The 43,205-nt window shown below is 55.1% G+C and carries 31 protein-coding genes and 5 pseudogenes; 18 read left to right on the forward strand and 18 right to left on the reverse strand.

The annotated features are described in order from the left end of the window. Positions 1-883 precede the first annotated feature (883 nt). The 5 genes and pseudogenes from HX866_RS24960 to HX866_RS24980 form a co-directional block, all read right to left on the reverse strand. Positions 884-1,737, reverse strand: a pseudogene (locus HX866_RS24960) (IS5 family transposase). A 507-nt stretch (positions 1,738-2,244) separates the two neighbouring features. After that, the gene (locus HX866_RS24965; RefSeq protein WP_177140593.1) at positions 2,245-3,894 is read right to left on the reverse strand and encodes a BCCT family transporter; all 1,650 of its coding nucleotides are present in this window, start codon (positions 3,892-3,894) and stop codon (positions 2,245-2,247) included. Positions 3,895-4,075: 181 nt separating this feature from the next. Next, entirely contained in the window at positions 4,076-5,572 is a 1,497-nt protein-coding gene (locus tag HX866_RS24970) for a CoA-acylating methylmalonate-semialdehyde dehydrogenase (RefSeq protein WP_177100639.1), read from the reverse strand. A 56-nt stretch (positions 5,573-5,628) separates the two neighbouring features. Continuing rightward, on the reverse strand, positions 5,629-6,786 hold the full coding sequence (locus HX866_RS24975) for an iron-containing alcohol dehydrogenase (RefSeq protein ID WP_177091388.1): 1,158 nt from the start codon (positions 6,784-6,786) through the stop codon (positions 5,629-5,631). Between the two features lie 93 nt (positions 6,787-6,879). Then, positions 6,880-9,378, reverse strand: a complete 2,499-nt coding sequence (locus HX866_RS24980) for a CoA transferase (RefSeq protein WP_177100635.1) — start codon at positions 9,376-9,378, stop codon at positions 6,880-6,882. Here HX866_RS24980 and HX866_RS24985 point away from each other — a divergent pair. The 10 genes from HX866_RS24985 (at position 9,262) to HX866_RS25030 (ending at position 18,450) form a co-directional block, all read left to right on the forward strand. Next, a complete protein-coding gene (locus HX866_RS24985) occupies positions 9,262-9,552 on the forward strand; it encodes a hypothetical protein (protein WP_177100580.1) in 291 nt (96 codons plus the stop codon). The genes HX866_RS24980 and HX866_RS24985 overlap by 117 nt on opposite strands. Before the next feature lie 112 nt (positions 9,553-9,664). Then, a complete protein-coding gene (gene gcvA / locus HX866_RS24990) occupies positions 9,665-10,555 on the forward strand; it encodes a transcriptional regulator GcvA (RefSeq protein ID WP_177091384.1) in 891 nt (296 codons plus the stop codon). A gap of 253 nt (positions 10,556-10,808) precedes the next feature. Beyond that, positions 10,809-11,864, forward strand: coding sequence for an ABC transporter substrate-binding protein (locus tag HX866_RS24995; RefSeq protein WP_177091382.1), 1,056 nt, complete (start codon positions 10,809-10,811; stop codon positions 11,862-11,864). Positions 11,865-11,945: 81 nt separating this feature from the next. After that, positions 11,946-13,028 carry an ABC transporter ATP-binding protein gene (locus tag HX866_RS25000; RefSeq protein WP_177091380.1) on the forward strand — a complete coding sequence of 361 codons (1,083 nt, stop codon included), beginning with the start codon at positions 11,946-11,948 and terminating at the stop codon, positions 13,026-13,028. Positions 13,029-13,064: 36 nt separating this feature from the next. Then, positions 13,065-14,339, forward strand: a complete 1,275-nt coding sequence (locus HX866_RS25005) for an ABC transporter permease (RefSeq protein WP_177091378.1) — start codon at positions 13,065-13,067, stop codon at positions 14,337-14,339. 5 nt (positions 14,340-14,344) lie between these two features. After that, on the forward strand, positions 14,345-15,193 hold the full coding sequence (locus HX866_RS25010; protein ID WP_177091376.1) for an ABC transporter permease: 849 nt from the start codon (positions 14,345-14,347) through the stop codon (positions 15,191-15,193). Between the two features lie 313 nt (positions 15,194-15,506). Continuing rightward, positions 15,507-15,839 (forward strand): IS66-like element accessory protein TnpA, encoded by a 333-nt coding sequence (gene tnpA, locus HX866_RS25015; RefSeq protein ID WP_177091374.1) that lies wholly within the window; start codon positions 15,507-15,509, stop codon positions 15,837-15,839. Then, positions 15,836-16,171: an IS66 family insertion sequence element accessory protein TnpB gene (gene tnpB / locus HX866_RS34450; RefSeq protein ID WP_177140594.1), complete on the forward strand. Its 336-nt coding sequence runs from the start codon at positions 15,836-15,838 to the stop codon at positions 16,169-16,171. The genes tnpA and tnpB overlap by 4 nt, the downstream gene beginning before the upstream one ends. Before the next feature lie 61 nt (positions 16,172-16,232). Further along, positions 16,233-17,777, forward strand: a complete 1,545-nt coding sequence (gene tnpC / locus HX866_RS25025) for an IS66 family transposase (protein WP_177091370.1) — start codon at positions 16,233-16,235, stop codon at positions 17,775-17,777. 55 nt (positions 17,778-17,832) lie between these two features. Beyond that, entirely contained in the window at positions 17,833-18,450 is a 618-nt protein-coding gene (locus HX866_RS25030) for a hypothetical protein (RefSeq protein ID WP_177091368.1), read from the forward strand. 569 nt (positions 18,451-19,019) lie between these two features. On the opposite strand, the gene HX866_RS25035 is transcribed toward HX866_RS25030, so the two are convergent. The 5 genes and pseudogenes from HX866_RS25035 to HX866_RS25055 all read right to left on the reverse strand — a co-directional run bounded on the left by HX866_RS25035 (position 19,020) and on the right by HX866_RS25055 (position 23,536). Further along, the gene (locus HX866_RS25035) at positions 19,020-19,634 is read right to left on the reverse strand and encodes a hypothetical protein (RefSeq protein ID WP_177091366.1); all 615 of its coding nucleotides are present in this window, start codon (positions 19,632-19,634) and stop codon (positions 19,020-19,022) included. A gap of 330 nt (positions 19,635-19,964) precedes the next feature. Beyond that, a complete protein-coding gene (locus HX866_RS25040) occupies positions 19,965-20,570 on the reverse strand; it encodes a CGNR zinc finger domain-containing protein (RefSeq protein WP_177091364.1) in 606 nt (201 codons plus the stop codon). Positions 20,571-20,653: 83 nt separating this feature from the next. Next, positions 20,654-20,778: pseudogene (locus tag HX866_RS25045) on the reverse strand (AAA family ATPase); the annotation flags it as partial. A gap of 33 nt (positions 20,779-20,811) precedes the next feature. After that, positions 20,812-22,713 (reverse strand): potassium transporter Kup, encoded by a 1,902-nt coding sequence (locus HX866_RS25050; RefSeq protein WP_371319286.1) that lies wholly within the window; start codon positions 22,711-22,713, stop codon positions 20,812-20,814. 466 nt (positions 22,714-23,179) lie between these two features. Further along, positions 23,180-23,536 (reverse strand): DUF1937 family protein, encoded by a 357-nt coding sequence (locus HX866_RS25055; RefSeq protein ID WP_177091362.1) that lies wholly within the window; start codon positions 23,534-23,536, stop codon positions 23,180-23,182. Positions 23,537-24,090: 554 nt separating this feature from the next. On the opposite strand from HX866_RS25055, the gene HX866_RS25060 reads away from it, so the two are divergent. Continuing rightward, positions 24,091-24,870, forward strand: a complete 780-nt coding sequence (locus HX866_RS25060) for a DeoR/GlpR family DNA-binding transcription regulator (protein ID WP_177091360.1) — start codon at positions 24,091-24,093, stop codon at positions 24,868-24,870. A 44-nt stretch (positions 24,871-24,914) separates the two neighbouring features. Here HX866_RS25060 and HX866_RS34890 read toward each other — a convergent pair whose 3' ends face one another. From HX866_RS34890 to HX866_RS25085, 6 genes and pseudogenes are all read right to left on the reverse strand, one after another. After that, entirely contained in the window at positions 24,915-25,997 is a 1,083-nt protein-coding gene (locus HX866_RS34890) for a methyl-accepting chemotaxis protein (protein WP_371319287.1), read from the reverse strand. 309 nt (positions 25,998-26,306) lie between these two features. After that, positions 26,307-26,948: pseudogene (locus tag HX866_RS34895) on the reverse strand (cache domain-containing protein); the annotation flags it as partial. A gap of 39 nt (positions 26,949-26,987) precedes the next feature. Beyond that, positions 26,988-28,460 carry an amino acid permease gene (locus tag HX866_RS25070; protein ID WP_218179771.1) on the reverse strand — a complete coding sequence of 491 codons (1,473 nt, stop codon included), beginning with the start codon at positions 28,458-28,460 and terminating at the stop codon, positions 26,988-26,990. Positions 28,461-28,700: 240 nt separating this feature from the next. Then, positions 28,701-30,116 (reverse strand): glycerol kinase, encoded by a 1,416-nt coding sequence (locus HX866_RS25075; protein ID WP_177091358.1) that lies wholly within the window; start codon positions 30,114-30,116, stop codon positions 28,701-28,703. Between the two features lie 31 nt (positions 30,117-30,147). Then, positions 30,148-31,386, reverse strand: a complete 1,239-nt coding sequence (locus tag HX866_RS25080; protein ID WP_177091356.1) for an NAD(P)/FAD-dependent oxidoreductase — start codon at positions 31,384-31,386, stop codon at positions 30,148-30,150. After that, positions 31,373-32,782, reverse strand: a complete 1,410-nt coding sequence (locus tag HX866_RS25085) for an NAD(P)/FAD-dependent oxidoreductase (RefSeq protein WP_177092107.1) — start codon at positions 32,780-32,782, stop codon at positions 31,373-31,375. The genes HX866_RS25080 and HX866_RS25085 overlap by 14 nt, the downstream gene beginning before the upstream one ends. Before the next feature lie 626 nt (positions 32,783-33,408). On the opposite strand from HX866_RS25085, the gene pyk reads away from it, so the two are divergent. The 5 genes from pyk (at position 33,409) to gpmI (ending at position 40,327) form a co-directional block, all read left to right on the forward strand. Then, positions 33,409-34,857, forward strand: a complete 1,449-nt coding sequence (gene pyk, locus HX866_RS25090; protein WP_177091354.1) for a pyruvate kinase — start codon at positions 33,409-33,411, stop codon at positions 34,855-34,857. Positions 34,858-35,021: 164 nt separating this feature from the next. Then, positions 35,022-36,338: a phosphopyruvate hydratase gene (eno, locus tag HX866_RS25095; protein ID WP_177092106.1), complete on the forward strand. Its 1,317-nt coding sequence runs from the start codon at positions 35,022-35,024 to the stop codon at positions 36,336-36,338. Continuing rightward, complete coding sequence (gene tpiA, locus HX866_RS25100) at positions 36,335-37,093, forward strand: triose-phosphate isomerase (protein ID WP_177091352.1); 759 nt, start codon at positions 36,335-36,337, stop codon at positions 37,091-37,093. Before eno ends, tpiA begins: the two co-directional genes overlap by 4 nt. 89 nt (positions 37,094-37,182) lie before the next feature. Further along, positions 37,183-38,790, forward strand: coding sequence for an NADP-dependent glyceraldehyde-3-phosphate dehydrogenase (locus HX866_RS25105; RefSeq protein ID WP_371319288.1), 1,608 nt, complete (start codon positions 37,183-37,185; stop codon positions 38,788-38,790). Positions 38,791-38,800: 10 nt separating this feature from the next. Further along, positions 38,801-40,327 carry a 2,3-bisphosphoglycerate-independent phosphoglycerate mutase gene (gpmI, locus tag HX866_RS25110; RefSeq protein ID WP_177091348.1) on the forward strand — a complete coding sequence of 509 codons (1,527 nt, stop codon included), beginning with the start codon at positions 38,801-38,803 and terminating at the stop codon, positions 40,325-40,327. 93 nt (positions 40,328-40,420) lie between these two features. Here the strand turns inward: gpmI and HX866_RS25115 are convergent, their stop codons facing one another. Continuing rightward, positions 40,421-40,984 (reverse strand): DUF2780 domain-containing protein, encoded by a 564-nt coding sequence (locus HX866_RS25115; RefSeq protein WP_177091346.1) that lies wholly within the window; start codon positions 40,982-40,984, stop codon positions 40,421-40,423. Between the two features lie 219 nt (positions 40,985-41,203). Between HX866_RS25115 and HX866_RS25120 the strand changes: the two are divergent. Both HX866_RS25120 and HX866_RS25125 read left to right on the forward strand, forming a co-directional pair. Continuing rightward, a pseudogene (locus HX866_RS25120) lies at positions 41,204-41,623 on the forward strand (NYN domain-containing protein); the annotation flags it as partial. Positions 41,624-41,686: 63 nt separating this feature from the next. Next, a pseudogene (locus tag HX866_RS25125) lies at positions 41,687-42,845 on the forward strand (IS3 family transposase). Between the two features lie 58 nt (positions 42,846-42,903). On the opposite strand, the gene HX866_RS25130 reads toward HX866_RS25125, so the two are convergent. Next, a partial coding sequence (locus tag HX866_RS25130; RefSeq protein ID WP_177140595.1) for a hypothetical protein occupies positions 42,904-43,205 on the reverse strand: 302 nt, incomplete at its 5' end.

Raw genomic sequence — 43,205 nt, forward strand, 5'->3', positions numbered from 1 at the left:
AATATTCTCCCATGCCTGAAACATGTGGGAAATATGAGTTTTTTTGGAAGGTCATTTCGCATGTTGATTGTGAGGAGTGCCTGACGGGCTTCCCCGGACAAGACAAAATGCCCTACAGGGAACCAATCGCCCGCCAGGCGCTGCAAAGCTCTCCCCCGCCCAGTCACATACGTAACGGTCAGCTCCTGGCCGATAGCAGCCTTACGTGACCGGCTGCTATCGGCCAAAAGCAGTCATGAACTCCAACGATGAATGCCGGCCAAAATATGCGCGTCGCTAAATGGCGTGGCAAATCCATATGAGCATCGCCACAGACAAAATTGGGGTCGATAGCGATAAGGGAAGTAAAAACCATCGTAGCGAAGGCGATGCTGCCAGGATGTGTAAACAGAGGGCGATATGTTTGAACATTAGCCGGTACTCAGCAATGGAACGTGCATTGAGTTCCCGGTTGATTCAGTACTAGCCTAGATGGTCTGGACCAGCTGAAGATCTGCCCATGCAAGCCTCAAGAGGGTTGCCGGACTTGCACCTTGGAATGCTGCGATCCTAATCCGCAAGCAAACGGTGTGCAACCCGATTTTTGCTTCGCCGGATCTCTGAATCTTTGCCTCAGTTCGGTGAACGCTATATGACCGGATGTCCTGACGGGATAGCAGCTCCACGGTCAAGGGCAGCTTCGAAAACGGTCGGCTGGACACCGCTGCTACCTAACCATCGCAAACGAGCTGCCAGGTCAGGAGCTAATAGCATTGACAACAGCTATTAAATAGCTTTCCGCTATAGCTATGATAGCTATCGCGCTTTCGATATCCGAGGTTTTACATGATAAATGTTCAAATTAGCCTTCCGGGCCAGCCCCTAATAAATGCGATCACTGCCGCTAGGCTCCGTACGAAAATAAATGTCGCAAGCACCTCATAGCGCAGGCGAGTGAGACCATAGCTTCAAAGCTTTTTGCGAGCTTGTCATAGCGGGTGCCGATCCGCCGATTCTCTTTCAGCCAGCCGAACATGCGCTCGATGACGTTTCGCTGGCGGTATTTAGGCCTGTCGAACAGACGGAGCAGTCCGGGTTTGGGCTTGCGTTTCATCGTGCGGTAAGGGATCACCGGCTGTATTCGATAACGGTCGCAGTAACGCCGTAAGTGTTCTGCATAGTAGCCCTTGTCGGCCAGCAGCCACCGGCAACGCTTGCGAGGACGGCCCCGACGGGCAGGGACATGAGCGTCTTCAAGCAACGGCTGAGCATAGGCAATGTCGCTGGCCTGTCCGCCCGATAGCTTGAAGCACAGCGGTACTCCATTGGCATCGCAGAGCATGTGAATTTTCGTCGTAAGACCACCGCGACTTCGACCTAGCGCGTGGTCTTCTGGCTCTTCAAGCCCACTTTTTTTCCGGCGCCTGAAGAGGCTCGGGTTGCCTTTACGGCTGAGGAATCGATCATCCAGGTGTCCAGATCAATCAGCCCTTGCTCGTTGAGCCTGAGGTGCAATCGTTTGAGCATCTGGCTGAACGTACCTCGATTTCGCCAATCTCTGAACCGCTGGTAAACGGTTGACCAAGGCCCAAAGCGCTCGGGCATATCACGCCATGCAGCTCCTGAGCACATCACCCACAAAATGCCATTGAGCATCAAACGGTCATCGGCTCTGGGCCGGCCACCGCGTAGGGGTTCGATGAAAAGATCTGCGACCACATCCCAGGAATCGTCTGGGAGTTCATACCGTTTTGCCATCGGAGGCTCATGCCTTTTGATGGTCGCGGACTTTACTGGATCCTGGCTTTCGTGCGGCTTGAATGGGTTACGAAGGTTTTCGTACGAAGCCTAGCCTGAGCAAAGCCCGACCCCATTGCGAGAACCAGAGCAGCGGTCGCCCCCATCACACTTTTAGATTTCATATTGCACTCCCCGAAAACGTCAATCTTGACCAAACGTTAGTGGATGAAGGTGTCGCCTTAATGCCGCTTGGCAATAAAGTCCCGACGCCATCGAACAACGATCCTTTGAAGTTACAACGCGCAATCTGTGCGAGATTCGTCAAAGGAGTCCATTAACTATGCTGTCCGGTAAGATTGCAGAATGATCGAATACGACCATGAGGACGGTGAAAACGACAGTCGCTCCAAATGGTCATGACCGAAGTAAAAGATCGTGGCGTCGATACATCTCGACGCCTCGAATACCTATACACATCAACTTAATGGGAGACGCAACGTCCTTACGACGAAGCCCTTGAAACGCTCACCACGCTTGAGTCTTTTGAGCTGACTCGACCGTCGGTTGTACAACCGGAACCGAAAAGAGGTGCCTCGCCTCTTGCGCCATTTGTCGTGACTGCTCCTCAATCTGATACGCGCACATCGAGCCGTAATCTTCGCGTAACCATCGGAAAAGGCCGACGACCATCACCACCAGCACAAACATGAATGGGATCGCTGCCAGCACCACGGCGGTTTTCAGCGTGCTCAAAGGTGCGTCGATGTAAAGCATGGCCATTGGCAGTGCTGCCAACATCACGCACCAGAACACCCGCAGCCCTGGGGATGGATCGGCCCCTTCGCGAAGATTCCGAGTGCTAGTGGCCGCGACCGTGAACGATACGGCATCGAGGTGCGACGCGAGGAACACCAACATCAGCAGGAAATACAGCACCGCCAGCACCTTACCGAAAGGCAGGCTGGTCAACAGCATTGAAACACCTGCCTCGCCACCGATGCCATTCAGGATTGCCGGCGTATCGATCACACCACTCATGAATTGATGAATGGCGTAGCTTTCGAGGCTGCCGAAGAAGAACCAGCAACCGGCGCAACCGCCGAGCACCATCGCCAGCACCACTTCGCGAATGGTCCGACCTCGCGAAACGCGAGTCACAAAGATTGCCACGCCCGGCGTATAGGTGGTCCAGTACAACCAATAGAATGCAGTCCAGTCGCGGGAAAAATCGCCGCCACCGACCGGGTCAGTGAACAGGCTCATGTGGACGAAATTCTGCAGCGTCAGACCCAACGCGTTGGTCATATTATTGAGGATGAAACGAGTAGGCCCCAAGGCAATCACGATCAAGCCAAAGAGCAGGGTCAAGCCGCACGCCAGCTTGGCCAGGCGCTGCATACCCGAAGAAATCCCTACGTAAGAGGTTAGCGAGAACACCAGCGTGACTAATACGACCAGGGTGGCCTTGAGCGCAAAACCGTCGGGCACGTCAATCAGATCAGACAGCCCTCGCGACACCGTGGAGGTTGTCAGCGTGATCGTCAGTACCAAGCCGCCAAAGGTTGCCAACAGAAAGATCAGGTCGATCATCCGGCCGGCCGGTCCTTTGGCGCTCAAACCGGTGATGGCCTCGACCACGCTGGCAAGGCTCAGACCTTTATTGCGTCGCACATGAAAATGGTAAGCCATGGCCAACGAAGCAATGGCGTACATCGCCCAAGGCGTGATGCCCCAGTGGAAGAACGAATAGGCGATGCTGTATTCCAGTGCTTTGGCACTGGCCGGAGCAATACCCAGTCCGGGCGTCAGGTAGTAATAACCCCACTCCATGAACGCCCAGTACATGGTCGCCGATCCCAGCCCGGCGCAGATGAACATGAACACCCAACCGATGGTCGAGTACTGCGGGCGGCCTTCACCCAGGCGAATATTGCCGTATTTGCTGCACGCGAGGGCAATGGTGATCACTACCGAGAAGAACCCGAGCAGTTGGACCCAAGAGCCGAACATTCGGGTAGCGCCGGTAAATGCCACCTCTGCAAACACCTTCGACTGATCGGGGAATGCTGTAAGACTGCCGACTGCGAGGGTGATCATCACGATACTGCTGACGATCAACGTCACGTCTTTGTAGGGTTTTCCGGCCCGCGTCGAACCGCAAATATCATTCGACATCGGCACCTCCGACGACGAGGTGGCTGCACCAGGACGCCGTGCGCGCAGTCAATGCGCAGACAGTGAGAGCAAGCATGGGGGGCTACCTTTTATTGTGATTATTGAAGGTCTTTAAACAAAATCAGGGCAGCGGAGATCCCGACTCCACTGCCCTTTTTCCAAGCGTTATGCGGACACCGTGTTACTTCATGGTAGGCATCGAGAACTCGGCACCCTCACGGATGCCCGACGACGGCCAGCGCTGGGTCACGGTTTTGCGCTTGCTGTAAAAGCGCACTGCATCAGGGCCGTACGCATGCAGGTCGCCGAACAGCGAGCGCTTCCAGCCACCGAAGCTGTGATAGGCCACTGGTACTGGCAGCGGTACGTTGACGCCGACCATGCCGACCTTGATGTTGTCGGAGAAATAACGTGCGGCTTCACCATCACGGGTGAAGATGCAGGTGCCGTTGCCGTACTCGTGATCATCGATCAGCTTCATGGCTTCCTGCATGCTCTGCGCACGGACCACCAGCAGCACCGGGCCGAAGATTTCTTCCTCGTAGCAACGCATGCCCGGCTTGACGTTATCGATCAGAGTGCCACCAACGAAGAAGCCGCCTTCACACGCAGGCACCTGAATGTTGCGACCGTCGACCACCACCTGAGCGCCTTCCTCTTGTGCGCTGTTGATGTAGCCAATGACCTTCTGTTGATGCTCGCGGGTGATCAGCGGGCCGAAGTCATTGCTCTTGTCCTGATACTGACCGACTTTGAGCTTGGTCATCGCCTCGCGCATTTTCGAGATCAAAGCATCCGCCGTTGCGTCACCGACAGTGACCGCAACCGACAACGCCATGCAGCGCTCGCCAGATGAACCAAACGCTGCACCGACCAGTTGATTGACCGCGTTGTCGATGTCCGCATCGGGCATGACGATGGCGTGGTTCTTCGCCCCGCCCAAGGCCTGGCAACGTTTACCGTTGGCGGCGGCAGTACGGTAGATGTATTCGGCGATCGGTGTCGAACCGACGAAGCTCACCGCCTGTACGCGTGGGTCGTGGAGCAAGGTGTCGACGGCTTCTTTATCACCGTTGACTACGCTCATCACGCCCTTCGGCAGACCGGCTTCCTGCAGCAGTTGCGCGATGTACAGGGTCGAACTTGGGTCACGCTCAGACGGCTTGAGAATGAAGCAGTTGCCGCACGCCACCGCCATCGGGAACATCCACAGAGGAACCATCGCCGGGAAGTTGAACGGAGTGATACCCGCCACTACGCCCAGCGGCTGGAATTCGCTCCAGGAGTCGATATTCGGGCCGACGTTCTTGCTGTGCTCGCCCTTGAGCAGCTCCGGCACGCCGCAGGCGTATTCTACGTTTTCGATGCCGCGCTGCAGCTCGCCCATTGCGTCGTGGAGGATCTTGCCGTGCTCTTCGCCGATCATCTGGCAGATACGTTCAGCGTTCTGTTCCAGCAGTTCCTTGAAGCGGAACATCACCCGCGCACGCTTGATAGGCGGCGTGTTGCGCCACTCAGGGAAAGCCGCTTCGGCAGCCGCGATGGCCTCTTCGACAGTGCCTTTGGAGGCCAGCGCAACCTGTTTCGTCGCCTCGCCGGTAGCCGGGTTGAACACAGCCTGGGTGCGGCCTTCGCCGATGACGATCTCGCCGTTAATCAGATGACCTACGGTATTCATATAAGCATTCCTTATTGTTGAAGTGTGCGGCAACGCCGCGAAGGTGTCGGGGCGGCTTACCAGAGGTTGCGATACAGCTCGACCATCTCGTCGGCGGTTGGCACCCGTGGGTTGTTGCCGGGCGAACCGGAGGCCAGCGCCTGCTTGGCCATCAGCGGCATCAGTTCGAAGAATTTGTTGCGGTTGACGCCGAAGCCTTCGAGCGTGGGCACCTGCAACTCATCGTTGAGCGAGCGCAGGTCAGCCAGCAGCTTGGCGTTGGCCTCTTCATCCGAGTCACGAATAGAAGCGACACCCATGGCCCGCGCGCAGTCGGCATAGCGCCGCGGCGCACCGGGAATCGAGTACTCAGTGATGGTCGGCAGCAGCATGGCGTTGGAGAGTCCATGGGGTACGTGGAAGAACGCACCGATCGGCCGGCTCATGCCATGCACCAGCGCTACCGAGGCCGCCGAAAACGCTACGCCGGCCAGGGTCGAACCGAGCATCAGCGCCTCTCGGGCTTCGACGTCCTGACCGTTGCGGTAGACCCGGCGCAGGTTCGGGCCGATCAGGCTCATGGCCGCCAGCGCCTGACTGTCGCTGTACAGGTTGGACTTAAGGCTCACATAGGCCTCGATGGCGTGGGTCAGCGCGTCGATACCGGTGTCGGCGGTGACCCGTGCTGGCAGGCTCATGGTCAGGGTGTAATCGACCAGTGCCGCGACCGGCATGAAGCCGATGCCGACACAGAGCATTTTTTCGTCGGTGGTTTCATCGGTGATGATGGTGAAACGGGTGACTTCGGAGCCGGTGCCGGCCGTGGTCGGCACGGCAATAATCGGCAGGCCTTGTTCGCAAACCTGACGCGGAAACTTGTAATCGCGCATTTCACCGCCGAACTTGGCAAGAATACCGATGGCCTTGGCGCTGTCGATCGGACTTCCGCCGCCCAGGGCGATGATGCTGTCGTAGCTGCCACCACGGGCATGCTCGACGCCGGCCTGGATCGAAGCCACGGTAGGTTCCGGTACGGTGTCAGCAAACACGTCGGCGGTGATGCCCTTAGCCACCAGGACGTCCTGGATGTTCTTCGCGTAACCCAGTTGCACCATCATTTTGTCGGTGATGATCAGCGGACGACTGCAGCCCAGGCTTGCCAGTACATCCGGAATGGCCTGACTGGCTTTGGCGCCGACTTGCAGGATGCGGGGCAGGACGATCTGGTTGGACATGGTGCCTCCAAAAGTTTTCTACAGGCGGGAGTCGGCCCGGCAAGGGCCGTCCCTGTTCTCAGTTCTTGTCGCGATTCTTTGCTTGGATGCAGGTCAGCTCGGCAGGTATTCCTGACTCCAGCTGTCGTTGATCACCCGACGGGCCTGCAACGCTTCGATCTGATGCTGGCTGTAGCCCATGTCGCGCATCACCGCGTGGGTCGAGGCGCCGAACTTCTCGGCTGGCGGCAGTGCGCGAATCGGCGCGTGCCGTGGACGGATCGCGAACGGGTCCAGTTGCGTGACGCGATGGCCGCTCGGGTGCTTGGCGTAGACGCTGAACGAGTAGCTGCCATTTTTGGTGCCAGGCAGGCCATCGGCTTCGCGGCTATAGCGCTGGCGCAGGTTGTCGATGTTGTCCGGCACCGCGGCGGCCAGGTTTACCGCTTGCAGGCGGTGCTGCCAAGTTTCGCCAGGCTCCTGAGCCAGTGCCAGAGTCAGGAATGCGGCTCGGTCCTGGGCCTGGGCGACACCTGTCAAACCGTCGACCGAGTCCAGCTTTTCAAGGTCATTGAGGTCGGCATCGAGGTACAACCATCCGTCAGCGGTGTGGTAGAAGCGTGACAACTCGTGGTAACCCACCACATCACGTCCCGAAGGCTCATCGAAGGGGCCGCGCCCTGCGTAGTCATAGCAGAACGGCACCTGCACCAGGTTGCCCAGCGCCGCCAGAGAAGTCCGGGCTCGGCTGACTTGGCCGGTGCGGGATTTCTGGTACAGCGCCGCCGCCACACCCAATGCAGCTGCAAAGCCGCACATCACGTCGATGGTGCCGACGTGGGCATGCTCTTCAGGGGTTTCCATACCACCGCCAAAGCGCAGCATGATCCCGGTGGTGGCCTGGATCAGGTCGTCGTAGCCGAGGTAGTCGGTGCGCGGGCCACGGCGTGGGCCGCCGAAGCAGTCCAATTGGCAAAAGATCACCTCAGGGTTGATCACCTTGAGGCTGGCTTCGTCCAGGCCCAGTGGGGCGAGTTGCCGGTCCGGGGCGTTCATCACGATCACGTCAACAGTCTTCACCAGCTTGTCGAACACCTCGCGCCCTTCTGCCTGATTGAGGTCGACCAGAATGCTTTGCTTGCCGCGCGCCGAAGACATGCCAAAGACCACGGTATTCCACGGGTCGTAGTTCGGTATGGTCGGGTCGAGCTTGATCACATCAGCGCCAAAACGGCCCAGATACGAGGTGGAATGAGGCCCGGCGATCACGTTGGTCAGGTCGAGAATGCGCACGCCGTCTAGCCAGCCCTTCGGCGCTGAATCAGCCACTGGCGGCAACGCGTCACGCGGGGTTTCGCTGAGGGTGGCCAGTGCTTCGTCAACGCTGACATCGCGCCGCGAGACGGGACTGAGCATCAAGGCGGCGCTATCTTCCAACCAAGCCATGGGGCCGGGTTGTTTCATCAAGCCGTAGTCGCGGTCGATCACCTCGACAACCAGGCCGGCAGTGTTGGCATGCTCGTCATGCAGCCACTCTTGGGTCGAGCGGTGCGGCGTGCCGGGGAATTGACCTTCACCGAAGATCACTTCCCATTGCGCGGCAGTCTTGGTCAGAAACACTTGCTTCATGCGCTCGGAAATACGCTTGGCCCAGCTGGCTGGCAGCGGATAAACCCCGAGCGAAGCGTCGCCCTCCCATTGCGAAAATGGCAAGTACGGGTCATCGACCTTGGGCAAACCGGCGGCGATCATTTCATCCAACAAGCCCATGGCTTGCAGGCAACGCTTGGCGTGGGAGCGATGCGACGGGCAGACCGCATAGAATTTGCGGCCATCGGCGCATTCGTAGGTGCGATAGAAGGGGTCGAGGTATTCCTGCAGATCCTCGTAGCTGAGGTTCATCGGTAGACTCTGTGCGCGACGCCGCTCGATTTCTTTTTCACGCAGGGTTTTGTAGCGCAGCGGGTAGCCGTCGATCTTGATCGAGTTATAGGACAGGCCCTCCATCACCGCAGCAGCCAACGGCACTTCGATCTCGTCGCCCAGGCCGGTGCGCTGACGAGCCTGCAAAGCCAGCATCACCGAGGACGCAGCGAGCATGGTGCCATAGGCCGAGGCCAGTGGTAGCGGTGAGAAGCTCGGATTGAAGCCCATCAGTACACGGTTCTGGCCCATGTCGGTGAATACCCCCGAGGCCGAGGCGATGATCGCCTCGGAAGCGCGCCATTCGCGGCGCAGCTCATCGTTGGTCGCGAAGCCGGGAATCGACAGAGTGATCAGGCTCGGACGTTCAGCCCGCAGTTCGGCGAAGTCCAGGCCCAGGCGCGCCATGACACCAGGGCGGAAGTTTTCGATCACAATGTCGGCGTTGGCAACCATCTGCCGGGCTTGCTCCAAGCCTTCAGCCGATTTCAGGTCCAGCGAAACGCAGAGTTTGTTGCGATTGAGCACGGCGTTCGCCGGGCTGTTCCAAAGTGGACCGTTTGGTGGGTCAATGTGAATGACCGTAGCGCCAAGGTCCGCCAGAATCATTGCCACAGCAGGGCCGGCAATGTACTGACCGAAGTCGATGACATTAACGCCACAGAGGGGCAGTTGACTGTGCTTTGCCATGATTCACCTTTTATTTTTATCGACCCGCTTGCCATTTCAAGCAGGCCATCTCTTGATGTTCAGTCGTCGTCGGCAACGTTGCGCAGCCCTTGCGGTGCACCACTGCTGCAGATCGACTTGGCGCTACTGTCGAGAAAATCCGCCCCCCGCGAAAGCAATAAAAAAGTGCCCTGAGGGGTCATTTTTTTTATGTATTGCTGCCAGGATTTATGGGTTTATGCTGCGTCTGCACCGACAACAATGTGGACCTACAACAACAGGCGCTCACGCCAACGAGTTCAGCACCATGAAAAAAAGACTGCCTCCGCTTAACTGGCTGCGTGCCTTTGAGTCCGCTGCACGCCACCTGAGCTTCACCGATGCCGCGCTCGAATTGAGCCTGACCCAGGCGGCTGTCAGTCAACAAATCAAAGCATTGGAATCGCAGCTGGGCGCCGCGCTATTCAAGCGGCTGCCTCGGGGACTTGAGTTGACCGAGCCCGGGCTAGCGTTTCTGCCGGCGGTGCACGACTCGGTGGAAAGGCTGGCGGCCGCCACCGACGAAATCTTCGGTCAGGGTCATCGCAAGGTGCTGACGATCAGGTTCAGCCTGGTGTATTTCACCCATTGGCTGGCGCCGCGACTTCAGCGCTTTCGTCAACTGCATCCCGAGATCAACCTGCGGATCACCAGCAATATCTGGATGGGCGATACGGACCTTGAGGCCGATCTGGAGATTCGCTATGGCAGCGGTAAATGGCCCGGACTGAAAAGCGAGCGACTGACATGGGACAAGCTGTTTCCAGTGTGCTCACCCAGCCTGCCCTCCCCGGAAAAACCACTCAATACCACCGCTGACCTGGGCCGCCATGAGCTGCTCCACGTCCTAGGCTACGAGGAAGGTTGGGGATACTGGCTGAAAAAAGCCAACGCCGATCACCTCGACTACTCTCAGGGCATGCAATTCGACACTCTGATTTCGGCGTTGAAAATGGCCGAGCTCGGTCAAGGCGTGGCATTAGCGCGCTCGTCGCTGGTCGAACAATATCTGGTTTCCGGTCAGCTTATTACGCCATTGACTGCCCAATTTGAAACTTCCGAGGCGTTCTATCTGGTGTATTCGCCCCACAAGATCGTCAACCCTCAGGCAGCAGCCTTCGCCGCCTGGTTGACCGAAGAGGCTCAGGCCATGAGGTGAAGCGACCTGATCGTGCGCATGTTCGGCATGGGCGCGATGAGTGGACCCGTGTGATTTGCAAAGCTTCTGATCCGAGAGATAACCCCCAGCACTCACGCATAAATAAAATCGTGCCTTAGGCCATTTTTTTATTGCTTTTCGCCTCCTGCATTTTTGCAGACAGTGAAGCCCTGATCGTTCCCGGGCTTCTCGCCACAGCGTGCGAATCAACCCGGTAGCGGTTACCCACAACAATAAAAAACGGGTATCACGCATGAAAGGCACTCCCTTGCTTTTGCTTTCCACGTTGATCTGCGCCAGTGCTATGGCTGACAACAGTCTCACGGTGGTCTCCTATGGCGGCAACCTGACCAACGCTCAGATTCAAGCCGCTCACAAACCCTTCAGTGCCGCCACTGGCACCCATGTGATTTCCGAGGATTACTCGGGCGGCATCGCGCAGATCAAAACCCAAGTCGACAGCAAACACGTCACTTGGGACGTGGTCGACGCCGAATTGCCAAACGTCATTCGCGCCTGTAACAGCGGCCTGCTGGAGCGAATCGACCCCGCAACTTTGGCCCCGGCACCTGATGGCACACCCGCCGCAAAGGACTTCCTGCCCGGTGCGCTGACCGACTGCGGGGTGGCCAACTATGTGTGGTCGACCGTTGTTGCGTTCAACACCAAAGCGTTCAAAGGTGAACAACCGAAGACCCTTGCCGACTTCTTCGACATCAAGCACTTTCCTGGCAAGCGCGCCATGCGCAAGGCACCGCAGGTCAACCTTGAATGGGCATTGATGGCCGATGGCGTTCCACGGGATCAGGTCTACGCCACCCTGAGCACTGAAGCCGGTGTCGACCGCGCCTTCGCCAAGCTCGACACCATCAAGAAGGACGTTATCTGGTGGGAAGCTGGCGCCCAGGCCCCGCAGCTGTTGGCCGACGGCGAAGTGAGCATGATTTCCGGCTACAGCGGCCGCATCGTGATCGCCCAACGTAAAGAGCAGCAGCCGTTCAAAATCGTCTGGGACGGTCAGGTCTACGACATGGACGCTTGGACCGTGCCCGTCGGCAACCCGAAAAAAGATCAAGCCATGGCCTTTCTGAAGTTCGCCACGCAAAGCTCCGTCCTGGCCGATCAAAGCAACTACATCGCCTACGGCCCAACGCGTATCTCCTCACAGGCACTGGTTGATCCAAAGGTCCGCCCTGATCTGCCCACCAGCCCAGAAAACTTCGCCACTGCCTTGCAACTGGACTCAGTGTGGTGGGGCGATCACTCCGACGAGTTGAACGAGCGCTTCAACGCCTGGCTAGCGCGTTAAGTCTCAATGTTTTGCGAACACACATGCCGGGTGACTGACCCCACTCGGTATCCCGTGACGCCTCATAACAAGAGAAAAATCATGCGTATCGAACCCTTTGTCAGTTTCCGTAACGTGCAGAAGACGTATGACGGCGAGCATCTGGTCGTGAAGAATTTCAATCTGGAGATCGAACAGGGCGAGTTCGTCACCATGCTTGGGCCTTCCGGCTCCGGGAAAACCACATGCCTGATGATGCTGGCAGGCTTTGAGACCGTCACCCACGGCCAGATCTGTATAGACGGCCAATCGGTGAATGACATTGCGCCGCAAAAACGCGGTATTGGCATGGTATTCCAGAACTACGCTTTATTCCCGCACATGACTATCGAAGAAAACTTGGCGTTTCCGCTCAAGGTGAGAAACCTGTCACGCGATGAGATCGAAACCCGTGTGCGCACCTCCCTTGACCTGGTCGCACTGGGCCAATTCGCCAAGCGCATGCCCGCACAGCTGTCCGGCGGTCAGAAACAACGTGTAGCCCTGGCGCGCGCTCTGATCTTTGAACCGCGCCTGGTATTGATGGATGAACCTCTGGGCGCGCTGGACAAACAGCTCCGTGAACAGATGCAGTACGAAATCAAGCGGCTGTCCAAGCAGTTGGGCATCACTGTGGTGTACGTCACCCACGACCAGACCGAAGCCCTGACGATGTCCGACCGAATCGCCGTATTCAACGATGGCGTGGTCCAGCAACTGGCCAATCCCGCCGATCTATACGAGCAGCCTGCAACGGCGTTCGTCGCCAGTTTCATCGGCGAGAACAACCGCCTGATGGGCCAGGTGGTCGAGCGTCAGGATCGTTACTGCAAGGTTCAGGTAGGCCAGCATCTGGTCAAGGCACTGGCGGTTAACATTCATGCTGGTGGCCACGCCACCACGCTGTCGATCCGACCAGAACGGGTGAAAATCTCGCCGCAGCCTGGTGAGTTTGACAACCAGATGCCCGCATCCATTGAAGAAATCATCTACCACGGTGATCACCTGCGCGCCCGTCTCAAGCTTGCCGACAACGATGCCTTCATCGTCAAGATGGTCAATGCTGCCGGTCACCCCACCCCTGTCGCTGGCGCCCGCATCAACGTGGGTTGGTCAGCTGACGACTGTCGTGCGCTCGATGCCTGAGCGCTCAGCAAATTTTTAGTGTGGTCGGAGCTCGATATGAACACCTCCTCAACTGTCACACCCGCGCTGCAAATCGCAGAACAAAACCAGGCACAGGACAGCCTGAAATACAGGCTGGGCCGTGCGGAACGCGTCAACAAAGCCAAGGCCCTGATGCTGGTGCTGCCACTGCTCGCATTTATCGCCGTGTTTTTTCTTTTCCCCATTGCCAACATGCTGGTGCGCAGTGTGCAAAACCCCACGCTGTCCAGCGAAATTCCGCACAGCAGCGCAGCGTTAAAACAATGGAACGGTCACGAACTGCCCGACGAGGCCCTGTTCGCCACCGTCGGCCGTGACCTGATCGGGTTGCAACAGGCACGACAGCTGGACAGCGTTGGCGCTGACCTGAATCGGGTCATGAGCGACGCCAAAAGCCTGCTCGCTAAAACGGCCAGAACGCTTACTGTGAGCAATCCGCAGCCGGGTGGGTTCAAGCAGGCGATGATCGACGCTGAACCGCGTTGGGGCCAGCTCGGAACATGGACGCAGTTGGCCAAGATGGCGCCCGCTTGGTCGGGCGTGCACTATCTCGCCGCACTGGACCTGCGCTACGACGATCAAGGCAATATTGCCCGGCAACCTGAAAGCCGCCGTATATACGTCGACGTGCTGCTCAAGACACTGGGCGTCGCGCTGGGCATCACCCTGCTTTGCATGCTGCTGGGCTACCCACTGGCGTACATGCTCGCGACCTTGTCCAGCAAAACCAGCAACCTGCTGATGGTCATGGTTCTGTTGCCGTTCTGGACGTCACTCTTGGTGCGCACCAGCGCCTGGATCGTGATTCTGCAATCGAGCGGAGTACTGAACAGCACCTTGAGCAGCCTCGGCCTGATCGGCCAGCCCTTGGAGCTCATGTACAACCTGGCCGGCACCGTGATCGCAATGACTCACATCTTGTTGCCATTCATGGTTCTGCCGCTGTACAGCGTGATGAAGAGCATCGACAACACCTACATTCGAGCCGCTCACTCCATGGGTGCCAGCTCGTTCCGTACGTTTGTGCAGGTGTACTTTCCACTGTCACTGCCCGGCCTCAGTGCAGGTGGCATTCTGGTGTTCATTCTGGCCACCGGTTACTACATCACCCCGGCGTTGGTCGGCGGGCGTACCGGACAGGTCATCAGCAATTTTATTGCCTACCACATGCAGACCTCATTGAACTGGGGCCTGGCGTGCGCCATCGCCTCCATCCTCCTGCTGATCGTCCTGGTGTTGTACTGGATTTACGACCGGGTTGTCGGCATCAGCAACATGAAACTGGGGTAATCAACATGAGCCTTCCGAGCTATACAGGCCCTATCGGGCGCATCTGGTTCTTCAGTGTTCGCAGCTTTGCCGTCATGGTGTTGCTGTTCCTTATCCTGCCGGTTCTGGTGGTGGTGCCACTTTCCTTCAACGTAGAGCCGTACTTCAGTTTCACCCACGGGATGCTGACCCTCGACCCACAGGCGTTTTCGCTGCGTTGGTATCGCTCGCTGCTGGACGATCCCTTGTGGTTGCTGTCGTTCAAAAACAGCTTCTTCATTGCGATCTGTTCGACCGCAATCGCCACTGGGCTGGGTACGCTGGCATCGCTTGGGCTTTCGCGCTCGAACCTTCCCTGCAAGGGCCTACTTATGGGCACTCTGATATCGCCGATGATCGTGCCGGTGATCATCTCCTCGGCCGGCATGTACTTTTTCTACAGCAGCCTGGGCATGGGCCAGAGTTACGTGAGCATCATCCTGGGCCACGCGGTATTGAGTACCCCATTTGTGATCATCACCGTGACCGCGACGCTAGTGAGTTTCGACCACTCGCTGACCCGTGCGGCGGCGGGCTTGGGAGCTTCGGCGTCCTACACCTTCTGGCAGATCACGATGCCGATCATCCGTCCGGGCATTCTCTCGGGTGCGTTGTTTGCCATGGTCACCTCGTTTGACGAAGCGGTGCTGGTGCAGTTTCTCGGCGGTGTGGAACAACGGACCATTCCACGGCAGATGTGGTCGGGTATGCGGGAGCAGATCAGCCCGACCATTCTGGCGGCGGCCACACTGTTGATTGTTGGCTCGATCGCATTGTTGATTGCCGTAGAACTGATGCGCCGTAGATCGCTCCGCCTACGTGGTGTTATTGAATAACGCTTGCGCCATTGTAAAGTCCAGCCGAGCTGTCGTACGCCTAGGACATCGCCACCAGAGTGTCCGACGAACAACAGAAAGGGGAGCAAGATCCATTACAGTCAAATGCTGCCCCCGTCCTAAGAGAAGGATCGATGGGGCAGCGAAGCTCAGTTGTACAAATATCAAGCGAGTAACTACCCATTAAACAGTCAATGCGGTAGACAGACTGTAACCGTCCGGCCAACTCACCTTCCTGACCCCGACGCCAAAGGCGATGGTGTCCACCTAATTTGAGTGGACACCATTTCTAGCCTTTTAAGCGGGTTTTTCCATGCAGCCACAACGCCGTTCCTATTCCAAATCCTTCAAGGCCCAGGTTGTCCAAGAGTGCGCCCAGCCCGGCGCTTCGATTGCCAGCGTCGCGCAGCACCACAGCCTTAACGCGAACCTCGTCCATAAATGGATTCGAGTGCAAACGAACAAAGTCATGGCGCTGCAACCTGCTTTCATTCCGCTACCTTTGCAGCTCGCCGGAGGGCATTCCCAGGCTCCGTCATCGAGCATCTGCATTGAAATCCAGAACCCACGTGGCACCGTCAAGGTGAACTGGCCGACCGAAAGCGCTGCCGCCTGCGCCACCTTTCTGCGAGACCTGTTACGGTGATTCGCATCGACGCGATCTGGCTCGCCACCGAGCCGATGGACATGCGCGCCGGCACCGAAACGGCGTTAGCCCGGGTCATTACCGTTTTCGGTGCGGCGAAGCCGCACTGCGTTTATCTGTTCGCCAATCGCCGCGCCAATCGGATGAAAGTTCTGGTGCATGACGGCGTGGGTATCTGGCTTGCGGCGCGAAGGCTGAACCAGGGCAAGTTTCACTGGCCAGGTATTCGGCACGGCTCGGAGGTCGAACTCGACAGCGAGCAACTTCAGGCCTTGGTGTTGGGGTTGCCTTGGCAACGAGTTGGCGCGGGCGGTGCGATCACAGTGCTTTAGCACCTGCCATTAGCCCATCGGTTTATCGCCGCTGATCGCCCGCTCTGGCACAATCAGCCGCATGACTTCCTTGCCCAACCTCGATCAGATGACACCGGAGCAGCTTCGCGCCTTAGCCGAACAAGCTATGCAGTTGCTGTCCCAGGTCGACACGATGGGCCAGAAAATCCAACGTCTTGAAACGGTCAACGAGCAACTTGCTCACGAGAGAGCCATCCTCAAGCGACACAAGTTCGCTAAGCGTAGCGAGCAACTGAGCCCCGACCAAGGCAGTCTGCTCGACGATCTGCTCGATACCAATATCGCAGCTATCGAAGCCGAACTGAAGGCAGCCATTCCGCCAGCCGCACCGGCCGAGCCACGTCAGAAGCCCAAGCGTGTCCCACTGCCGTCGCAGTTTCCTCGCATAGTGATCCATCACGAACCGCAAGACACCCAGTGCGCCTGTGGCTGTCAGCTTCAGCGTATCGGTGAGGATGTCAGCGAGAAGCTCGATTACACCCCGGGTGTGTTCACCGTTGAGCAGCATGTGCGTGGAAAATGGACGTGCCGCAAGTGCGAAACACTGATCCAGGCGCCTGTACCGGCCCAAGTGATCGACAAGGGCATCCCGACCGCAGGCCTGTTGGCTCATGTGATGGTGGCGAAGTTCGCCGACCATTTGCCGCTGTACCGGCAGGAGAATATTTTTGGTCGGGCCGGGCTAGCGATTGCCCGCTCGACACTGGCGCAATGGGTCGGACAGACCGGTGTGCAACTTCAGCCTCTGGTCGATGCGCTGCGTGAACAAGTGTTGGCCCAGAGCGTGATCCACGCCGATGAGACTCCGGTTCAGATGCTTGCGCCAGGCGAGAAGAAAACTCATCGCGCTTACGTCTGGGCCTACTGCACCACGCCGTTTTCGGCACTCAAAGCTGTGGTTTATGACTTCAGTCCCAGCCGTGCAGGCGAGCATGCGCGCAACTTCCTTGGGCAGTGGGACGGCAAGTTGGTATGCGACGATTTCGCTGGCTACAAAGCCGGTTTTGAGAAAGGCATCACCGAAATTGGCTGCATGGCCCACGCCCGCCGCAAGTTCTTCGATCTGCACGTGGCGAACAAAAGCCAACTGGCTGAACAAGTGCTGTACTCGATTGGCGGCTTGTACGAAGTCGAACGTCAAGCTCGGGACATGAGCGATGAGGATCGCTGGCGAATACGCCAGGAAAAGGCTGCACCAATAATCAAAGCACTGCATGATTGGATGCTGGCCCAGCGCGATCTTGTGCCCAATGGATCAGCAACGGCCAAAGCCCTGGATTACAGCCTTAAACGCTGGGTAGCGCTGACGCGCTACCTGGAGGACGGGGCTGTGCCCATCGACAACAACCAGGTCGAAAACCAGATCCGGCCGTGGGCACTTGGACGCTCAAACTGGTTGTTTGCCGGATCGCTTCGCAGTGGCAAACGCGCGGCTGCGATCATGAGTCTGATCCAGTCGGCACGCATGAACGGGCATGATCCGTATGCCTATCTGAAAGACGTGCTGACACGGCTGCCGACGCAGCGGGCGAGTGAGATTGGGCAACTGCTACCGCATCAGTGGGTGGCCGCAGAAACCACGTAAGCCCCGATGCTTTGAGACTTACAAGGATGACGCAATTAAGGGAGTAGTCATAACGATGATTTTGGTTGTTGAAGGTATCAGCGCCAGCGGGAAAACCACTTGGTGCACTAAGCATGGAGGGCAACATGTCATTCCTGAAAACGGCCGTTTTGAAAACGAGCCGGATCGAATAAAGGATCCAGCGGGAGCAGCAGCTTTTTGGGCAGAGCGAAACGTGGATCGCTGGCAAGCGGCGCTGGCCATGGAAGACATTTCTTCGTGGGCTTTGTGTGACAGTGACCCTCTCAAGCTCCACTACATTTGGAGCCTTTGGCAGATCGGCGAGGCGAGCGAACACGACTGGCGAATAGAGTTGGACGCCACAAGAGAAACTATCGCACAGGGACGTATTGGCTTTGCTGACTATTACATTATTGGCTGCATAGAGCCTCAGCTCGCGCGCGAACGAGCCAAAGCAGACACCACCCGTCGCCGGAGTAAGTTCGAGCTACACGTGCGCCTCCAACATGCTCTGCTGACCTGGTACTCAGCTATGAATGAAGTGCTTCCCGGCAGAGTGCAATTTGGCTTTCCTTCAGAAATGCCAACCTTGAAAAGCATTGATGGAAGGTATGCGGTGGCGGCCTTTGATCAAATGATCGCATCGCTCCCACGACCTACTCACACCTCTTAGCGAGACGGAGCCTTATAGAAGTTGGAAGCGGATCGATGTGAGGGCGAAGTAAAGATGTGTTCGCCATCCGCTTACCGTGAGGCAGCGGTAACTCGATGACATCGGTGCAGACAATCTATGTGGGCACTACCGTTATCTGCTAGTGATGGACTAGCCAGTTAAAGCTAGGACGAGGTTCGCAAGCTGAAGTGATTACCCTGGGGAGTGGACGCGGGCTACCAGGATAGCTCGTGAAACGGTAGTCACCCTTAGTGCCGGTATCGACCAGAGGTGTTGCTCGAACAGCTACTCCTCCACGGCTAGCCTTACTGTTATGAGCGCGCTCAATCAGGGGTAGTGTTGGCTATCCCATCGGCCACTGATTGCATCCAACCCGCTCATTTCGTTTTCGTTTGCTTCCTGTTGAGAGATCGAAGAAAGATCTTTAGTATATCCGCTCTTTGGGCAGAAATTAACCAGAAACACCTATACTTCTGTATTTAAACCTAAGTGGTAGACTCGACCTCCCGAGGATCAATGCAAAAAAAACCTGAAACCTACCACCTAAATATATTTAGTGAAAAAATCATTCAGCAGTTAGAATATTTAAACCAATCTTCAACTGGAATATCATATGACTCATACGAAATAAGATACCCTATAAAAAAACCAAAAATCTTGTCCTTAGCAATATCTTCCGGAGAAAATATTTCTGGTTTAAAAATTATCGCAGCGGACTCCTCGATGATTCCAACGCTTATAAATGCGGCAACAACGAGTTCCGAACAAAAATAAACAGCCCTATCTACTGACAGTGGCTTAAGCTTCCCATCAAAATATTTTCTTATATCGGTCATTACATTAGCATGATTTTGGATTTTCCTTTTTTCGTATTTCTTAATGCCCTGCTTATTGAATTTCTTGTCAAGTTGAGCGTTGGCGAATTTCTTTAACGCTTCAAGTCGTGCTGGACTCCAAGTCTCTGTGTGACGAAGCACCGCGACATGTGCATACTCCTCAAGCAGCGAACTGACGGTCGTTAACTTTACTCCAGCAGTAGAGGCTTCAAAAATACTAGTATCATCTAAGCAAATTGCCGCATGCGCATAGCCGCTAGAAAGTAGATCCCCTTTATCACGGTACTCCGGTACATAACATAGGAGGACATCACCACCTAAAATATCGTCGTGTTCTAAAATTTTCATAACCATTCCACTCCACAGCCATCTGAACTAGATGGAGAGTCTAAATTGCCTGGAGGGCAATGGCTACTAACTATTAAGCTCTTTTCATCTGTTGTGCCCTTAATGCCACCTGGCCTCTGTCTTCCGCAGTTGCTATTGCTTCTAGATATGGATAATGTGTGTCCGCCGCTAGGGCACCTGCGTCTGTTGTTGGAATGCGGAGACTTCGTTCAATTCAATCATTAGTACGCCTTGGTTAACGGTGAGTCTATGCCGCAGACCGATGACTCGAAGATGCTGTTTAGCACCCCGGAGGTTGGTTACTTCGCGAATCGGCACCCTAGCCCTTAGTTACCTACGCCCTTTAAGCTTCAACGCTTTCGTCCGACTCCCACAGGTCGCCATGGAACACCATCTCCGCTTGTGGTTTTTCGAGGTGTCGATAAAAAGCCAGGTACACCCCTCACACTGCTTGATCTTTGCAACCAAAGCACCGCTGAGTAGCTCGTTCAAACCGAGTGCCAGCCGTTGCCCAATCGTCTCCAAACCCAAACTTGAGGGAGTCGTCCCCCATCGCACGGTACCTGACTCATGGAATCGTAGAGCGGCAGTAGAGATCGCTTTCTGGATTGATAGCTCGATGGTTTTCCAGTCATCTTCGGGAGGGCCTTCGTTCTGAATGAGGATCGCCAGAGATCTGAATGCCGCTTCACGCCACGACACTAAATCAGCCAATGCTTTCTCAGACTCGTATGGTGCGACCTCTGCCTCCGATGAGAGCAAATCAAATTCTGCTTCGTTGATGAGGTTTGCCGCCAGGGCCCATGTCAAAACCGTAGAGTAACTCGTGAGCCGGTTGTGGCTTGAGCCTCTGCCACCGAAATCGACAGTGTTGAGGAAGTCGAGCACGAGATGACCGGCTACAAAAGCTCCTTTGGGCCACTTGTAAACAACCATACCGTCCTCCCTGGTGTTGGCAATGTTAGGCTAGCGAGAGCGAGGGCCTGGAATTGGGTCAGGATCCGGCGCCTAACCGCGAAAGCGTTGTGCCGCAGTCGGGTTGATTCAGGCGAGTCGTCAGGCGTGCATCTTCACGCTCGGTCAGCTCGCGATCGACCATCAGGCCCAGTCGCTCCTCAAAGCTGAGATCGTTGATGTCCGGTGTTGCTTAAGCCCTGTGAATACGCATTTTTTGTTTCTACATCTCAACCTGCGTGCCCAGCTCTATAACTCGGTTCAGCGGCAGGTTGAAGTATTTAAGGTTGCTGTTGGCATTCCTCAACAAAAAGGCAAACAGGCTTTGTCGCCAGCGAGCCATACCGATACGCTTGGCCGAAACTACTGTCTCACGGCTAAGGAAATAGGTGGTACACATTGAACTGAAATTCAGTTGACTCAGGTTGCAAAGACTCAAGGCTGCGGGTACATCAGGCTCCTCAACAAAACCAAAGTGCAGGCTGACTCGGAAGAACCCTTCACCATAAGCTTCAACCTCGAATCTCCGATTCGCCGCTACACGCGGACTGTCCTCGGTCACAACAGTGAGCAACACTACCTGCTCATGCAAAACCTGGTTATGCAGCAAATTGTGCAAGAGCGCATGAGGGACACCATCAGTCCTGGCAGTCAGAAATACCGCCGTACCGTGCACCCGATGGGGCAGTTGCGAACGGATACTGCTGATGAAAAGAGGTAGAGAAAGAGCAGTCTCATCTAGCCTCTCCACAATGATCTTCCTTCCTAGCTTCCAAGTCGTCATCAATATGAAAAGTCCAATGCCCGCGATGACAGGGAAGGCCCCCCCCTGAAGAATCTTCGACGCATTGGCCGCAAAGTAAAGGCTGTCCACCAGCAGCAAACCGAGAAGCATCGGAATTGCCAACCAGCGAGGTGTTTTCCATACGAGTAGGACTACTGCTGAGGACAAGATTGTGGTGATCAACATCGTACCCGTCACAGCGACCCCATAAGCAGCCGCCAAAGCGCTGGAAGATTCGAAGCCGATGACGAGCAGCACAACGCCGACCATCAGCGCCCAGTTGACCGTCCCAATATAAATCTGCCCTTGTTCTTGGCTTGAGGTGTGCTGGATAAACATACGAGGGATATAGCCCAGCTGAATAGCTTGGCAGGTCATGGAAAAAGCCCCGGAAATTACTGCTTGAGAGGCGATAATGGTTGCTAGCGTAGAGAGTCCTACCATCGGTAGAAGCGCCCAGCTAGGCGCCAAAAGATAGAAAGGATTGCTTACCGCCTCAGGGTTTTCCAAGATCAAGGCGCCTTGACCGAAATAATTCAACACCAATCCAGGCAATACCAAGATGAACCACGCATGAGCAATTGGCTTGCGGCCAAAGTGGCCCATGTCGGCATACAGCGCTTCAGCACCGGTCAACGACAGTACAACGGCTCCCAGGATGGTCACCCCCATCCCAAGGTGAGCAACAAAGAACTTCACCGCCCATACAGGATTGACTGCTTGCAGCACTTCCGGACGCTGCAAAATGCCGTAGATCCCCATCGCCCCTAAAATCAGAAACCATAGCACCATGACTGGGCCGAACAGAATGCCGATTCGGGCCGTACCGTGTTTCTGTATCAAGAACAGCGCTACCAGCACGATCAAGGACAAGGGTACTATCCAGTGCTCTATGCCATCAAAGGCAAGTTGGAGCCCTTCAACCGCAGACAGCACCGAGATGGCCGGGGTAATCATACTGTCACCATAGAAAAGCGCCGCGCCGAATAGGCCAAGCAGCACCAACACCTTACTAAAGTTTGGATAGGGTGCAGTTGCACGACGGGCCAATGCTGTTAATGCCATGATGCCGCCCTCGCCCTGGTTATTGGCACGAAGGAGAAACGAGACATATTTAAACGAGACTACCCAGATTAGCGACCAGAAGATCAACGAGAGAATGCCCAAAACGCCATCGTGGCTGGTCGGTACGCCGTAGTGAGCAGCGAATACCTCTTTGAGGGTATAGAGGGGGCTAGTGCCAATATCTCCGTACACGACCCCTATTGCGGATATTAGGAGGCCAACCATAGAGTGTTTGGCTTTAGGTTCTTCAGGTAAGTGTATCGCTGCGTCGGTCAATTTTTACTTCTCGAATATTGCTGGCCAAACCGTATTCCGTGCTTAGGTAACACAGCTCTCAGCGCAGTTTTGAGGATTATTAGTTAAATTAAAAACTCTAAATAGTGCAGTCGATACCCTTTCACTACAAAGCCATTTTCTCTCTTCTAAGGCATCAGATATTATTCAGATCATCCCTAAGAAATATTTCTAATCGATTCAAGATGCAGATTAAAAAAGGCTTTCGAAACAACTCGAAAGCCTAATTGGTCAGAGAGAAAAATGGCGACCAACCGACCAAACACTGCATTGCACAATGAAAGGGCTTCACCCTCCAACCATCAACCTTTAACCGTGAACTCTCCCAAGAGACTATGCCCCAAAAAAAATTCAACTTTATATTCAAACATGTGAAATATCACAAGCTATTTGGTACACCGCCAACAGACCTACAGACACACGTATTGACGTGTCGCTTACTAAGAAATTAGCTGAACTCTGCTGAAACATTTGACCACAAACTTACTTTCTGGCCACGACTCTCAAAAAATTCGATCTCCCGCTTTATTCCAGAGCTTAAATCCCAACCGGGTAGATCAAGGATGATGAGCTCTTCCATGACGTCCATGAAAACGGCGTCAACCGGGCCCCATAGCTTGCCAATGGCAGCATTGTCCTTGCCTTCAAAAGTCAAGTTAATCGGGTGAGACATCGACACTTGACTAAACACCGCGTTACCAGACTCTACAATAGTCGCCGCGATTTTGTTGCACTGCATGTAGCGGTCATGGGTGACTGATTTGTCAGCATGACTGTACGGACAAGCTAGAAAGATCTTTCTCATTGCTACCTCTAAATAGTAGGGCGAGACGGACGCTCGCCTTAGGTTGGTTTTAATTCTTGAAGAACGGGAACAGTAAACCCGGACTGACCTGGCTTCCTGAATGTGCGCCCTTCAAGACAAGCGCTTCATATCGGCCTTACGCCGCTAACCACCGACATCTTTTGCCGAAAGCGTCAGCACATCCGTGAATCTACTCGCCTAAAAACAGGAGATGACCCTGAAGACGGATGACCGCTTTTAGCCTTCAGCCATCGTAAAAAGAGCCGCGATCTATTGTTTTCACACCATTTAATAACCACTTCACGTGCCACTTAAGGTTTTTTTGTTGATTTGAATGTTGAAACCTCTAGAATCAGTCAATATTTTCAAGTTATGTTGCTCAAATCCTTTATGGCCACTGAGACAGGCATGTGAAGCTGTCTCGACGGTATCTCAAACCCCAGGAAGCAATCCTGGCCCCCCCCCGTCAGCTGCGTTACCGCTGCGGAAATGGTGTACCTCGGTAACGCCAATGCACCAGACTTGGGTACTGGCGTGACATTCGGAGAGTTGGCATGCGCCCAAATGAAAGAAGGCAACACATCCTCGAACTCCTGCGCCAACGCGAGCGAATATCAGTTGACGAGTTGGCAAGGACTCTCAGTACGTCTCAGGAAACCATTAGAAGAGACCTAACGGAGCTAGCCGATAATGGACAGATCACAAAGTTTCACGGCGGTGCTGCGCTGCCTCCAACGGGAGAACATGAAAACGCCTTTCAGACTCGTATGAACGAGTATTCTCAGGAGAAGCGCGCAGTCGCACGCTATGCAGCAGGTCTTTATCAACCTGGCGACAGTGTCCTTATCGACACAGGTACAACGACTCTTTTTTTTGCGCAGGAACTAGCCAAGCTCAATCGAATCACTGTCATTACCAACTCGCTCCGCATTGCCGGCAGCATCGGAGCCAGTGGCAACAGAGTCTTCATGATCGGTGGGGAATATCGCCCTGAGTCGGAACAGAACATCGGTGCTCTGGCGATGGAACAGATCTCTCGCTTCAACGCCGAACACGCGGTCGTCACGATCGGTGCCCTCAGCGCGGATGGAGCATTCGACTTCTCAATCGAAGAAGCAGAAATCACTCGGGCGATGATCGCCCGCACGCGTTACCTGACGGTTATTGCCGATTCTTCAAAACTGGGGAAAAGAGCCCTTTTCCAAGTGTTCCCACTGGAGCGCATTGATCGACTCGTCATTGACCGCAAGCCAATGGGAGAGCTCGCGCAGGCGTTGGAAAATGCCCACGTAGAGGTACATGAGGCGCCAATGCTCAGTAAATCCGATTGGTAATAGGCGGTAAGCCTGACACGTGAGGTCAGGCTTTTTCCGTATGTTCAGCGATTGCTAAGGCTTCCAAGCCTGCGAGATAGATCCTGCATGCCTTGGCTCAGAGTGCTGAGTATCGAGGAGTCGCGGGCGCTTTCCTCGCTCGCGAGATGGATTCGCACAGCCAGTTCGTTGATCTCTTGAGTGACACAGCTTTGCTCCTGGGCTGCAACGGCAATCTGCCGCGCCCGTCGAACAATGTCATCGAATCCTGTGATCGTTCCTTCAATCGAGTTGTTAAGGGTTCCTGCCTGCTCAGCCACCATCTGAGTGCGACTCTCTCCGGCTACCATCGTACTGACTGCCGTCATAGAAGCCTGACGGAGCTCGCTGATCATGCTTTGGATTTGATCTGCAGATGCTTGGGTACGCCCTGCGAGCGCCCGCACTTCATCCGCTACCACCGCAAAACCACGCCCCAGTTCTCCCGCCCTAGCTGCTTCGATTGCAGCATTGAGTGCGAGTAGATTGGTCTGAGAGGAAATAGACTTGATCACATCCAGCACGCCACTAACGCTTTCGATATCAGATCCAAGCTGGGTTATTGACGCAGCAACACCAGAGATGTCGGAACTCAACGAGTCGATGGTTTTGCCGTTTTGCTTGACATACGATTGACTCAATCGCGCATTGTTAAGAAAGTCTTCGGCCGTGTCAGAGCAATCACTTGTGTTCTTTGCGACCTCCAAAGCACTCGAGGCCATCTCCGTCACAGCAGTTGCCAACATCGTGTTGTCCTGCCGCTGCTGCTCCGCCCGTTCGGCCATCACTACTGAAAGGTTGGTAACTGCGTCCGCTTGTCCTTGAAGCATCGCCGACTCTCGAGCAATGCTATCCAGCATTCCCTGAAGGCGACCGGCATAGTCATTCACCGCATGCCGGAGCAAACCTATCTCATCCTCTCGGTCGATCTCCAGCTTACCGGTTCCTGGATTACGCTCCTTTCCCAAGCTCTTGATTTGGTTGGTGGTCTCACCAATCAACCTAAGCAGCGAACGACCAGCCACCCAAATCAATCCGAACAGAATCACCAAAACAGGAATCAAGGCGATCAACACATCGCTGGAGAGCTGACTCGCAATCGCGGTCATTTTGTGTTCCGGCGTTACCAGTCCGATCACCCACCCTGTGTCAGCAATACGCACCAGGCTCACGTATGCGGCAGTGTTGAAAGACTTCTCACGACTCACAAGGATGGTACCCGGATGAGCATCGGCGTTACGCCCCCAACGAAGAACGTCTCCAAACCAAGGATACTTGGCTAGTAAATCTGGAGCCCCTTCGGCATGGGTGCCAGGTTGAACACCAGGCAAACTGAGCACGTTACCGGAGCGGTCGATGGCAAATGCGTAACCGCCTGTAACGTTGCCATTGGCGTTAAGGAATTCCGCCAAACCAGATAGGGTAAGGTCAATAGTGGCTACACCTGAGAATTTGTTATTTCGGCTATAGGCCACTGAGCACGTAGTCATGAGAACCTTACTGACCGGATCGATATATGCGTCTGACCAACCGCACTTACCAGGAGCCGCAGTACGCCCCTGTTTGTACCAGTCCGCATCTTGGTATGGGGTCATCCCTGGGCCATTGTTCTCATCAGAGAACATCAATTTCCCTTGGTCGGATCGCGCCCAATAGAGGCTATTGAGCTCGATACCCGGAGTGAAAGCATTTGGCTCCGGCCATAGCCCACCACCAGCGACAGCGACGTCTCCATCGCCGTCAATGATCTTGATCAACGTGGATTTAGCTAACGCCTCATCCAGTGGCAGAGAACTTCCAAGATCGGCAATAGCTGCCGTTCTACCCTCAATCTCAGAGAGCTTAATAGAAAGTTGTCGAGATATCGCGAGAGCTGATTGCTCAGACGCTTGCACCTGAGCTGTGACAAGTTTTGGCTCTCCACGAAATATGATCACGCTGCAAATTAACGTCGCTATGACCAATAAGATGAATCCCAAACTCAATGTAAATCGAGCAATTATTGTCTTAGGCACAAAATCAATCCGCGATATTAACAAAAGCGAGACGCAAAAAAGCACCTGCGGCCACTCGCGGACGCAGGTGCTATCTGCATACGTTTACAGGTAGGAATCCAACGCCGGCATGCGCTCAAGCTGCTTACGACGGGTAATCCAGACAGACAGAAAGACCACGACACCCCCCCCCATGGACGCTAGAACGTACAACTGAGCAACTCTGAAGTCCGACGGAATGATGAACACACAACTCTCAACGAATAGCCAGACGCATGCACCAACCACCACCGGCCACTCCCACTTGCCTAGAGTGAAGTCATCTGGATGATGAATGTGCTTGTGACGAGTACCGATGTATAGCAAGACAGTTCCACTGTATAGCAGCACTGGAAACAGTGACGCGGCACCTAATAGTTGGGTAAGCGCATCCGGGTTGCTATAAAAACTCAGCACAATCAAGATAGTCACAACACCAGCAACAATAGTTGCCCAAAGCGGCCCGCCTGTTGGACGTGGAACAATGCTCAGCTTTTCAGAAAACGGCAAACGCCCGTCGCGTGCCATTGCGTGAATCAGTCGACTGTTACTGGTCATGATTACCAGTCCACAAGCAAAAATCGCTATACAGACGACGACCAAGATGATCTTGCTGAATGTTTCACCAAGCGTCATTTGGATGATATCTGCAACCGGCGAAGAGCTTTTGGTCAGCTCAACGATGTGATCGCCAATACCAAGGCTGATAACAATCAGAAATAAGGTTCCCAGGACGCCACTGACCAGTACCGCATTTATCATCGCTCGAGGAACAACTTGTTTGGGATTGTGGGTTTCTTCAGCAAGATTTGCCGCTGACTCCCAACCTACCAAAGTGAAAGCACCGAGCAGTCCGGAGAGCATGAAAGGGCCCAGCCAACCGTAGTAATTGTCACTGTGAACAATCCCAGTAGACGTGAGGTTGGACAGGTTGCCTTTCCCAAAAAAAGCCACGGCAGCCCCGATTGCGAGGATGAGTCCAAACACTGCGACGACTTCTGCCCCAACGGCCATATTATTGATTTTTGTCAAGATTGGTGTCGACCAGATGATCAACAGCATCTGCACGACCAAGACCACCACCGTGGTCAGTGCTCCTCCCGCAGGCGTGTACTCCAATCCAAGTAACGGAAACAATGCAACTTGGGCTAGCCCATAGTCCACAGCCACCGTGACTATCCCCAAGAAAGCAAAACTTGCCCAACCGAACCACCACCCTAGAACGGGGTTCACCAACCTGCTGGCCCATTGATAGCTGAAACCCGACAAGGGGATCTTGCTCGCAAGAAGGCCAAAAACAAGAGCAACCAATATAGTACCCAATGTCACAAGCGGCCATGTCCAGATGCCCACCGGGCCGCTAGATATCAACATACTTCCGTAGGTTGAAAAAAGACCTGTAGTGATAGAGATGAACGAAAAGGCCACTGCAAAGGACTCAAACTTTCCAAGTGTTCTTTCGAACTGCGCTTGATAACCGTCCTCACCAACAACTGCTCCCACGCCTCCTGGCTGTGAGTTATTTTTTTTATCAGACACGTGATGTCTCCTCTAGTGTGCATATCATCAACCTCCGCCACGTCACTCTTATCTAAATATCGAGCGATGGTGCTGGAGTTAAACCATTTACCGCACTTCATTTACTAGATAGTTTTTTATTGTGGCTTTGCACCTTTTTAGTGGCGGATCGGTCAGGTAACGATCACTCCATCCAGGTGTCGCGCCTATAAAGAACCACCGAAATTAATAACGGGCGAGAAATCACCCTGCATAAATCAGTTAACGCCAGTCGCGACAGCGACCCACAGCATCAGTAAACGTTTTCCGCCACTCCAGAGCGGTCTCAGCTGAGACTTTTGGGTGGAAGTGGGTGCTGGTATTACGAGGCGGGGTTAGGTCAATACCGAGCCCTTTTGCGGCCAATGCCGCACAACCGAAAGAGGTCAGCTCGTCGAAACGTTGAGTTACAATGCACCGCTGCAGGGCGTCAGCAAGAAACTGTGCAAAATAAGGGCTTCTTGCCAGACCACCATCAATGGACAAGTGATCGGTGACACTCAAGAATCCATCCATAGCGGTGATAACTTCCACGCTGCGTAAAGCAACACCTTCCAGCAGTGCCTGGCACATATCCTGTTTGGTCGTCCCCCCATTCATTCCCACCCAGAGGGCCGCAGCACTGCGATCCCAATGGGGACATCCCAGACCGGACAAGGCTGGTACAAATGCCAACTGCCTCGAAATGGCAGGAGGTTCGTCGAACGCTGCTAGTTCAGAGAAGTCGGAAAATAGGCCGAGACGTCCCGCCCACTCAACCGCTGCACTTGCGTCATAAACCCCTCCATCCATGGCATAGGTAGGTTTACCCGCGATTTGCCAAGCGATAGTTGCCAGCAACCCTTTTTCTGGCGCCCTAATGATCTGATCGCCGGTCAATGTCAAAGCGAATGCCCCGGTACCAAAGGTGATCTTGGCATCGCCCCCGACCCTGCACCCGTGGCCATACAGTGACGCCTGTTGATCGACTATAGATGCGGTTACAGGGGTGACCCCAATCTCTCCGAAATGACCTACGGTATCGCGAATCTCTGGCAGAGCTTCGATCGGAACACCGAATAGCTCACACAACTCAGGATCCCATTGGCCTGTCGCCAGGTTCATAAGCGACGTACGTGAAGCCGTAGTGACATCGGTGGCAAAGACACCAGTCAGCCGATCCAGGAAATATGCATCAGTAGTACCCAACCTTAGGCGCCCAGCTTTGAATGCGCTTTTAGCCGCAGGAAGGTTTTGCAATATCCAAGCGAGTTTGCTTGCCGAAAAATATGGGTCGAGGGGTAGCCCTGCACGTTCAAGTGTAACTGCCTCACATCCTTCACTGCGCAGCTTGGCGATCTCACTAGAGGTTCGATTGTCCTGCCAGACAATTACTGGAGAAAGAGGCTCGCCCGTCTTCGCATCCCATGCCAAGCAGCTTTCGCCTTGGTTTGCGATTCCGATTGCATCCACCTTCCCGGTAGCTTCCAGGCAGCGCTGTATATTATTGAGCAATTCAATAGGATCGTGCTCAACCCAACCTGGATGAGGGTGATGCTGCTGGTGACGCAACGACAACTGGATATCGGCTGCCCCATTTTGAGTGGCAACAAGTACTCGAGTGCTAGTAGTGCCTTGATCAAGTGCTGCAATTCGCATTAGTTAGTCTCCTAAGCTGGCAGTTTTTTTGTTATTGGCCGACAAAGTCGACTTCGATTTGCTGGGTATTTTGGGGCAGGTTCAAGCTAGCGATGGGAATGAGTATTCGCCGCTCCGGAAGCGAGGAACTCTTGCGAGACCAAACTTCCTGACCATCTGCACGCACCACAATCTCTCCTTCGGTAGCCTGGCTGACACGTAACTGCAGATGCTTCATACCCTCCACCGAGGACAGCACCAGGCGCTGAGGCACGCATAACTTGAGCCCTTCCCCGCAAACGACCTCAAGAGAAGGTGTTTTGGAGGGAAGTTGCCCCCTCAGATCCCCAGCGATGAGTGAGCCAATCTTGCGACCTTCCCGAAACGACCACCCAGCCGTTTCGATAGGGCGAAGCAGGTTGCCTGCGGCAAAATAGGCGGGATCAGAGCAGCGACCATATTGGTCGATCACAGGCCCGCCACTCTTCGGGTCGAGCTTCAGCTCACTGAGCCTTACCAGGCTCGATTCCGGAGTGAAACGACCGGTGAGCAAGACGCCATCACAGTCGAACTCCTTGATGGCTCCGTCTGCCAGACGAACACTGGCGCCTTCGACACGGCCTGTGCCGTGCACCTCCAGAAGTTCCGCACCGAAGTACATAGGGACGCCGCACAACCGGGGGAATAGCGACAAAGGCCAGCGAGCAGTCGCGCGGTTGTTGGCCTCGATCATTGCCACAGGCCGAATGCCCGCGCGACGAGCACTGAGGATGGAAGAGAGGCTCACAAGCTCGGTGCCGACTATCAGTGGGCGATCAAAAGGTTTCAGGTGCTCCAGATAAAGATAAGACTGGAATGCACCAGTGTTGATAACACCCAACGGGCGATCCCCACCGACCAGTCGAGCTGAACGTGGCGTTTCACGAGCACCTGTTGCGATCAGTACTCGACTGGCTTGGATGGTCACCGGTTTGTTAGGGCTCACGATTTCCAGTAGCCCCTTGGCGCCCAAGCGAGTGACTGAGTGCAAAACACGGATATCCACGCCCGCTTTCAACGCCTCACTCACGTTGCGTTTCGCGTAGCCCGGGCCGGTCAGGATACGGCCGTACTCCCAGAAACCGAACGGTGGATGACCACAATGACGGGGGATCCCACCGGCCTCAGGTTCACGTTCAATGACAACGACTTTCTGTACTCCCTGACGACGCAACTCAACCGCAGCAGACAATCCAGAGGGGCCACCGCCGATGATGGCGACATCCACTTTTTCAATTTCAATGGGTTTCATGGCACACACCTGTAGCGAGCGGAACGGCAAGACGGCCAGCACTGAGTTCGGCCACCCGTGCTCCGCAGTAAAACCCCTGACAGCGCCCCATACAGGCACGGGTGCGACGCTTAAGTCCTCCCAAATCCCCTGGTGGTAACGCGCTGTTAAGTGCAGCGTCGATTTCTCTCAGGGTCACCATTTCGCAGTGGCATATGATCTCGCCGTAACCTGGCTGCTGGTAATCGCGCGGCAAGTGCTCGGCAAGATTGGGCAGGCTCGGCCATTGCAACGAAGCTGCTGGGACACTCTGGTGAGAGCTTTCGTTGAGGCTGACGACGTGGCGGGCGATGCCCAGAGCAGCCGTAAGGCCAGTGGAGCGAATGCCCCCCACAGTGATCCAATTGCGGTCGGCTACTTTCCGAATCCGGTATTCCTTCTTATCACTCGCTGGGCGCAGCGCTGCATAGGTTGCCGTCACCGGCATCCCTTCCAATGCCGGGATACGCTCGACCGCCGCATCGACTAACTGAGAAAGAATGGAGCTGTCCAAGCGTGCATGGACGCGATCGTCCTGCTCTTCTGCCGTTGGACCTACCAGCAGATTTCCATAGACAGTGCGAGTGATGACGATGCCCTTGGTGCGTTCATTCGGAACGGGCAACACAATATTGGTCAGGTACTTCGAGGCTGCTTTGTCGAATACAACGAATTGCCCCTTGCGAGGATGGATCGAGAAAGACGCCTCACCAAGCAACTGCTCTTCAAGTTTGTCACCAAACAACCCTGCGCAATTGATCACGGTCGTTGAACGGACATCCCCCTTGGAGGTGGTAAGCGACCAGGTTAGCCCATCAAAGCTTCCACCCGTGACTTCACAGTTAAACTGCGCTTCAGCACCGTGCATCATGGCCTGCAGCAGGTATCCCAGCGGCGCTGACCAAGGGTCGATCAGGTATTCACCCGGTACTTCTGCCGCAGCTAGCGCGTGATCAGCGAGGTGAGGTTCCAGACTCCGAACACGCGCCCGGTCGATCAACTTGACGTCCGCGACACCATTGTCATGAGCTTGCTGGACGATCCCGCCCAACTTATCCAGGTCGGCTTCGTTCCAAGCCACCACCATCGCGCCGGTTTTCAGCAGCGGAAGCTTCATCTTCTGATGAATTTCCAGATACTCCCGGTAACCCTCCTGCATGCACAGAAGCTCAAGACTTCCACTCGGGGCGTCGAAGCCGGTATGCAGGATCGCGCTGTTACCCTTACTCGCGCCCGACAAAATGTCTGGGCTTTTTTCGAGCAAAAGCACTCGCGCGCCTTCCAAAGTAAATCGACGCACCATCGCGCATCCCACTACGCCGCCGCCGATAACTACGACATCGTAGGCATCGGTGTGATTCGGGAATGGTTTCATCATGATCTTGCCTATTGAATGAAATACAGCATCTGTGTTGACCGAATAAGCTGCACTGCATATGCCACTGCCAAATTCGATGTTGTTTTGACCGTTTAAAAACAGTAGAGCGGTCAATAGAAGTCAGCGCACCCCCTCCCAATCGCTCCTAGCGGCAGCTCGACGACGCACGATATTTCTCATCAAACAGGCCTCTTTCGCCTGAAGTAGCCATTTCAACGCTTAGTTCGTCACTGCGTTTCATGTTGCCCGTTCCATTTGAGAGTCGGAAAAACGGGCAGGCCAAAATCGGTCAAGATTTTGTTGGCTCAGTCATAATCGTGTTGAAACACGTTACCAAGCTACACAAAGGTGCAGAAAGTGTTACCTACCCTTTATTTTGTGGCGTTTATAGACACTTTAAATGCGTCAGCCAAAGGGTAAACGATGATTTCTCTCGCACTGAAACCATGAAAACCCATACATACCTCACAACTAAAAAGCATATCAGTCACTTATTACACAGTTTATTGACCGATATACGAGACAAAAAACCATAATCGTTCACAAAAAAAACGCTCCGGCATGGATGGTGCGACCTGTTGAGTACGTCATTGATCAGCCTCATCCATAACCGAGATGTCCTTACCATGTCACGCAGAACGAAAATCGTTGCCACCCTCGGCCCCGCCACAAACTCCCCTGAAGCCATCGAACGGCTCGTTCAGGCCGGAGTCGATGTGGTACGTCTCAATTTCTCGCATGGATCAGCGCAGGAACACATTGCTCGCGCAGCACTGGTCAGGGACATGGCAGCGAAGCATGGTCGGTTCGTAGCTGTCCTCGCAGATTTGCAGGGCCCAAAAATTCGTATTTCTCGTTTTGCCGACAGCAAGGTCACGCTGGTTAAAGGTGCCGAATTCATACTGGATGCGACGCTTGGCCGAGACGAAGGTACGGTCGACTGTGTGGGTATCGACTACAAGGCGTTGGTATCCGACAGCAGTCCTGATGACATTCTTCTGCTCGACGATGGTCGAGTTGAATTGAAAGTGCTCAAAGCTGAACCAACTCGGCTTGTCTGCGAGGTGCTGATTGGCGGGCCATTGTCGAACAACAAAGGCATCAACCGTAAGGGTGGCGGCCTGTCCGCCTCTGCTCTCACAGAGAAAGACCGAGAGGACATTCTCACCGCTGCCCAGATGCGCGCGGATTATCTGGCGGTGTCGTTCCCACGCAATGCGGCCGATATGCAACTGGCCCGGCAACTGATGACCGAGGCTGGTGGAGAAGCAGGCTTAATCGCAAAGATCGAGCGTGCTGAAACCGTGCAGGACGTGCAAGTCCTCGATGCAATCATACTGGCCTCTGAAGGCGTCATGGTTGCCCGGGGAGACCTGGGGGTAGAGATCGGCGATGCAGAACTCGTAGCGGTACAAAAGCTCATCATCGACCGGGCCCGCACTCTGAATCGAGTGGTGATCACCGCCACCCAGATGATGGAAACAATGATCACCCAGTCAATGCCTACCCGGGCAGAGGTATTCGACGTTGCGAACGCCGTCCTGGATGGAACCGATGCGGTGATGTTGTCAGCCGAGACAGCTGCCGGCGCCTATCCCATAGAAACGGTTGAAGCGATGAACCGCGTGATCCTGGGAGCGGAAAAACATCATCTGGCCCATCGTTCTAAGCATCGCCTGAACGAAACCTTCTCCCGGATTGACGAATCCATCGCCCTTTCAGCGATGTACGCAGCGAACCATCTGACCGGCGTGAAGGCGATCATCTGCATGACCGAAAGCGGCGATACCCCTCGCCTGATGTCGCGCATTCGCTCACACCTTCCGATTTTCGCGTTCTCCCGCAACATCAGAACTCAGCATCGAGTGGCTCTGTTTCGTGGTGTGTCGACCATTCCTTTCGACAGCAACGACATCGCCAATGACGAAGTAAATACCCGCGCAGTGAAAGAGCTGGTTGATCGCGGGATCGTTGCGGCAGGCGACCATGTATTGATCACAATGGGTAACTACGCCAATGCACTGGGCGGTACCAACACCCTTCGCATCGTGCGTGTGGGTGATGACATCCAATGAGCACCACCGACCTTAAGAAAGCATCAGGTCGGCCCGAGTCGGGAATGCAAAGTGCTTGGCCACGCGATTTCGACATCCGCGAAAGCCGTGCAGAGCAACGCGAACTCCTGGCCGCAACTGTGCCGACTCACGACCCAATTCAACTTCGCAAAGGTAAGAACACGATGACCAGCAACAGCATCATTAACAGCATCTCGGCTCGCGAGATCCTCGACTCCCGAGGTAACCCTACTATCGAAGCTACCGTGATCCTTGAAAGCGGCGTTGTTGCCTTTGCAAGTGTTCCTTCTGGAGCGTCGACCGGTACTCGTGAAGCCCTTGAGCTACGAGACGGCGAAAGTCGCTATAAGGGCAAGGGTGTCGAGAAAGCCGTTGCTAATGTCATCGGGCCGATCCAGCAACGCCTGAAAGGTATGAACGCGCTTGATCAGCAGGCCATCGATAACGCGATGATTGCTCTGGACGGCACCGAGGACAAGTCGCTACTCGGTGCGAACGCAATCCTGGCCGTTTCGCTGGCAGTGGCTAAGGCCAGTGCAGCCGACTTGAAGGTTCCTCTCTACGCTCGCCTGGCGCAGATCTACGGTAAACCGTTCAGCTACAGCATGCCGGTACCGATGATGAACATCATCAACGGCGGAGAGCATGCTGATAACAATATCGATATCCAGGAGTTCATGATTCAGCCTGTGGGAGCCAAGACCTTCAAGGAAGCACTGCGCGTCGGTGCCGAAATTTTCCACACTTTGAAGAAGGTGCTGTCGGATCGAGGCCTGAGCACAGCAGTCGGCGATGAGGGCGGCTTTGCCCCTTCGCTGAGTTCGAATGAAGAGGCTCTTGTCATCATCCTGGAGGCTGTTGAGAAAGCCGGCTACGTAATCGGCCAAGACGTCACGCTAGCCTTGGACTGCGCTGCGTCCGAGTTCTACAAGGATGGTCGCTACGTGCTCGCAGGTGAGGGGCAATCGTTCGACTCGCTGGGCTTCGTCGACTACCTAGCCAACCTCTGCGACAAATACCCAATTGCCTCGATCGAGGATGGCATGGATGAGAGCGACTGGGCGGGATGGGCGGCCCTCACTGAGCGTCTGGGGCACCGTGTCCAACTGGTGGGAGACGATCTGTTTGTCACCAACACCAAGATCCTAAAGCGAGGCATTGCAGAAGGTATCGGCAATGCCATCCTAATCAAGTTCAACCAGATCGGCACGCTCACCGAGACGTTCGATGCCATCCAGATGGCTCAGGATGCAGGCTATAACGCCGTCATTTCGCACCGCTCCGGTGAAACAGAAGACACCACCATTGCAGATCTTGCAGTGGCAACGCGTGCAGGCCAGATCAAGACCGGCTCGCTGTGCCGCTCTGACCGTGTTGGCAAGTACAACCAACTCTTGCGGATCGAAGAGGTTGAAACGACCGACGTTGCGTACGACACCGCTCCCCTGCTGGCGAAACTCCAAAACGGGGGCCGGTCATGAGAAAAAAGATCGTCATCGGCAACTGGAAGATGAATGGAGGGCGAGCGAGCAATGCTCAGTTGCTCGACTGCCTGCTGCGCGCATCGAAAGATTCGGACGCAGTCGACATCGCAGTTTGTCCGCCAACGCCTTACCTGTCGGGCATTGCTCAACACCTTTTCGGCAGCAGGGTGACGTTGGGCGCTCAGGATCTGAACGAGTACAGCTCTGGTGCCTATACCGGCGAAGTCAGCGGATCAATGCTGGTAGAGGTTGGCTGCCAATGGGTACTGGTGGGCCACTCCGAGCGTCGAACCCTTTTTGGGGAGACCGACGATCGAGTAGCCAGAAAATTTGAAGCTGCGCTCAAGGCAGGGCTTACCCCCGTCCTATGCATCGGAGAAACCCTGGAGGAGCGGCGCCAAAACCGGACTTATCAAGTTGTCACTTCCCAACTGCAAGCGGTCATCGCATGCGTGGGTATCAAGGGTTTGAAGGGTGCAGTCATCGCCTACGAACCAGTTTGGGCAATTGGTACCGGTGAAACCGCAACCCCTGCCCAAGCGCAAGAAATCCACGAAGTCATTCGCAACTACCTCCATGGCATCCAGCCCTCGGCAGCACAAGAACAGCGGATCGTATACGGCGGAAGTGTCAAGGCCGAAAACGCCATGGCCCTTTTCAGCCAGCCTGACATCGATGGCGGATTGATTGGAGGCGCATCGCTGGACGCGGACGCCTTCCTCTCCATCTGCGCAAGTGCAGGCGCCGCGTGATGGCGAGGCTACGCCCTACCTGATGAACACGCCATCAAGGCGTATTGAAAATCCTAATTCCTAGAGTATCTATGATGACCCCTGATGAAATGAAAAGCCTCTTTCCCGAGGTTGGTAGCATCCCCCCAGAGTACAGTGCTCCTGAGCCAATGCAGCAGCGCGAGTACCTGGTAGGTGGCGGGCTTATAATCTGGGATGGCCCTTTAGCAGAAGTCCGTAGTCCGGTGCTTGTTAAGGTATCAGGCACCGAAGAGCAGGTGGTATTGGGCAGCACGCCATTACTGGATGCAGAAACTGCTCTCCAAGCACTGGATGCAGCCGTGCTCGCTTACAATAACGGGCGTGGTGAATGGCCTACGATGCGGGTTGCCGAGCGAATTCAGCACGTCGAAGCGTTCCTGTCCCGTATGCGCGAGCAGCGCACCCTGGTGGTCAACCTGCTGATGTGGGAGATCGGCAAAAATCTGAAGGATTCCGAGAAGGAATTTGATCGCACCTGTGATTACATCGTCGACACGATCAACGCGCTGAAAGAGCTCGACCGCCGCTCCAGCCGTTTCGAGCTTGAGCAGGAAACTCTGGGGCATATTCGCCGCGTCCCACTAGGCGTCACCCTCTGCATGGGGCCGTACAACTACCCGCTCAACGAGACTTTCACCACCCTGATCCCTGCGTTGATCATGGGCAACACCGTGGTGTTCAAACCCGCAAAATTCGGCGTGCTACTCATCCGCCCGTTGCTCGAAGCGTTCCGAGATAGTTTCCCCGCTGGCGTAATCAACGTTATCTACGGCAGTGGCCGCGAAACCGTGGGCGCCCTGATGGCATCAGGCAAAGTGGATATCTTCGCCTTCATCGGTACCAACAAGGGTGCGAGCGATCTCAAGAAACTGCATCCACGCCCTCACCGCCTGCGCGCAGTTTTGGGCTTAGACGCCAAAAACCCTGGCATCATCCTTCCAGACGTCGACCTCGATAACGCGGTTTCAGAGGCAGTTTCCGGCGCACTCTCATTCAATGGTCAGCGCTGCACCGCCCTGAAAATCCTGTTCGTTCATGAAGACGTTGCTGACGCCTTCGTGGACAAACTTAGCGCCAAAATTTCTGCGCTCAAGGCAGGTATGCCCTGGGAGTCCGGCGTTTCACTGACGCCGTTGCCAGAGCCTGGGAAAACTCAGTTCTTGAATACCCTGGTGGCTGACGCAGAGGCAAAAGGTGCACAAGTAGTGAACGAAGGGGGTGGCCAATCCCACGAAACCTTCTTCTTCCCGGCTGTGTTGTACCCAGTTTCGTCGCAAATGCGCGTGTACCACGAAGAGCAATTCGGCCCAGTTGTGCCCGTCGTCCCATACCGAGATATCGAGACGGTGATCGACTACGTGCTGGAGTCGGACTTCGGCCAGCAGCTCAGCATCTTCGGAACCAACTCCAAAGAAGTTGCGCGCCTGATCGATACCTTCGCCAACCAAGTGGGCCGTATCAATATCAATGCACAGTGCCAACGCGGCCCGGATGCCTTTCCATTCAATGGCCGCAAAAACTCGGCCGAAGGGACGCTCTCTGTACACGACGCACTGCGTGTGTTCTCCATCCGTACCCTAGTTGCTACCAAGTTCCAAGACAGCAACAAAGCGTTAATCAGCGATATCATTCGCAATCGCGAATCGTCGTTCTTGACCACCGACTACATTTTCTAAAGGCGAGATGATGACCGCGAAAACACTCATCATTCTGGACGGCGTTGGCCTGCGGGAGTCCACAGACGCCAATGCGTTCGCTGCTGCGAAAACCCCTACCATCGACAGGCTCTTGAAGGAGTATCCCAGCAGCCAGATCGAGACCTCTGGCATAGCCGTGGGACTGCCTGATGGACAGATGGGAAACTCCGAGGTGGGGCACATGAACCTCGGTGCCGGTAGGATCGTCTACCAGAGCTTCACACGGATCAATAAGGCAATTGACGACGGAGAGTTCGCAGGTAATCCATCTCTCAATCACCTGATCGACGCCACGTCGCAACGTGGCGGTGCGCTGCTCATCATGGGGCTTGTCTCCTCGGGCGGAGTGCACAGCCACATCGACCAGATCATAGCGCTGACAGATGTCTTGTCGATGAAGACCAGTTGTCCAGTGTACATCCACGCATTCCTTGATGGTCGAGATACGCCTCCCAAGTCCGCGTTTAGCTTCATCAGCACGTTAGAAGCGCACATTCACGTAATGCGGAATGTACGGATCGCGTCCGTGATCGGACGCTATTTTGCGCTGGATCGAGACAACCGCTGGGATCGAGTGGAGGCTGCCTACAATTTGATCGCCGACGGCCAAGCCGAATACCAATTCAACACCGCTACCACAGCGTTGATGGCTGCTTATGATCGTGGTGAAACGGACGAGTTCGTGAAGGCTAGCTCGATTGGGGATACAGTAGGGATTGCTCCGGAAGACAGCATTATTTTCATGAACTTCCGCCCTGACCGTGCTCGGCAAATCACCAGTGCCTTGACCAACAATGACTTCGATAAGTTTGCTCGTAAGCAAGTAATCCCTGCTGAGCAATTGCTAACGTTGACTCGTTACTCCGACGACATACCTTGTCCAGTGATGTTTGAACCGCAGCCGCTGACCAATAGCTTGGGGGAAGTATTGGCCACGCAGGGACGTCGCCAGTTGCGGATCGCCGAAACCGAAAAGTACGCCCATGTGACGTTCTTCTTCAACGGCGGGCGCGAGGCGCCATTTGAGGGAGAGGAGCGCATCCTGATTCCGTCGCCCCCTGTTGCTTCCTACGATCTCCAACCTGAGATGAGCGCGATTGAGCTGACCGACAGGCTTGTCGATGCCATTGATAACGGATCCTTCGACCTCATCGTCTGCAATTATGCAAACGGCGACATGGTTGGTCATACGGGAAATTTCGATGCTGCTGTCAAAGCTGTCGAAACGCTGGATAGCTGCTTGGAACGCGTCGTCTACGCGACGCTAAAGAACGGTGGTGAATGTCTGATCACGGCAGACCATGGCAACGTTGAACAGATGCTTGACGTGCAGTCAGGTCAGGCCCATACAGCACACACGGTCAATCCTGTGCCGCTGATCTGGGTAAGCAACAACATCGAGGGCATCCGCGTTGATAACGGCCGGCTCTGTGACCTGGCGCCGACCTTGCTCGAAATGCTCGGAATCAAGGTGCCCAGTGAAATGAGTGGCCGTAGCCTTCTGGTTCACATCTGACAGTACCGACGTCGCCAGTGCCGCATGTATTTGGGAAATCTCAAGTACATGCGGTTTTGCTGCTTACTTCAGGAAGTCTCGAGCGTAGTTGAATCAGCCCCCGACGCCCCAGATCCCGCCCAGGCTATTAAGCAGCGTACCGCCAACACCCTGGTGACCGAGGTATTGCAGAAGAATCGGCGCAAACTGGCCGATCATTCCGCCTTCCATACCCAGCGCGCTGAAGGCGCTGTTCAGGTCATAGGTGTTCTTCACGTTGTCCAGGTTGCCCAAGGTGCTGTCCAGTGTTGACGATTGGTCAAACGAACTGCCGAGCAGCCCTCCCAGCGCACCCAGTCCGCCGTTACCCGACAACATACCCAGTCCTGGCACCTCCTTGGTCAGCTGTGAGTAATCGGTCGAGCTCAATTGATTCTTCGCCAATCCCAGCATCGCGCTCGTACCGCCGATTGCCTGCTCCGGGGTCACGTCCAGCGAACTCAATGCAGTCAGCAAGCCTGCTGTTTGCGAGGCAGGTGCTCCGGCTGCCGCCTTGTCGCCGCCCTGCATGCCGGACACCGCTGCGGCCATGTCGTCCAAGCTGAAATCGGCGGCAAAGACCGGGCCGGTCGCAAGGGTCATAAGCGAAGCCAAAGCAAAGCCGCGTGAAATTTTCATCAAAACGGACTCCTGAACCCCGAAAGCCACCTGCAATCAGGTGGTGAAAAGCAGCAGTTCGACTGGTCGTGACACTTATTGTTCCCTGCCATTGCATTAATCAACAGATTTGCTGTGCGCGAGCTGGACGCGGGAAGCATCTCGAGCATCTGCCCGTGAACATTGGCTTTTTCGGTGAACATTTGGTTGTATGTCAAAAGCCTCTACTCAAGGATGACCATGGCCACTCACTCCTCTAATCACACACAGAAACACTTGGCAGTGCTGATCGACGCCGACAATGCCCCCGCAGCAATTGTGGAAGGTCTCTTCGAAGAGATAGCCAAATACGGTGTCGCGAGCGTGAAACGTATTTACGGCGACTGGACAGGGCCTCAGTTGGGTGGTTGGAAGAAAGTCCTCTTCGATCACTCCATTCAGCCCATCCAGCAGTTCGCCTATACCAAGGGGAAAAATGCGACTGACAGCTCCTTGATCATCGATGCCATGGACTTGTTGTACACCCGGCGCTTCGATGGGTTTTGTCTGGTCTCAAGCGACAGTGACTTCACCCGCCTCGCCTCCCGACTACGTGAGGAAGGACTGACCGTCTATGGGTTTGGCGAGGAGAAGACTCCGAGACCTTTCGTAGCCGCATGTGTAGTGGTCTAATGAAACCGGACACCCATTTAGGCGAGAATGCTCGTCAGAACGAGGTGTCAGATGACCAAGCAACGCCGTACCTTTTCCGCTGAATTCAAGCGCGAGGCTGCCGACCTCGTACTCAAGCAAAACTACAGCTTCATCGAGGCCAGCCGTTCGCTCGGTATTGGCGAATCAGCGCTGCGCCGCTGGGTCGACCAGCTTCAGAAGGAGCGCACCGGCATCACCCCGCAAAGCAAAGCGTTGACTCCAGAGCAGCAAAAAATCCAGGAGTTGGAAGCTCGAATCGCTCGCCTCGAACGCGAGAAATTGATACTAAAAAAGGCTACCGCGCTCTTGATGTCGGAAGATCTCGAGCGTACGCGCTGATCAATCAGTTAAGCGTCCATGAGCCAGTTGATTGCTTGTGCGAGGTGTTCGAAGTTACGCGTTCGAGTTACTACGCAGATCGCCTCAAACGGCTAACCCCGGATGTTGAAAGGCTCAGGCTGCGCAGTCGAGTGAACGAGCTATTCAGCCGAGGACGAAGTGCGCCAGGCAGCCGCAGCATCACGCTGATGATGCAAGATGAGGGTGAGCAAATCGGGCGTTTCAAGGTGCGCAGCCTGATGCGCGAGCTGGAACTGGTCAGCAAGCAGCCGGGCTCCCACACTTACAAAAAGGCAACGGTGGAGCGGCCTGACATCACGAACATTTTGAGCCGGGAGTTTGATGTCGAGGCGCCCAACCAGGTTTGGTGTGGCGACATCACCTACATTTGGGCGCAGGGTAAATGGCATTACCTGGCGGTTGTTCTGGATCTTTATGCACGTCGAGTGGTGGGCTGGGCCTTGTCAGAAAAGCCGGATGCAGAGCTGGTGATCAAGGCGCTGGACGTGGCTTACGAGCAACGTGGAAAACCTCAAGGGCTGCTCTTTCACTCCGATCAAGGATCCCAATACGCCAGCCGCCAATTTCGCCAACGATTGTGGCCGACTTGGGCGAGTCGAGGAGCACCGGTTGACATAGGAGCGTCAACGCGCCGATGGAACGGGTGTTTCGCAGCTTGAAAACAGAATGGATACCGACCACGGGTTACATGACCGGGCAGCAAGCTCAGCGAGATATCAGCCAGTACCTGATGCATCACTACAACTGGATCCGGCCTCATCAATTTAACGATGGGTTGGCCCCGGCAAAAACCGAAGAAAAACTTAAAACCGTGTCCGGGATGAGTTGACCACTACACACCATACCCAACGCCTTGGAAACGTGGGCCGCTTTATTGGCTGACGACCTCAACCATTCGCAGGGCTGCCCGACGCTGACGATAGCTGATGGGAGGGAGATGCGCCCTCCAGCAAGGCATCCACCACTGCCCGCGCCACTTCCACCGAATGCAGCATGCTCCAGAACAACGCCCGTTCGACCGGGTTGGTGTGCAGGCTGATTTCGTCACCATTGAGTTCTGCGGTTTCGAGCAGATTGGAAACGTAGACCAGGGCGTCCTGGGCGGTTACTCCGGGCTGGATGGCGAATAGCGTGGGTTTGTAGGGGGCTTCGGGGATGACGGGTTTGGCGCAAGTGAACGCCAGGGTAT

Origin of the sequence: Pseudomonas gingeri, assembly GCF_013386165.1 — a bacterium.
Classification (GTDB): Bacteria; Pseudomonadota; Gammaproteobacteria; order Pseudomonadales; family Pseudomonadaceae; genus Aquipseudomonas; species Aquipseudomonas gingeri_C.

Coding starts and splice junctions, on each gene's coding strand:
- HX866_RS24965 (WP_177140593.1), bottom strand. CDS start 3,894: ATGTCGAATGATATTTGCGGTTCGACGCGGGCCGGAAAACCCTACAAA.
- HX866_RS24970 (WP_177100639.1), bottom strand. CDS start 5,572: ATGAATACCGTAGGTCATCTGATTAACGGCGAGATCGTCATCGGCGAA.
- HX866_RS24975 (WP_177091388.1), bottom strand. CDS start 6,786: ATGTCCAACCAGATCGTCCTGCCCCGCATCCTGCAAGTCGGCGCCAAA.
- HX866_RS24980 (WP_177100635.1), bottom strand. CDS start 9,378: ATGGCAAAGCACAGTCAACTGCCCCTCTGTGGCGTTAATGTCATCGAC.
- gcvA (WP_177091384.1), top strand. CDS start 9,665: ATGAAAAAAAGACTGCCTCCGCTTAACTGGCTGCGTGCCTTTGAGTCC.
- HX866_RS24995 (WP_177091382.1), top strand. CDS start 10,809: ATGAAAGGCACTCCCTTGCTTTTGCTTTCCACGTTGATCTGCGCCAGT.
- HX866_RS25000 (WP_177091380.1), top strand. CDS start 11,946: ATGCGTATCGAACCCTTTGTCAGTTTCCGTAACGTGCAGAAGACGTAT.
- HX866_RS25005 (WP_177091378.1), top strand. CDS start 13,065: ATGAACACCTCCTCAACTGTCACACCCGCGCTGCAAATCGCAGAACAA.
- HX866_RS25010 (WP_177091376.1), top strand. CDS start 14,345: ATGAGCCTTCCGAGCTATACAGGCCCTATCGGGCGCATCTGGTTCTTC.
- tnpA (WP_177091374.1), top strand. CDS start 15,507: ATGCAGCCACAACGCCGTTCCTATTCCAAATCCTTCAAGGCCCAGGTT.
- tnpC (WP_177091370.1), top strand. CDS start 16,233: ATGACTTCCTTGCCCAACCTCGATCAGATGACACCGGAGCAGCTTCGC.
- HX866_RS25030 (WP_177091368.1), top strand. CDS start 17,833: ATGATTTTGGTTGTTGAAGGTATCAGCGCCAGCGGGAAAACCACTTGG.
- HX866_RS25035 (WP_177091366.1), bottom strand. CDS start 19,634: ATGAAAATTTTAGAACACGACGATATTTTAGGTGGTGATGTCCTCCTA.
- HX866_RS25040 (WP_177091364.1), bottom strand. CDS start 20,570: ATGGTTGTTTACAAGTGGCCCAAAGGAGCTTTTGTAGCCGGTCATCTC.
- HX866_RS25055 (WP_177091362.1), bottom strand. CDS start 23,536: ATGAGAAAGATCTTTCTAGCTTGTCCGTACAGTCATGCTGACAAATCA.
- HX866_RS25060 (WP_177091360.1), top strand. CDS start 24,091: ATGCGCCCAAATGAAAGAAGGCAACACATCCTCGAACTCCTGCGCCAA.
- HX866_RS34890 (WP_371319287.1), bottom strand. CDS start 25,997: ATGACCGCGATTGCGAGTCAGCTCTCCAGCGATGTGTTGATCGCCTTG.
- HX866_RS25075 (WP_177091358.1), bottom strand. CDS start 30,116: ATGCGAATTGCAGCACTTGATCAAGGCACTACTAGCACTCGAGTACTT.
- HX866_RS25080 (WP_177091356.1), bottom strand. CDS start 31,386: ATGAAACCCATTGAAATTGAAAAAGTGGATGTCGCCATCATCGGCGGT.
- HX866_RS25085 (WP_177092107.1), bottom strand. CDS start 32,782: ATGATGAAACCATTCCCGAATCACACCGATGCCTACGATGTCGTAGTT.
- pyk (WP_177091354.1), top strand. CDS start 33,409: ATGTCACGCAGAACGAAAATCGTTGCCACCCTCGGCCCCGCCACAAAC.
- eno (WP_177092106.1), top strand. CDS start 35,022: ATGACCAGCAACAGCATCATTAACAGCATCTCGGCTCGCGAGATCCTC.
- tpiA (WP_177091352.1), top strand. CDS start 36,335: ATGAGAAAAAAGATCGTCATCGGCAACTGGAAGATGAATGGAGGGCGA.
- HX866_RS25105 (WP_371319288.1), top strand. CDS start 37,183: ATGAAAAGCCTCTTTCCCGAGGTTGGTAGCATCCCCCCAGAGTACAGT.
- gpmI (WP_177091348.1), top strand. CDS start 38,801: ATGACCGCGAAAACACTCATCATTCTGGACGGCGTTGGCCTGCGGGAG.
- HX866_RS25115 (WP_177091346.1), bottom strand. CDS start 40,984: ATGAAAATTTCACGCGGCTTTGCTTTGGCTTCGCTTATGACCCTTGCG.